This window comes from Kocuria sp. HSID17590 (assembly GCF_003989485.1).
Taxonomy (GTDB): domain Bacteria; phylum Actinomycetota; class Actinomycetes; order Actinomycetales; family Micrococcaceae; genus Kocuria; species Kocuria salsicia.
Genome location: NZ_RBMB01000004.1, coordinates 1 through 57,671, shown reverse-complemented (window position 1 = coordinate 57,671; position 57,671 = coordinate 1). Strand labels below are relative to the sequence as shown.

The window sequence follows — 57,671 nt, the reverse complement described above, 5'->3', positions numbered from 1 at the left end:
GCGAGGGATTCCCTCACGGACGCGGACTCCGTGGTCGCCCTGGGCGGCGGCCACGGTCTCTCCGCGAGCCTCTCCGCCCTGCGGCTTCTGGCGCCGGCGCTCACGGCGGTCGTCACGGTCGCGGACGACGGCGGCTCCTCCGGCCGGCTGCGCGACGACCTCGGCGTGCTGCCCCCCGGGGATCTCCGGATGGCACTGGCCGCCCTGTGCGACGACTCCCAGTGGGGCCGCACGTGGAGCGACGTCATGCAGCACCGCTTCAGCGTCAAGCAGCACCCGGACGAGGGGCTCGACAACCACGCCCTCGGCAACCTGCTCATCGTCACGCTGTGGGAGCTGCTCGGGGACCCTGTGGAGGGCCTGCGCTGGGCCGGTGCGCTGCTCGGTGCCCGCGGCCAGGTGCTGCCCATGAGCTGCGTGCCGCTCGTGATCGAGGGAGACGTCTCCCCGGGCAGCAGCCCGACGACGGCGTGCCCCCCGGAGAAGATCGTGCGCACCGTCACCGGCCAGTCCCGTCTGGCCAAGGAGGCGGACGTGTGCAACGTGCGGCTCAGCCCGGCGGACGCCCCGGCGTGCCCGGAGGCCGTCTCCGCGATCGAGGAGGCCGCGTGGGTGGTGCTCGGTCCCGGTTCGTGGCACACCTCGGTGCTGCCGCACCTGCTGCTGCCGGAACTGCGGGACGCGATCTGCGCGGCCCCGGCCAAGCGTCTCGTCACGCTCAACCTCTCGCGGGACTCCGAGACCCTCAGCATGGGCTCGGGGGACCAGCTGCGTGTGCTCCAGCGCTACGCGCCCGAGCTGCGCCTCGACGTCGTCCTCGCGGACCCCTCGGCGGCCGAGTCGCCCAAGGACGTCGAGGCCGCGGCCGCCCAGCTGGGGGCGGTGGTGCACTGGGACTCCCTGCGCGAGAAGAACGGCAGCTCCGCGCACAACCCCTTCAAACTGGCCGCCGCCTACCAGCAGATCATGAACGCGCGGGGCTGACGGCCCCGTACCCCTCCGTCCACCTAGCGTCAAGGAGATCGTCCGTCATGGCATTGACCGCCTCGGTCAAGGAAGAACTCGCCCATCTGCAGGTCCGCAAGTCGGCCGTGCGCGCCGCGGAGCTCTCCGCCCTGCTGCGCTTCGCGGGTGGTCTGCACATTGTGGGCGGACGGATCGTTGTGGAGGCGGAGCTCGACACCGAGTCCGTGGCCCGGCGCACGGCCCGGACCGTGGGAGAGGTCTTCGGCCACGACTGCGAGCTCGGCGTGATCAGCGGCGGGGGGCTGCGCCGCGACCGCACCTGGGTGGTGCGGGTGGCCAGGGACGGTGAGGCCCTCGCCCGTCGCACGGGTCTGCTGGACGCCCACGGGCGCCCGGTGCGGGGACTGCCGCCCACGGTGGTCAACGGCAGCGTGGAGGAGTCCGCCGCGGTGATCCGCGGGGCGTTCCTGGCCCACGGCTCCCTCACGGAGCCGGGGCGGGCGGCCGCCATGGAGTTCACCTGCCCCGGACCGGAGGCGGCCCTCGCGCTCGTGGGCTCGGCCCGGCGTCTCGACGTGCTTGCCAAGGCGCGGCAGGTCCGCGGCGTGGACCGCGTCGTCGTGCGCGACGGCGACACCATCGCTGCGCTGCTCACCCGTCTGGGCGCCCACCGGGCCCTGCTGCAGTGGGAGGACCGCCGCATGCGCAAGGAGGTCAGGGCCACGGCGAACCGGCTCGCCAACTTCGACGACGCCAACCTGCGCCGTTCCGCGCAGGCCGCCGTCACCGCGGGCGCCAAGGTCGAGCGCGCGCTGGACATCCTGGGCGACGAGGCGCCGGAGCACCTGCGTGCCGCGGGTCGGCTGCGGGTGGCCAACAAGCAGGCGAGCCTGGACGAACTCGGCAGGCTCTCCGAGCCCCCGCTGACCAAGGACGCGATCGCCGGGCGCATCCGACGCCTGCTCGCCATGGCGGACCGCCGCGCGGAGGAGCTCGGCGTGGCCACGACCTCCGAGTTCGCGGCCCACGCGAGTGCCGAGCACGCCGAGCAGACGGACCCGGCCCGGTCCGACGCCTGACCGGTTGCCGCTCGGCGAGTCCCACGCCTTGTGGGTTTGTGTGGGCTCAGGTGAACGGGACGTGAAAACTCGGCCGTGCCACTGTCGCCGCGGCCCGGATCCCGGTAGAATGGAGCCGGAAGACCAGGCGGGACCGTCCGATGGACGGCCGCCGGGGTGTGGGAATGAGACCGATTGGTTTCGATCCAACATCACGGTTGCGCGGTCACGACGACCGCGGCCCGCCGCACCACGACACAGAGGAGATCGCAGTGACAGTCAAGGTTGGCATCAACGGTTTCGGGCGCATCGGCCGCAACTTCGCGCGGGCGCTGTACACCCACCACGGCCACGACATCGAGCTGGTCGCGGTGAACGACCTCACCGATCCCGAGACGCTCAAGCACCTCTTCGAGTTCGACTCCGTGATGGGCCGTCTCGGCGCGGACGTCTCCCTGGACGGGGACGTCATGTCGGTGGATGGCCACAAGGTCAAGTTCCTGGCCGAGCCGGACCCCTCCAAGCTCCCCTGGGGCGAGCTCGGCGTGGACATCGTGATCGAGTCCACCGGCCGCTTCACCACCGGTCCCAAGGCCAAGGCGCACCTGGATGCGGGTGCCAAGAAGGTCGTCCTCTCCGCCCCGGGCAAGGAGGTCGACGGCACGTTCGTCTACGGCGTGAACCAGGAGTCCTACGACCCCGAGACCATGAACATCGTCTCGGCCGCCTCCTGCACCACCAACTGCCTCGCGCCGCTGGCCAAGGTCCTCAACGACGAGTTCGGCATCGAGCGCGGCCTGATGACCACCATCCACGCCTACACGGGTGACCAGCGCCTGCACGACGCCCCCCACAAGGACCTGCGCCGTGCCCGCGCGGCCGCGCTGAACCTCATTCCCACGACCACCGGTGCCGCAGCCGCCGTGGGCCTCGTGCTCCCGGAGCTCAAGGGCAAGCTGGACGGCTTCGCCGTCCGCGTGCCGGTCCCCACGGGCTCGCTCGTGGACCTCACCGTGGACGTGCGCGAGGACGTCACGGTCGAGGCCGTGAACGCCGCCGTGAAGAAGGCCGCGGAGGGCCCCTTCAAGGGCATCATCGAGTACTCGGAGGAGGCGCTGGTCTCCAAGGACATCGAGGGCTACGACGTCTCCACGGTGTTCGACGCGCCGCTGACCAAGGTCATCGACAACGAGGTCAAGGTCATCGCCTGGTACGACAACGAGTGGGGCTACACCATCCGTCTGGTGGACTTCGTCTCGTACGTGGCCGATAAGCTCTGAGTCAGACCGTTCAGTGGCGCCGGTGCCCCGAGGGTGCCGGCGCCACTGTCGTCAGATCGTGATCACCCCAGGGAAAGGATGACGGACATGGCCAAGTCGCTCGACGACCTCATTGCCGAGGGGGTCTCGGGGCGCCGAGTCCTCGTGCGCTCGGACCTCAACGTTCCGCTCGACGGCTCCACGGTGACGGACGACGGGCGCGTGCGCGCGTCCCTGCCCGTCCTCAGCAAGCTCGCGAAGGCCGGTGCGCGCGTCATCGTCATGGCGCACCTGGGCCGGCCCAAGGGCACTGTGGACCCGAAGTACTCCATCAAGCCCGCCGCGGATCGGCTGGCCGAGCTCGCCGAGGCTCCCGTCGTCGTCGCCACTGACGTGGTGGGCGAGGACGCGAAGGCCAAGGCGGACGCGCTCGAGGACGGCCAGATCCTGGTGCTCGAGAACGTCCGCTACGACCCCCGCGAGACCTCCAAGGACGACGCCGAACGGCAGCAGTTCGCCAAGGAGCTCGCCGCGCTCACCGGTGAGAACGGCGCATACGTGGACGACGCGTTCGGCGCCGTGCACCGCAAGCACGCCTCCGTGTACGACATCGCCCACGAGCTGCCGAGCTACCTGGGTGATCTGGTGAAGACGGAAGTGGAGGTGCTGAGCAAGGTCATCTCGGACCCAGAGCGCCCGTTCGTGGTGGTCATGGGCGGTTCCAAGGTCTCCGACAAGCTCGCTGTGATCGACAACCTGATCGGCAAGGCGGACTCGTTGCTGATCGGCGGCGGCATGGTCTTCACCTTCCTCGCCGCGCAGGGTCACGCCGTGGGCTCGTCACTGCTGGAGAAGGACCAGATCGACACCGTCAAGGGTTACCTGGACCGGGCGGAGGCGGCCGGCACAGAGATCGTGCTGCCCGTGGACGTCGTCTACGCCGCGAACTTCTCGGAGGACGCTGAGCACGAGGTGCGCCCCGTGGCGGACATCGAGGGCGGCTCCATCGGCGACTCCGGCCTGGGCCTGGACATCGGGCCCGAGTCCGCAAAGATCTTCGCGGAGAAGATCGCCGCGGCGAAGACTGTGTTCTGGAACGGCCCGGTGGGCGTGTTCGAGTTGGCCCCGTTCGCCAACGGCACCAAGGCCGTGGCGCAGGCGCTGGCCACGTCCGACGCCATGAGCGTGATCGGCGGCGGCGACTCCGCCTCTGCCGTGCGCAACCTGGGCTACCGGGACGAGCAGTTCGGCCACATCTCCACAGGCGGCGGCGCCTCCCTGGAATTCATCGAGGGCAAGCAGCTTCCGGGCGTGGTGGCCCTCGGCGCGTGAGCGCCCCACAAAGCACCAGCCATCCGAGCGAAGGAGTCTCAGCATGACCACGCAGACCAACGGAGTTTTCGACCGGACGCCCGTGATCGCGGGCAACTGGAAGATGAACATGGACCACACGCAGGGCATCGCGCTGGTCCAGAAGCTCGCGTGGACGCTCAAGGACGCCAAGCACGACTACTCCCGTGCGGAGGTGGTGGTCTTCCCGCCGTTCACGGACCTGCGATCGGTGCAGTCCCTGGTGGAGGGGGACGGCCTGCAGATCAAGTACGGGGCACAGGACCTCTCCGACCAGGACAAGGGGGCCTACACGGGCGACGTCTCCGGTGAGTTCCTCGCCAAGCTCGGCTGCAGCTACGTACTGGTGGGCCACTCCGAGCGACGCCTCATCCACCACGAGACGAACGAGCAGTGCCGGGACAAGATCCGTGCCGCGATCCGACACGGCCTCACCCCCATGCTGTGCGTGGGGGAGGGGCTCGAGGAGCGCCAGGCCGGGCGTCACGTGGAGTACACGCTTGAGCAGCTGCGCGGCAGCCTCGCGGAGCTGACCGCCGGCGAACTCGAAGGCCTCGTGGTGGCCTACGAGCCCGTGTGGGCCATTGGCACCGGTGAGGTCGCCGGCCCCGAGGACGCGCAGGAGATGGCGAAGGCCGTGCGTGCGGAGCTCGAGAGCCTCTACGGCGCGGAGTTCGCGCGCGCCACCCGTGTGCTCTACGGCGGCTCGGTGAAGTCCTCGAACGTGGCCTCCATCATGGCGGGTCCGGACGTGGACGGTGCCCTCGTGGGCGGTGCCAGCCTCGATGCGGAGGAGTTTGCTAAGATTGCACGGTTCGAGCAGCACCTGGTCACCGACCAGTGATCTCGCGCCGGCTCTCGGCCGGCGCGCTGCTCACCCCCAGTTCTATGTGAATCGAGGCAATTCGTGGAGATCCTCCTGATCGCCCTCCAGGTGGTCATCGTGGTCACGAGCATCCTGTGCATCATGTTCGTCCTGCTCAACAAGGGCAAGGGCGGCGGTCTGTCGGACATGTTCGGCGGCGGGATGACCCAGTCCTTGAACACCTCCGGTGCCGCGCAGAAGAACGTCGTGCGCATCACCACCGTGCTGGCGATCATCTGGGTGCTGGCCATCGTGGGCTACGCACTGGTCCTCCGGTTCAACCCGGTGGCCTGAGCAGGCGCTCCACGGCGGCCACCACGCGGTGCCGCCTCACTGCAGGCAGGTACTGACACAGCCACTGGCCAGAACGAAAGCAGCCACTGGCACAGAGCGAAGGCCCGGACCGTCACGGTCCGGGCCTTCGTCGTGCCCGAGATAGAGTCTCGTGCTCAGTCCTCGGACTGCGCGGGCGATCCCTCCGGGTCCTGCGGAACTCCCGGCAGGGCGTCCTCGGTGACGAGCCACAAAGTCTCGTGCGTGCCGCGGACCGCGCTGCCCGGCGCCTCCACCGACGTGACATCCGCGCGGCGGATGCTCGCCAGGGCGTCCGCCTTGGGGGCACCGGAGACGAGCAGCCACACCTTCTGCGCCGAGTTGATCGCCGGCAGGGACATCGTGACGCGCTCGGGTGGGGGCTTGGGGGAGTCGGCGACGGCGAACACGGTCGCGTCCGTGCGCAGCACGTCCTCCCGTCCCGGGAACAGGGACGCCACGTGCGTGTCGGGGCCCAGGCTCAGGAGGGCGACGTCCACGTGCGGCAGGTCCCCGGCGGAGCCCTCGGCCTCTGCTGCCGCGGCAAGCTCCTCGCGGTAGTCGCGCGCGGCGTCGTCTGCCGTGTCGATCTCGTCGGAACCGGCCACGGGGTGCACGCGGTCCCAGTCCAGCTCGAGGGACTCGTCCCACGCGTCCGCGGCCTGGACCCCGTTGCGCTCGGGGTCCGCGCCGGGGAGGAAGCGCTCGTCGGACCACCACACGTTGACGCGCGACCAGTCGATCAGTGCGGCGTCCGGGCTCGCGGCGACCTCTCCGATCACCCGCGTGCCCATGCTGCCGCCGGTGAGAAGCACCGTGGCCTCGCCGCGCTCGTCCTGGGCGGCCTCCAGGACCTCCAGGAGCCGGGCGGCGGTGTCCCGCGCGAGGCTGTCCTCGCCGTCGTGGGGGACGAGCCGCGGCTGGGGCGAGTCGGCGCCGCTCACGAGCGGTCCTCCGCGCCGTTCTCCGCGGAGGCCTCGGTCACGGTCTCCTCGACGACGGCGTCCTCGGCCACGGCCTCGGCGCCCGCCTCCTGCTCTGACTCCGCCGCGGTGCAGACCTCCGCGGCGTCGATGCCGGCGCGGATGACGTCCCCGTAGACCTCGTCCGCGTCGAGCCGGCGCAGCTCCTCCGCGAGGCAGGTCTTCAGGTCCCGCACAGGCATGGCAATCTGCTGGTCCGGCTGGCCCGGCTGGGAGAGCACGGCAACCGTGCGGCCGGGCCGGTTGATCTCCACGGCACCCTGGTCCGTCAGCAGGGCGACCCGGTTCAGCGCACGGCCGGAACCGTCCGTGCGAACGCTGACCTTCGCGCCGAGGCGCTGGGAGAGCCACACGCCCAGCAGCAGCATGGACGGGGCCACGCCCTTGCCCTCCAGGACGATCTCGCGGACGTCCACGGGGCCCACCTGGTCGAGGACCGCCGCGAGCTGGACGCGCCAGTTCGTGATGCGCGTCCATGCGAGGTCCGTGTCACCGGGGGTGTACTGCCGCGCGAGCTGCGTGAGGGAGGCGAACGGCTCGTCCGCGCGGGAGGAGTCCGTGATGCGCCGGTGCGCGATGCTGCCGATCGAGCTCTCGCTGGGGTTCTGCGGGAAGTCGTGCGGCCACCACGCCACGATGGGGGCGTCCGGCAGCAGCAGCGCGGAGACGAGGGTCTCCGTGGGCTCGGCGAGGTCGCCGTAGCCGTGCATGAGGATGACCTCCGACGCGCCGGCGTCACCGCCCACGCGCAGCTGCGCGTCCATGCGGGTCTCGTCCGTGCGCGAGTGCGCCACGTGCACGATGATCCGGCAAGGATGCTCGTGGCTCGCGTAGTTCGCGGCCTCGACCGCCATCTCCGAGTGTCCCGCCTGGGCGAGGATCACCAGGGTGAGGACGCGCCCGAGAGTGACCACGCCGTTCTCGTCCCGCAGCTGGTTGAGCTTCTTCTCGATCTTCGCTGCGGTGGTGTTCTCCATCTGAACGATCACGGTCGCCTCCAGACCCGGCCGTCGCGGGCCATCAACTCGTGGGCCGACTCCGGGCCCCATGAACCGGGCGCGTACGGCTCGGGTTGCACTTGGTGCTCGGACCAGTAGTTCTCGAACGGGTCCAGGATCTTCCAGGACAGCTCCACCTCGGAGTGGTCCGGGAACAGGGGCGGCTCGCCCAGCAGGACGTCGAAGATCAGCCGCTCGTAGGCCTCCGGGCTGGACTCCGTGAACGCGTGGCCGTAGCCGAAGTCCATGGTCACGTCCCGGATCTCGGACTGGGTGCCGGGCACCTTGGAGCCGAAGCGGATGGTCACGCCCTCGTCCGGCTGGATGCGGATCACGATGGCGTTCTGGCCGAAATCCTCGTTGTCCGTGTCCCGGAAGAGCAGGTTCGGGGACTTCTTGAACGCCACCGCGATCTCGGTGACGCGCCGGCCGAGCCGCTTGCCCGCGCGCAGGTAGAACGGCACGCCCGCCCAGCGGCGGTTGTTGATGTCCACGCGCAGGGCCGCGAAGGTCTCGGTGCGCGAGTCCGCGGGGATGTCCGACTCCTCGTGGAAGCCCTTGACGAACTCGCCGCCCTGCAGGCCGGAGGTGTACTGGCCCAGGGCCGAGTGCTCACCCAGGTCCGAGGGCAGCACCACGGACTCGAGAACCTTGGCCTTCTCCCGGCGCAGGTTGTGCGCGCTGAACGAGGCCGGCTCCTCCATGGTGGTGAACGCCAGCAGCTGCAGCAGGTGGTTCTGGATGACGTCACGGGCCGCGCCCACGCCGTCGTAGTAGCCGGCGCGGGAACCGATGCCGATCTCCTCGGCCATCGTGATCTGCACGTGGTCCACGTACCGGGCGTCCCACAGCGGCTCGAACATCTGGTTCGCGAAGCGCAGCGCCAGGATGTTCTGCACCGTCTCCTTGCCCAGGTAGTGGTCGATGCGGAACACGCTGTCCGGGCGGAAGACCCGCTCCACGATCGAGTTCAGCTCCCGGGCGGACTCGAGGTCGTGGCCGAACGGCTTCTCGATGACCACCCGCCGCCAGCCCTTGCTGTCCTGCGAGTCCGCGAGGTCGTGGTCCGCGAGCTGCTGGCACACCACCTCGAACGTCTTGGGCGGGATGGACAGGTAGAACGCGTGGTTGCCGCGCGTGCCGCGGTCGCGGTCGAGCTCGTCGAGCGTCTGGGCGAGACGGACGTAGGCGTCGTCGTCGTCGAACTCGCCGTGCACGAACCGCAGCCCCGAGGCGAACTGGTTCCACAGGTCCTCGTTGTAGGGCGTGCGAGCGTGCTCGGCGACGTGCTCCTTGACGTACTCCGCGAACTGGGCGTCGTCCCAGTCCCGCCGGCCGAACCCCACGAGGGAGAAGGCCGGAGGGAGCAGGCTGCGGTTGGCGAGGTCGTACATGGCCGGCAGCAGCTTCTTCTTCGCGAGGTCGCCGGTGACGCCGAAGAGGACGAGGGCCGACGGCGCCGCGACGCGTGTCAGACGCCGGTCGCGTGGATCACGCAGGGGGTTGTGTTGGGTGTTCTCAGGCACAGGCTCGCCGTCCGTTCGCGGGTTGTCGGGTGGGGATCACAGCTCGGACGCCGCGCGCAGCAGCTGGGCCACCCCGGCCTCCCGGTCCAGCAGCCGCAGCCGCAGGACAGGGCGGTGGTGCTCGGCGAGCACGGTGGCGTCCCCGTCCGCCTGCGCGCTGATGAGCTCGCCGAAGGTGAAGGGGATGCCGGGGATGTCCACGTCCGTGTCCGTGGCCGCAGTGATCTGCACGTAGACACCCTGGGCGGGACCGCCCTTGTGGTACTGGCCGGTGGAGTGCAGGAAACGCGGGCCCCACCCGAAGGTCACGGGACGCCCGGTGCGCCGCGCCAGCACGTCCCGCACGGACTCCAGCTCGGTCCAGCCGAGCCGGTCGAAGTACGCCTGGACGCTCACGTAGCCGTCCTCAGGCAGCTGCTCCAGAAGCGCCGAGAGGGCCGCGGGCACGGTGGTCGCACCGCGCAGCACGTCCTCGGCGCCGCGGATCTCGATCTCCCCGTCCGTGGCGGCCGCGGGTGAGGGCTCGGGCTTGGAGGCCAGAAGCTCGCGTGTTGCCGCCTTGGCGGACTCGACGTCCGGCTGGTTGAACGGGTCGATGCCCAGCAGGTGGCCCGCCACCGCGATCGCGACCTCGAAGGCCATCATGAGGCCGCTCAGCGAACCGGCCACGCGCACCCCCTCGGACTGCTCGGGGTCCACGTCCTCCTCAGCCACGAGCGAGACGACCAGCACGTCCGACGCGCCGGAGGTCAGCTCGGGGGCGCCGTCGTGCACGACCACGGGCAGCACGCCCGTGCCGGACTTGCCGGTGGACTCGGCGATCAGCTGCTCCGCCCAGTCCGCGAAGCCCACGAACGGCGCGCCCTGGTTCACGAGCACGATCTTGTCGCGCAGCGGTGAGGTACCGCCCAGGGCGGCACCGAGCTGCAGGCCGATGTTGTTCTCGTCGTCCTCGCGCAGCATCTCGACGGCCTCCTCGGCGTCGTCGAGCAGCGCCGCGACGTCCACGCCGGCGAGTCCGGAGGGCACGAGTCCGAACGCCGTGAGCGCGGAGAAGCGCCCGCCCACGTTCGGGTCCGCGTTGAAGGTCTTGCGGTAGCCCGCCTCACGCGAGGCCGAGTCCATGGGGGAGCCCGGGTCCGTGACCACCACGATCCGCGAAGGGGCGTCCACCCCGGCGCGCTGGAAAGCGTCGATGAACACTCGGCGCGCGGAGTCCGTCTCCACCGTGGAGCCGGACTTGGAGGAGACGATCAGCGCGGTGTGCTCGAGGTCCTCGAGCGCCTTGGTGACCATCTCGGGGTCGGTGGAGTCCAGCACGAACAGCTCCACGCCGGCGCTGCGGGTGATCACCTCGGGAGCCAGGGAGGAACCGCCCATGCCCGCGAGCACGAAACGCGTGACACCTTCGCGGGCGAAGTCGTCCCGCAACTCCTCGATCTCCGGTACGAGCGGACGGGAGACGCTCACGGCGTCCGTCCACCCGAGGCGGACTGCCGCCTCCTGCTCCGCGGCGGCGCCCCAGAGGGCGGGGTCCTGGGCGAAAAGCTTGGACGCGAAATTCTCGGCGACCAGGCGGGGGACGTTCGTGTCGATCGCCTCTCGCGCGGCACCGGCGGCCTGCAATGACAGTGAGCTCACGGGGAGCCTCCTCAAACGTGGTGGGTGGGCGGTGCGGCGGCTGGGCCGCACCGCCCGGAAGTGGTGCTGCAACGGGACCGCCACCCGCGGTCGTGGGGCACCGGGTGCTCCTGCACAGCCGCGGGCGGCGAGACGAGGTCAGCTCGCGGCGTCGAGCGCCGTGCGCACGGTCTCGAGCAGCTCCTCCCAGGACTTGTCGAACTTCTCGAGGCCCTCGGTCTCGAGCAGCTCCACGACCTCCCGGTAGGACACGCCCTGACGGGCAACCGCGTCGAGGACCTCGGCGGACTCCTCGTAGGTGCCGCTCACGGTGTCACCTGTGACGTCCGCGTGGTCGTACGTGGCGTCCAGCGTCTTCTCCGGCATGGTGTTCACGGTGTTGGGGGCCACCAGCTCGGTCACGTAGAGGGTGTCCGGCAGGTTGGGGTCCTTCACACCGGTGGAGGCCCACAGCGGACGCTGCGGGTTGGCGCCGGCGGAGGCAAGACGCTTCCAGCGCTCGGTCTGGAGCGACTGCTCGTAGACCTGGTAGGCGAGACGCGCGTTGGCCAGGCCGGCCTTGCCCTTGAGGGACACGGCCTCCGCGGAACCGACGGCGTCCAGGCGCTTGTCGACCTCGGTGTCCACGCGGGAAACGAAGAAGGACGCCACGGAGTGGATCGTGGAGAGGTCCTTGCCGTTCTCCAGCGCACGCTCGAGACCCTCCATGTAGGCGTTGATGACGCCGCGGTAACGCTCGAGCGAGAAGATCAGCGTGACGTTCACGGAGATGCCCTCCGCGATCGTGGCCGCGATCGAGGGCAGGCCCTTCTCGGTCGCGGGGATCTTGATCAGCGCGTTCGGGCGGTCGATTGTCTGGGAGAGCTTCTGCGCCATCGAGGCAGTGGCGTCGGCGTCCTGCGCCAGGCGGGGGTCCACCTCGATGGACACGCGCCCGTCCACACCCTGCGTGGCCTCCGCCACGGGGGCGAAGAGGTCGCACGCCTCACGGACGTCGTCCGTGGTGATGCGGAACACGGCGTCGTCGACCGAGACCCCTTCGGCGGCGAGCGCCGCGACCTGCTCGCGGTATGACTCGCCGTTGGCGAGCGCCGCGGCGAAGATCGTGGGGTTGGTCGTCACGCCGACGACGTTCTTGGTGTCGATGAGCTCCTGCAGGTTGCCGCTGGTGAGGCGCTGGCGGGAGAGGTCGTCGAGCCAGATGGAGACGCCGGCGTCGGAGAGCTTCTGGGTGGGGGTGGTCATGTTCTCTGTCCTCGATTCGTGAAAGAAGAGCATCTGGGGTGTGGTGGGCGGGGCCGGAGCCCCGCCCACGACTGCTGCTGTGCTGAGCTGCGGGGTCACCTCGCGGCGGCGATGGACTCCTCGGCTGCCTGTGCCACGGCCTCGGACGTGATGCCGAACTCGCGGTAGAGCGTCTGGTAGTCGGCGGACTCGCCGAAGTGCTCCAAGGACACGGCGCGGCCGGCGTCGCCGAGCAGGTCGTTCCACGACATGCGGATCCCAGCTTCAACGCTCACGCGGGCCTTGACGGCCTTCGGGATGACCGATTCGCGGTACTGCTCGTCCTGTGAGTCGAACCACTCGCGGCAGGGCATGGAGACCACGCGGGCCGCAACGCCCTTCGCCGCGAGCTGCTCCCGGGCCTCGAGGGCCAGCTGGACCTCAGAACCCGTGCCGATAAGCACCACGTCAGGGGTGCCCTCGGTGTCCGCGAGCACGTAGCCGCCGCGGGCCACGCCCTCGGCGGAGGCGAACTTCTCACCGTCGTACTCCGGGTGCAGATCCTCACGGGGAACCGTGGGCAGATCCTGGCGCGTCAGCGCCAGCCCTGCCGGGTGCTCGTGGTTCTCGAGAATCGTGCGCCAGGCCACGGCGGTCTCGTTGGCGTCCGCGGGCCGGACGACGTCGAGCCCCGGGATCGCACGCAGCGCCGAGAGCTGCTCCACGGGCTGGTGCGTGGGGCCGTCCTCGCCGAGGCCGATCGAGTCGTGGGTCCACACGTAGATGGACGGCACCTTCATGAGCGCACCCAGGCGCACCGCCGGACGCTGGTAGTCCGAGAAGATGAGGAACGTGCCCGAGAAGGCCCGGGTCTGGCTGCTCATCACGATGCCGTTGACGATCGCCGCTGCCGCGTGCTCACGGATGCCGAAGTGCAGCACCCGGCCGTACGGGGAGCCCTTCCACTTGGCCGTGGAGCGGCTCTGCGGAATGAAGGAGTCCGCACCCTCGATCGTGGTGTTGTTGGAGCCCGCGAGGTCCGCGGAGCCCCCCCACAGCTCGGGGAAGGTCCCGGCGATGGCGTTGATGACCTCGCCGGAGGCCTTGCGGGAGGCCACGGCCTTGCCCGCGGGGAAGGTGGGGAACGCGGCCGCGTAGTTCTCGGGCAGCTCCTCGTTCTTGATCCGGTCGTAGAGCTCGGCCTTCTCCGGGTTGGCCTCGCGCCACGCCTGGAAGGACTTCTCCCACTCGGCGCGCTCCTGCTTGCCCCGCTCGGCCACCTCGCGCACGTGCGCGAGGATCTCCGGCTCAATCTGGAAGGACTTCTCGGGGTCGAAGCCCAGAATCTTCTTGGTTGCCGCGACCTCCTCCGCGCCCAGGGCGGAGCCGTGCACGCCGCCGGTGTTCTGCTTGGTGGGGGAGGGCCAGCCGATGATCGTGCTCAGGGCGATGATCGAGGGCTTGTCCTTGACTTTGGTGGCCGCCACCACGGCGTCGTACAGGGCCTCGACGTCCTCCTTGTACTCACCGCCGTTGCGCCAGTCCACGCGAGCGGTGTCCCAGCCGTACGCGGCGTAGCGCGCCAGGACGTCCTCGTTGAACGCCACGTTGGTGTCGTCCTCGATCGAGATCTTGTTGTCGTCGTAGATCACCACGAGGTTGCCGAGCTGCTGGGTCCCGGCCAGGGAGGACGCCTCGGAGGTGATGCCCTCCTCGAGGTCTCCGTCGGAGGCGATCACGAAGATGTTGTGGTCGAACGGCGACTCACCGGCGGGGGCGTCTGCGTCGAAGAGACCGCGGGTGTAGCGCTGCGCGTAGCCGAAGCCCACGGAGGAGGCCAGGCCCTGGCCCAGCGGACCGGTGGTGATCTCCACGCCTGTGGTGTGGCGGTACTCCGGGTGGCCCGGAACCTTGGAGCCCCACGTGCGCAGCGACTCGAGGTCCTCCATCTCCAGGCCGTAGCCGGAGAAGAACAGCTGCAGGTACAGGGTGAGGGAGGTGTGCCCGGGGGAGAGGATGAAGCGGTCGCGCCCGGTCCAGCGGTCGTCCGAGGGATCGTGCCGCATCACCTTCTGGAAGAGCATGTACGCCACGGGGGCCAGGGACATGGCGGTGCCCGGGTGGCCGTTGCCGACCTTCTGCACGGCATCGGCGGCGAGGACACGGGCGGTGTCCACCGCGCGGGCGTCCTGCTCGGTCCAGTTCAACGGTTGATCAAGGTTCGGCACGGTGGCGAGCCCCTTTCGTGGGAGTGGATGGTGCGCGGCGCTGCCCGGTCCCGTTCCGTGGCCACGGTGGTCCGGCCGCAACGCCTGTTCCGCGCTCAACCTTAGTCCGGCGGGACCGCGAGCGTCAGGGACGTGGCCCCGGGTGATCGCTCACGGCTCACCGTGGGCCTCGTCACCGCGCCCCTGAGCGGCGCAGGCGGCTATACTGGCGACCGGGTGTCGGTGCGAGCCCGTCTCGCCCCGCCCGTTCAACGCCGCCCCCGGGCCGGCCACCAACGTTCTTTGGAGCATCGATTCCGTGAATCACCTCGACACCGCGACGCACCCGGACTCCTCGGGATCCCCCGCGTCGCACGGCCACGGAGCCACCGGGAGTCGCATCTCGGAGGTCGCGCCCGTCGGGTACGAGGGCCCCATGACGGCCGGTCGCAAGATCAAGGCCTACGTGGCACTGACGAAGCCCCGGATCATCGAGCTGCTGCTGGTGGCCACCATCCCCACCATGTTCTTCGCCCAGCAGGGTGTGCCGAACCTGCGGCTCGTGCTCAACACCCTTGTGGGCGGCACACTCGCGGCCGGGGCCGCAGGCGCGTTCAACTGCTACATCGACCGCAACGAGGACCGGCTCATGCGCCGCACGGCCAAGCGGCCGCTCGTGACGGGTGAGGTCAGCGACCGCGAGGCCCTCGTTTTCGCCTGGGTGCTCTCCGCCGTGGCCGTGGCCTGGCTGACTCTGGGCGTGAGCGTGCTGTGCGGCGTGCTCGGTGTGGTGGCGATCGCCCTGTACGCGGTGTTCTACTCGATCGTCCTCAAGCGCCGCACCGCCCAGAACATCGTCTGGGGCGGCATCGCGGGGTGCATGCCCGTGCTGATCGGGTGGGCGGCGGTGCGCGGCACCCTCGAGTGGCCGGCTCTGGTGCTCTTCGCGTTCATCTTCCTGTGGACGCCCCCTCACTACTGGCCGCTGTCCATGAAGTACGCGGAGGACTACTCCCGTGCGGGCGTCCCCATGCTCGGCGCCGTGGACACCGCGCGCACCGTCGGCGCCCAGGTGGTCCTCTACGCGTGGGCCACCGTGATCTGCTCGCTACTGCTCATCCCCGTGGGCGGGGCAGGCTGGGTGTACGGCATCATTGCGCTGGTCTCCGGGGGCTGGTTCACGTACCACTGCCACAAGCTCTACGGCCTGGCCACCGCGGGCAAGCCGACCCTGAAGCAGGCCATGTACGTCTTCCACGGCTCCATCGCCTACATCACGTTCGTGTTCGTGGGTGTGGCGCTGGACCCGTTCGTCGGCGGCCCCATCTTCTAGTCGCTGCGCGGACACCCTCGTGTCCGCAGAAGCCGCGCGGGCCACGGCTCAGACTACGGGTTGCACCCGCCGTAGGGCGCTCGCCCTGAACGGCCACGGTCGGATCATCCGACCGGTCGATGCCCGGTACCGGTAAGGCTCACCTAAACTTGTCCCATGCTCTCCATGACCTTCTCAGGCGTGACCGCCTATCCCGTGACCCCCCTGCACCCCGGCGGCGCCCTGGACCTCGACTCCCTGGAATGCACAGTGGCGCGGCTCGCGCACAGCGGCGTCTCCGGCATCGTCGTCCTCGGAACGTCCGGGCTCTTTGCCTACCTCGACGCGCAGGAGCGCGCCGACGTCGTGCGCACGGCCGTGAGGGCCGCCTCCGGCTCGGGTGTTCCGGTGGGGGTGGGTATCTCGGCCATCACCACGCGGGAGGTGCTTCAGCTCGCCTACTCCGCGGAGAACAACGGTGCGGACGGGCTCGTGCTGAGCCCCGTGAGCTACATTCCCCTGGTGTCGCAGGAGATCGCGGACCAGGTGGAAACGGTCGCCTCGGCCGTCTCGCTGCCGCTGTGCCTGTACAACAACCCCTCCACCACGGGTTTCACGTACCCGGTCGAGCTCGCGGCGGAGCTGTCCTGGCTGGACAACGTGGTCGCGTTCAAGGACACCGCCGCATCCGGCAGGCTCTTCCACTCGCGGCAGCTGCTCTTCGCCCAGCAGTCGGAGCCCGGCACCGTGCACGGTGCAAGTCGTGACCAGCTGATCGTGGACGAGCACCCGGATGCGGCGTGGCACAGCGGCATGGCGGCGCTGCTGGCTCCCGAGTTCGTTGCCTTCCACGAGGCAGTGACCCAGGGCAGGACCGAGGACGCCGCCGCGTGGAGCCGGGCCCTGCGGCCGCTGATGCAGCTGATGGGCCACGAACGCCCGCTGTCGGTGCTCTACGCCTTGGCGGAGGTCTGCGGTGTGCGCACGAGCGCCCCGCGCCGGCCCCTGCTGCCTATTCCGTCCCACAGCCGGGACGCCCTCGCCACGGCAGTGGTGCGCCTGCGAGAGACGGCGCCGTCGACGACGTCGCGCTGAGCGTGCGATGGCCCGTCACCGGGCCCGGGGGTGCCCCGGGTCGTTGACGGGCCACGCGAGTTCTGGGCCCCCGGGAACGGGACTCGCCAGAGCGGTCCTGCCCCGACGACGTCGCGCTGGGACGCCTGCGTCCCTGTGGCCCGGCCTGCAGCACGCAACCCGCCGCCGGCAACCGTGGCGCAGGACGCCGGACTCAGCCGATGGGCTGCACCGCGGCGTCGTCATTCTGCCCGAGGTCGACGGGTGCCGCGTGGGCGTGCTCGGGCTGGGCGAGGTACACGGAGAACGAGACCACGCGGGTGGCTCCCCAGATCACCACGGCGGAGAGCACCATGTGCAGCGCCACCGCGGGGACCGGCACCTGGTTGAAGTACTGGTAGTAGCCCACGAGGCCCTGGGCCACGATGATCGCGGCCATGATGAGGTAAGCGTTGCGCAGCACACGCGGAAGGCCCTTGACCACGCACAGCACGATCCCGGCCAGGACCGTGAAGGTCAGCAGGTACACGGGGACGGCGTGGGCGCGCGTGATGGCCACGGAGTCGAAGGCCAGGCGGGCGCTGGAGTCGTCCCCCGCGTGCACGCCGGTGCCCGTGACGAGGGTGCCCAGGTAGAGGATCACGGCGCTGAGCAGACCTGTGAGCGCACCCAGCACGAGCACCGCGGTGCGGGAGGAGTGCAGCTGGCCCGGACGCTGGTCGTGCGCCACGGCGGAGAGACCCTCACGTCGCGTGTTCAGCACGAGCAGCGTGGACAGCGAGATCATGGCCGCGGAGATGAGGTAGTGCACGCCCACCATCAGCGGGTGCAGGCCCACCAGCACGGTGATCCCGCCCACGATCGCCTGCAGCGGGATCCCGACGCCCAGGGCGAGGGCGAGCCAGAAGAGCTTGGGGTGGGTGCGGAACATCCGCATCACGGAGAGGAACATCAGCACCGCCACCACGGCCAGCACGAACGTGAGCAGACGGTTGCCGAACTCGATGATCCCGTGGATGCCCATCTCCTGGGTGTTCGTCCAGGAGTCGGGGGAGCAGCGCGGCCACGTGGGGCACCCCAGTCCGGATCCCGTGAGCCGCACGAGCCCGCCGGTGAGGATCAGCAGCGAGTTGGCCAGCAGCGAGGCGACGGCGAGTCGCCGCACCCACGGGGTCACGGTGCTGGGCCACCAGAAAGAGTCGGTGGCGGTACGGGCGGCGGCGTCAGACATGAGCGGTGCATCCAGGGGCAGTGGGAACGGGGACCCTCCCAGTGTAGCCAGCGCGGCCTGGAAACCCCCGGGGATCAGGGGTGGACTCAGGCGCGCCGAACGGTTCCCGGAGGGCCTGGAACCGGCCGGGACATCAGGTGCACCCCGTCGGTCAGACCCAGCGGAACCACTTGACGGTGGCGGCCCAGCTGAGGACCGCCCACACGCCCAGCACGAGCAGCGGCGCCAGGGTGGCCGGTGTTCCCAGGAAGCACTCGCGCACGAGCTCGCCCGCCGCCGAGGACGGCAGCAGCGCCACGAGCCAGGAGAGCCAGCCGGGCAGCGCGGTGAGCGGGAAGAGGACGCCGCCTCCCGCGGCCAGGGCCACCCACACCACGTTGAGGACGGCGAGGGTGGCCTCGGCCCGCAGCGTGCCGGCGATGAGCATGCCCAGTCCGGTGAAGGCAACAGCCACGAGGACGAGCAGGGGGATCGAACCCAGCACCGCGAGACCGGAGGGTCGCCACCCGAGCCACGCGGCGACGGCGGCGATCACGAGGTACTGCAGCACGAGCACGGCCAGGATGGCCAGAAGCTTGCCCGCGATGAGCCCGGACCGGCCGAGCGGGGTGGTGGAGAGGTAGCGCAGCACCCCGTAGCGCCGGTCGAAGCCGGTCTGGATGCCCTGCCCCGAGAACGCGCTGGAGATCACGCACAGCACGAGGATTCCCGGGACGGCCACGTCCACGCGGGAGGCTCCGTCCACCCGGAAGGGATCGAGGAGGTCCGTGAAGGTCAGCCCCACCAGCGCCATGACGGGCAGGATCACGAGCAGCAGCAGCTGCTCGCCGTTGCGGACCATGGTCATGGTCTCGAAGCGCGCCTGGGCCAGCACGCGCCGGGACAGTGACGCCGCACGCGGCCGGTCCGCGGCGGTGCTGGTCTCTGCGGAGTGCTCCGGAGCAGGGCCCGCGGGGGAGATGTGCTGCGTGCGGCTCACCGGGCATCACCGCCGGAGACTTCCAGGAACACGTCCTCGAGGGATCGGGGTTGCACGCTCAGCGCCTCCGGCAATCGGTCGTCCAGGGTGGCCCACTGCGTGATCTCGCGCACCCGGGCGCCGTCGAGGGGGCCGGTGAGGGTCACGGTGCGGTCCTTGACGCTCCAGGTCACGTCCGCGAACCGTGGCGTGCGCCAGGGCGGGTCCTCCCGCAACCGGTGCGCGTCCTGCGGGGAGACGGTCACACTCATCACGAGCGGCGCCTCCCGCTCGGCGCTCACGAGTTCGGACACCGTTCCCTGCACGGCCACGGTCCCGCGGTTGACGATGTAGACGTAGTCGGCCAGGCGGGCGGCGTCGTCCATGAGGTGGGTGGTGAGGATGATGCACACGCCGGAGTCGCGCAGCTGCTGCACGAGGTCGAAGACGATGTTGCGCGAGCGCGGGTCGAGCCCCGCGGAGGGCTCGTCCAGGAACAGCACGTCCGGGCGGCCCACGAGCGCGGCGGCCAGCGCCACGCGCTGCTTCTGCCCCCCGGAGAGCCGCCGGATGCCGGTGCCGAGGAACGAGCCGATGCCCAGCCGCTCCACGAGCTCGTCCAGGGGCACGGGGTCCGCGTAGAGCCGGCTCACGTGCCGCAGCAGCTCTCCCGGGCGCACGGACTGGGGCAGCCCGCCGTCCTGGAGCATGACGCCCACGCGGGCGCGCAGCTGGGCGGAGGCCTGCCAGGGGTCCTCGCCGAGCAGCCGGACGCTGCCGGAGGTGGGCCGCTGCAGTCCCTGGGCGCACTGCAGGGTGGTCGTCTTGCCGGCGCCGTTGGCCCCGAGCAGGGCGGTGATCCTGCCCTGGTGCGCCGCCATGCTCAGTCCGCGCACAGCTTGGACGGGCTCTCCACGGCCCTCGAAGGTCTTCACGAGACCGTCCACCTGCAGGGCCACGGGAGCGGGGTGGGCGGTCTGGTCCGGGTTGGCGGGAGCTGGGTGGGGCGGGGTCTGCACCCGGTCAGTCTAGAACCTCGGCCGGACCCGCGGGAGCACCGACAGCTCCGGCGGCGGGGGACGACGTCGCGGCGTGCAGGGGTGCCGGACGGCCGCTCCCGGGCGGGGAGCGGAGCACCGGGAGCGTTTTGACGGGAATGGAATACGGCATACGCTCGTTGTGTATTGCGTGTCCTGCGCGGGGTGCCGTCCCCGGGACGGACAGGTGCGCCGAGCGGACACCGCACGCACCCCACGCACCGCTCTCCCGTAAGGATGTTGCACTGAGCATGAGTTCACCGGCCACGGACCGCGCACCCGCGGTCCGCTCGGAGCAGGATGACACCACCCGTTCGCGGGTGCTCTCCCTGGTGCTCGCCCACGGCCCCATCTCGGCGGCGCAGATCGCCAAGGACCTCGGTCTCACCCCGGCCGCCGTGCGCCGTCACCTGGACGCGCTCGAGGCCGAGCAGATCATCGAGGTCTCCCTGGTGCGCAGCACGCGATCCGGTGCGGGGCGCCCGGCCCGGCGCTACGTCGTCGCCCCCGGGGGCCACGAGCAGCTCGGCCACGACTACCTGGGACTGGCGCGGGAGGCCATCGACACGATGCAGCGGGTGGGCGGGGACGAACTCGTCCGAGCGTTCGTCGCGGACCACGTAGACCGGATGCGCGAGCGCTACCGTCCGCAGGTCGAAGCGGCGGGGGACGACGTCGAGGCCCGGCTCAACGCCCTCACCGCGGCCATGAGCCGCGACGGCTTCGTGGCCTCCCACACCACGGTCACGCCGCGGGGCCCCAAGGGCGTGGCGCTGCGCTCCGCCCAGCTGTGCCAGGGCCACTGTCCCATCCAGGAGATCGCGAACGAGCACCCCGAGTTCTGCGAGCAGGAGACGGAGCTGATCTCCGAGCTGCTGGACGTGGACGTCCGCAGGCTGTCCACCATGGCGGCCGGGGCCCACGTCTGCACCACACACGTCCCGCTGCAGCTTCGCAGCGCGGGATCCACACACTCCACCAACCACACAACCGCACGACAGGGAGGGTTGTCATGACCGAGCGCATCGTGCCCGCGGAGACCGCGGGCGACATGACAGGCGACACCACGATTTCCGAGATCCTGGAGATGAACCCGGAGCTCGAGGGGATCGGGCAGTACCAGTACGGATGGTCCGACAAGAACGATGCCGGCGCCTCCGCGCGCCGCGGCATCAACGAAGAGGTGGTCCGGGACATCTCGGCCAAGAAGAGCGAGCCGGACTGGATGACGCAGCTGCGTCTGAAGGGCCTGAAGTTCTTCGACCGCAAGCCCATGCCCACGTGGGGCGCGGACCTCTCCGGGATCGACTTCGACAACATCAAGTACTTTGTGCGCTCCACGGAGCAGCAGGCGGGCTCCTGGGAGGAGCTGCCGGACGACATCCGCAACACGTACGAGAAGCTCGGCATCCCGGAGGCGGAGCGCAACCGCCTGGTGGCCGGTGTGGCCGCGCAGTACGAGTCCGAGGTGGTTTACCACCAGATCCGCGAGGACCTCGAGGCCCAGGGCGTGATCTTCATGGACACGGACACCGCCCTGAAGGAGCACCCCGAGTTCTTCGAGGAGTACTTCGGCACCGTGATCCCCGTGGGCGACAACAAGTTCGCCGCGCTGAACACCGCCGTGTGGTCCGGCGGCTCGTTCGTGTACGTGCCCAAGGGTGTCCACGTGGACATCCCCCTGCAGGCCTACTTCCGCATCAACACGGAGAACATGGGCCAGTTCGAGCGCACGCTGATCATCGCGGACGAGGACTCCTACGTCCACTACATCGAGGGCTGCACGGCGCCGATCTACAAGACGGACTCGCTGCACTCCGCCGTGGTGGAGATCATCTGCAAGAAGAACGCCCGGGTGCGGTACACGACCATCCAGAACTGGTCCAACAACGTGTACAACCTGGTGACCAAGCGGGCCATCGCCCACGAGGGCGCCACCATGGAGTGGATCGACGGCAACATCGGTTCCAAGGTCACCCAGAAGTACCCGGCGGTCTACATGACCGGCGAGCACGCCCGCGGCGAGACGCTGTCGATCGCCTTCGCGGGTGAGGGCCAGCACCAGGACACCGGCTCCAAGATGGTGCACATCGCCCCGAACACGTCCTCCTCGATCGTCTCCAAGTCCGTGGCCCGCAACGGCGGCCGCTCGGCCTACCGCGGTCTGGTGCAGGTGCGCGAGGGCGCCACCCACTCGAAGTCCAACGTGGTGTGCGACGCCCTGCTGGTGGACACGGTCTCCCGCTCCGACACGTACCCGTACGTGGACATCCGCGAGGACGACGTCACCATGGGCCACGAGGCCACGGTCTCGCGCGTGTCCGAGGAGCAGCTGTTCTACCTGATGCAGCGCGGCATGCCGGAGGAGGAGGCCATGGCGATGATCGTCCGCGGCTTCGTCGAGCCGATCGCCCGCGAGCTGCCCATGGAGTACGCGCTCGAGCTCAACCGTCTCATCGAACTGCAAATGGAAGGATCCGTTGGCTGATATGTCCACCACTGATCAGACCGCCCGCGACACCCAGGACACGAGCGAGGAGGTGGGCGGGGTCCCCACCGGTGAGGACCGCGTGGCCATCCCCGGCATGAGCCAGGAGGGCGAGACCCTGCAGGAGGGCCGCAACCAGGCCGGTGAGCCCGAGATCAGGCACACGCAGCACGGTGACATCTCGGGTGTGCCGGACTCCTCCCGCGCCGGACGCACCACGTCCTACGACGTCGCGGACTTCCCGCCGCTGACCACCAAGCTCGAGGACTGGCGCTTCACGCCGCTGAAGCGGCTGCGCGGTCTCGACGACGCCGCCCTGGACGGTCCCGCACCCGCGGTCTCCGTCACCGGGGACGACGCCGTGGAGGTCACCTCGGTGCCGCGCGACGACGCCCGCATCGGCTCGGCCGGCATCCCCGAGGACCGGGTCTCCGCGAACGCGTGGTCCGCGTTCCGCGAGGCCACCGTCATCTCGATCCCGCGCGACGCCGAGGTCCAGGAGCCCGTGATCGTCACGTTCACGGGCGAGTCGGACCGCCCGGCGGCCCAGCACGTGGTCGTCGACGCCGGGGAGAACTCCCGCGCGCTCGTGGTGCTGCGCCACGTGGGCACGGCCGTGCTGTCCCAGAACGTGGAGTTCGCCGTCGCGGACGGCGCCTCCCTCACCGTGGTCTCGCTGCAGGAGTGGACGGACGACTCCGTCCACGCGTCCTCGCAGCAGGCCCGCCTGGGCAAGGACGCCACGTTCAAGCACGTGCTCGTGAGCCTCGGGGGAGACCTCGTGCGCGTCACGCCGTCCACCCGCTTCACCGCGACCGGCGGCGACGTGGCCATGTACGGCCTCACGTTCGTGGACGAGGGCCAGCACCTGGAGTCCCGCCTGTTCGTGGACCACTCGGTGCCGCGCTGCAAGTCCCGCGTGAACTACAAGTCCGCGCTGCAGGGCGAGAACGCCCACGGCGTGTGGGTCGGGGACGTCCTGATTCGCGCGGAGGCCGAGGGCACGGACACCTACGAGCTAAACCGCAACCTGATCCTCAACGACGGCCCCCGCATGGACTCGGTGCCGAACCTGGAGATCGAGACCGGCCTGATCGCCGGTGCGGGCCACGCCTCCACCACGGGCCAGCTGGACGACGAGCACCTGTACTACCTGATGTCCCGCGGCATCCCGGAGGACCAAGCACGCCGCCTGGTCGTGCGCGGATTCCTCTTCGAGATCATCCAGCAGGTGGGCGTCGAGGCCCTCGAGGAGCAGCTGCGCGCCTCCCTCGAGGACGAGCTCGCCCGCACCGAGAACTGAGACCGGCCCCGCGCCGCAGCCCTCACCCACGAACGTCGCACCCGAGCCCTCGACCGGGCCGGTGCCCACGACCACAAGGAGAATCACCCCATGTCAACTCTGGAGATCAAGGACCTCCACGCGTCCGTCATCCTGGACGACGAGACCACCAAGCCCATCCTCAAGGGCGTGAACCTGACCATCAACTCCGGTGAGGTGCACGCGATCATGGGCCCCAACGGCTCGGGCAAGTCCACGCTGGCCTCCACCATCGCGGGCCACCCCAAGTACCAGGTGGACTCCGGCTCCGTGACCCTGGACGGCCAGGACGTGCTGGAGATGTCCGTGGACGAGCGGGCGCGCGCCGGGCTCTTCCTGGCCATGCAGTACCCCGTGGAGATCCCGGGCGTGACCACCTCCAACTTCCTGCGCTCGGCCAAGACGGCCGTCGACGGCGAGGCCCCCTCCCTGCGCACGTGGACCAAGGACGTCCGCACCGCCATGGAGAAGCTGAAGATCGACACCGACATGCTGCTGCGCAACGTGAACGAGGGCTTCTCCGGCGGTGAGAAGAAGCGTCACGAGATCCTGCAGCTCGAGATCCTCAAGCCGAAGATCGCCCTGCTGGACGAGACCGACTCCGGCCTGGACGTCGACGCCCTGAAGATCGTGTCCGAGGGTGTCAACCGCGCCCTCGAGCAGGACAACACCGGCATCATGCTGATCACCCACTACACGCGGATCCTGCGCTACATCAAGCCGCAGTTCGTCCACGTGTTCTCGGACGGCCGCGTGGTGGACCAGGGCGGGCCCGAGCTCGCGGAGCAGCTCGAGAACGAGGGCTACGACCGCTACGTGCAGGCCGCCGCCAAGTAGGCGCGGCGCACACGAGACCGGAGGAGGATCCCGTGAGTGATTCCACCGAGACCGCCGCGGCGGAGCAGGGCCCCAAGGGCCAGGCCTCGCTCGCGGAGATCGAGGACCTGCTGAAGAACGTGATCGACCCGGAGCTGGGCGTGAACATCGTGGACCTCGGTCTGCTGTACGGCCTGCAGTACCAGGACGACGACTCCCTGCGCCTCGACATGACCCTGACCACGGCGGCGTGTCCGCTGCAGGACGTCATCGAGGAGCAGGTGGCCCAGAACCTCTCGCCCGCCGTGGACGAGTGGCACGTGAACTGGATCTGGATGCCCCCGTGGGGTCCGGAGCGGATCACCGAGGACGGCCGTGACCAGATGCGGGCGCTGGGCTTCAACATCTGAGGCCCGCACCGCCGCTCACGCACCGGCGGCACGGTAGAGAACAGGGCACGACCACCACGGTCGTGCCCTGTTCCGTGCCCGGGGACATGCTGGAACATGTCCGGGTCCTCCAGAGGCCGCCCGATCTGACAGGTGCTGGGACCGCTGCCGGACCCGGTGCTAGGTTCGGAAGGGACCACCCGCAACCGTGAGGACTCCCGTGCGACGCCACCTGCCCCAGCTCTCAGAACTGAAGCCGCTCATGCAGTTCGGCTCCTTCAACCCTGACCGCCGCGCTGCCCGGCTGGCCAAGGCCGCGGACGTGGAGGCGCTGCGCCGGATCGCGCGGCGTCGCACCCCAAAACCGGCGTTCGACTACGTGGACGGCGCGGCCGGCCAGGAGCTGACCTACCGGCGCAGCCGCGAGGCGTTCGAGTCCGTGGAGCTGCTGCCGAAGATCCTGCACGGGACGGACACCGCGGACCTCAGCACCGAGATCGCGGGCTTCCGCAGCGCTCTGCCGTTCGGGATCGCGCCCACCGGGTTCACGCGTTTCATGCACGCGGAGGGCGAGATCGGGGGAGTTCGGGCGGCTGAGAAGGCCGGGATCCCGTTCTCGCTGTCCACCATGGGCACCCGCGCGATCGAGGAGGTGCGGGATGCCGCCCCGGACGCCGAGCGCTGGTTCCAGCTCTACCTGTGGCGCGACCACGCGGCGTCGCTGGACCTGCTGCAGCGCGCGAAGGCCGCCAGTGTGCGCACGCTGCTCGTCACCGTGGACACGCCCGTTCCCGGTCAGCGGCTGCGGGACGTGCGCAACGGCATGGTCATCCCGCCGCGCCTGACGCCCGGCACCGTGCTGGACGCCTCCTACCGGCCCGAGTGGTGGTTCAACTTCCTGACCACGGACTCGCTGAAGTTCGCGTCCCTCTCGAACACGTCCTCCACGCTGGCGGACCTGATCTCCTCGATGTTCGACCCCGGCCTGGACCTGGACGACCTCGCCTGGATCCGCGAGCAGTGGGACGGCCAGCTGTTCGTGAAGGGTGTCCTCACTCGCGACGACGCCCGGCGGGCCATGAGTGTGGGCGCGGACGGGCTCGTGGTCTCCAACCACGGCGGCCGCCAGCTGGACCGGGCACCCGTGGCGCTGACCTCTCTGCCGGGCGTGCGCGAGGAGGTGGGCCCGGGCGTCCCCCTGATCCTGGACTCCGGAGTCCTCTCCGGCGCGGACGTGGTGACCGCGCTGTGCGCCGGCGCAGACTTCGTGCTGATCGGGCGGGCGTACCTGTACGGACTCATGGCCGGCGGCGAGCAGGGTGTCTCGCGGGTGATCGAGCTGCTGGAGGCGCAGATCCGCACGGACATGATGCTCATGGGAGCGGGCTCCATCGCGGACCTGGGCCCCGAGTCGATGCGCGCACCGTGGCTGGAGCGCGCGGCGGACACGGACCGGGTCTGAGCCGCGCCAGGATCCCAGAGCGGTCCCGGAAGCAGAGCTCGGCCGGAGGACCGTGGCCGGTCTCCGCTGGGGCACCGGCGCGGGGCACGTGCCGCCCGGGCGGAGCCCTGCCACGTTGTCCTGGCTCAGCGTCCTAGCTCAGCGCGTCCGGGTGGTTGAGGTTGCGCGCGGAGAAGGTGTTGCAGGCCGCGAGGTCACCGGTCTGGTACCCCGTGAGGAACCAGGCCTGACGCTGCGCGGAGGTGCCGTGCGTGAAGGACTCGGGATTGGCACGGCCGCGGGCGGCCTCCTGGATGCGGTCGTCGCCGATGGCTCCGGCCGCCTCGATCGCGTCCGAGAGCTGCGCGCGCGTGATCGGCTGCAGCTGCACCGCCCCGCCGGACTCGGTGGCGTGGTGGGCCCACATCCCCGCGTAGCAGTCCGCCTGCAGCTCGGTGCGCACCGCGCCGGAATTCGCGCCGTTGGGGTCCTGCTGGGCCCGGCCGAGGGTGCCCTGCAGGTCCTGGATGTGGTGGCCCACCTCGTGCGCCATCACGTACTCCTGGGCGAGGGCGTCCGCGTCCGCGCCGAACTGGGTGCGCATCTCCTCGAAGAAGCCGGTGTCCAGGTAGACGGTCGAGTCCGACGGGCAGTAGAACGGGCCGGTGGCCGAGGACGCCTGGCCGCACGACGTGCTGTCCGTGCCGGTGAACAGCACGACGCCCGGTTCCGTGTACTGCTTCCCCGTGGCCCGGGGCAGGTAGTCGCCCCAGAACTGGTCGAGAGACTGCACGGTGGCCACCATGCGGCACGAGGTATCCGTGTTCGCGTCCGCGCCGGTGCGGCAGCGGTCCGCGAGCCCGGAGTCCACCTGCTCGGTGCCGGCCGTGTCCTGGGTGCCGCCGCCGGTCAGGGCGTCGATGCCGTCCTGGCCGAAGAAAAGACCCGCGATCAGCAGCAGGACCACGCCGCCCAGTCCGCCACCCACGGCGATGCCACGCCCACCGCCGCCGCCGGAGCTGACCCGGCCGGAGTTCAGCTGGGAGTTGTCGTTGAAGCTCATGGGGGAAGCATAGGGCCACGGTGCGGGCACCGGGACGATTGGGCGGGGACGACGCCGTGGCGCGGCTACTCGAGTCCTCGTGCCGCGAGCGCCTCCCCGGTGCGGTGGGCGTAGTCCACGGTCGAGATGACCGCGGGGGTGACCAGCTGCACGGGGTGCGGGCGCACGGTGCGGGCCGCGGCGGCGTCGCGCAGGGAGGCGAGGACTCCGAAGAGCCAGGGGACGGACCGGATCATGAGGGAGACCGCGAGTCCGATGCGCTCTGGGTCCACGCCCGCGAGGCGCAGGGGTGAGGACAGCAGCACGAGCCCGTCGATGAGCCGGGGGAGGGGCGTGGTCGAGATGAGCAGGCGGGTGAGGGTGACCACGGCGAGCAGGGAGAGCACGACGTCGGCGGCGCGTGCTGGGCCGTTGGCAACGAGGTGGTAGGCCGTCAGCAGGACGACGAGCAGCAGCAGCGGGCGCAGCGAGCGCGCCCACCGGCGCACTCCCAGGCCGCAGGCGGCAGAGACCGCCGCCGTGAGCGCCAGAGTGCACAGGGAGAACCGCCAGTCCCGCGCGGTCATGACCGCCAGGCACGCCCCGAGCACGAGGAGCGCCTTGAGCCACAGGGGACAGCGGTGCAGCAGGGAGGTTCCCGGCACGTAGGTGCCGAGCAGGTCGTCGCTGCGCGAACGTGAGCGGGCGCGATCTCTCACGCGGCCGTCTCCCCGGGGAAGCCCGTCTCGCACCAGTGCCGGTAGAGGGGGAGCATCCGCTCGGGCGGGCCCTGGTCGATGAGACGGGTCTCGTGGACGACCGCCACGTGGTCCGCGGAGGTCGCGAGGTCGAGGTCGTGCGTGCTGAGCAGCTGCTGCTGGGGGAGACCGTCCAGCAGCTCGCGCAGCCGCAGCCGGTTGCGCAGGTCCAGCAGGGTGGTGGGCTCGTCCAGCACGAGCACGCGGGGGTCCACGGCCAGCACGGCCGCCAGGGCCACCAGCTGGCGCTCACCCCCGGAGAGGTCGAAGACGCTGTGGTGCGCGCGGTCCTCCAGGCCAAGCCGCCGCAGCCAGGTCATCGCCTGCTCGGTGCGCTCGGCGCGGTCCCGCACGCTGCGCCGCAGGGACAGCTCGATGTCCTCGAGCGGGGTGGGCATGAGGATCTGGGAGGAGGGGTCCGTGAACACGAAGCCCACCAGGGACCGGGCGTGGCGGGGGAACGCCACCGGGTCCACGCTGCCCGTCCGCACCACTCCCGAGGACGGCGTGACGAGCCCGTTGAACAGCCGCAGCAGCGTGGACTTGCCGGAGCCGTTGAGCCCGACCACTGCGGTGCGCCGTGCGGTGAACTCGCAGTCCACACCCTCCAGCACGGTCACGGGCCCGCGCGGGCCCTCCACGGTCACGGTCACGTCCGCGCAGTACAGGGACTCCCGGTGCGAGGACTCCGAGTCCGGCATCTCCCCGTCCGGGATTTCCCCGTGCGGCGTCTCCCCGCCCGGCTGCTGGGATGGGGCGGCACGCGGCTCGTCAGCCACTCAGAGAACCGCCCCGGCCATGCGGGGGAACGCACGGTGCACCGCCACGGCGATCAGTGCGGCGACAACCACCTTGACGATGTCCCCGGGGACGAAGGCGAGGTCCGTGACAACGGCCGCCCCGAGTCCGAGCCCCGCGTTGATCATCAGGCCCGCGGTGCCCACCACGTGGGAGAGCACGAGACCGGCGAGGCCCGCGCCGATCAGTTTGACGGTGAGACCCCCGCGACGTTCCGGAGCCACGGAGGTGGCGCCGTCGCGTCGTCGTACCCGCTCACCGCGCACGCTGCGGTGGGCGAGCGCGCCAACGAGCGCGGCCGCGAACGGGAAGGAGAGCAGGTACCCGGCGGAGGGTCCGGCCAGCACTGCCGGTCCGCCAACGAATCCGGCAAAGACCGGCACGCCCAGCAGACCCACCACCACGTAGAGCAGCAGCGCCAGGAAACCGCGCCAGCCTCCGAGGATCATGCCCGTGAGGAACACGGCGAGCGTCTGCAGCGTGATGGGCACACCGACGGCACCCACGGGTATCGCCGGCGCCAGTGCCAGCACGCACGTCAGGGCGGCGAACACGGCAATGTTGGCGAGGTCGAAGGACGTGAGGGAGCGGGTTTCCCGCGCGGGAGAAGTCATGGCAGGCAGTCTAGTTGTCGCCTCGCGCGCGGCGGCGCCATGGGGCGGGGACGACGCCGCGGCGCCGATTTGCGGCCCCGGGTAGACTGGGCAGTGCCCCGGATCCACGGGGTTTCTGTCTGCCCCGGGAGGCCCGCACCCCGTGACCGTGTCACGGGCCCGCGCAGCGCACGAGCGCACCGGCCCCGGGAGCAGCCCCGAGCGAGACCGCCTACGAAAGGCTCTGCACCCTTGATCACCGTCACGAACCTCGAACTGCGCGCCGGAGCACGCCTGCTCATGGACGAGGTGAGCTTCCGGGTGGACAAGGGCGACAAGGTGGGCCTGGTGGGCCGCAACGGAGCCGGGAAGACCACCATGACCAAGGTGCTGGCCGGGCTCACGCTGCCCGCAGCCGGCGAGGTCACGCGTTCCGGGTCCATCGGCTACCTGCCGCAGGACCCCAAGGTGGACGACATGGACCAGCTGGCCCGGGACCGCATCCTCTCCGCGCGCAACCTCGCCGGCGTGATCTCCCGGCTGCGCCGCACCGAGGAGGAGATGGCCTCGGAGGACGAGACCGTGCGCGCCAAGGCGATGCGCCGCTACGACCGGCTGGAGTCCGAGTTCCTCGCGGGCGGCGGCTACGCGGCGGAGTCCGAGGCCGCCACGATCACGAACAACCTGAATCTTCCCGGCCGTGTGCTGGACCAGCCGCTGCACACGCTCTCCGGCGGCCAGCGCCGCCGCGTGGAGCTCGCACGGATCCTGTTCTCGGACGCGGACACCATGCTCCTGGACGAGCCCACCAACCACCTGGACCACGACTCCATCGTGTGGCTGCGCGAGTTCCTGCGCGGCTTCCAGGGCGGGCTGCTGATGATCTCCCACGACGTGGAGCTCATGGAGATGGTCGTGAACAAGGTGCTCTACCTGGACGCCAACCGCTGCGTGGTGGACGTCTACAACATGACGTGGAAGAACTACCTGCAGCAGCGCGAGCAGGACCAGGCCCGGCGAAAGCGCGAGCGCGCGAACGCCGAGAAGAAGGCTGGCGTGCTGATGGACCAGGCCAACAAGATGCGCGCGAAGGCCACCAAGGCCTCCGCCGCCCAGCAGATGATCCGCCGCGCCGAGCGGCTCATGGCGGGCATCGAGGGCGAGCGCGTGCAGGACAAGGTGGCCGCAATCCGCTTCCCCAAGCCGGCGGACTGCGGCAAGACCCCCCTGACCGCACAGGGGCTGTCCAAGTCCTACGGGTCCCTGGAGATCTTCACGGACGTGGACCTCGCGATCGACCGCGGCTCCCGAGTGGTGGTCCTGGGCCTCAACGGCGCAGGCAAGACCACCCTGCTGCGGATGCTCGCCGGGCAGTCCGAGCCGGACACCGGTGAGGTGATCCCCGGCCACGGCCTGAAGCTCGGGTACTTCGCCCAGGAGCACGACACCCTGGACACGGACCGCACCGTGCTGGAGAACATGAAGTCCGCCGCACCGGACCTCGCAGACACCCAGGTCCGCACGATCCTCGGCTCCTTTCTGTTCCAGGGCGACGACGTCGACAAGCCCGCCGGGGTGCTCTCCGGCGGCGAGAAGACGCGCCTGGCGCTGGCCACCCTGGTGGCGTCGTCGGCGAACGTGCTCCTGCTCGACGAGCCCACCAACAACCTTGACCCGGCGTCGCGCCGCGAGATCCTCAACGCGCTGCGCACCTACGAGGGCGCCGTGGTCCTGGTCTCCCACGACGAGGGCGCGGTGGAGGCCCTTGAGCCCGAGCGCGTAGTCATGCTCCCGGACGGCGTGGAGGACCTGTGGAGCCAGGAGTACCAGGACCTCATCAGCCTGGCCTGATCCCCGGGGCACCGACGACGCCGCGGGGCCGCGCGGGTGCTCAGTCCCGCGGCGCGGCGTGGCCGTGACAGTGCAACGCGCCGGTCCACCCCCGAGGCTGGGGACAGGACTCCGCTCGTCGCCCTGGTGGGGCCGTGGTGGTGCGCGTGTCCGCGGGCGTCAGTCCTCGAAGAGGATGACCTGACGCACCGCGCGGCCGTCCGCGAGCTGGTCGAAACTCTCGTTGATGTCCGCGAGGGCCACCCGCTCGGTGATCAGCTCCTCGATGGGAAGCCTGCCAGCGCGCCACAGGTCCAGGTAGACGGGGATGTCCCGCGACGGCACGGCGGAGCCCAGGTAGGAGCCCACGATGGTCCGCGCCTCGGCGGTGAGTCCGAGCGGGGCGATGGTGGAGCGCGCATCGGGGGAGGGCAGGCCCACGGTGACCGTGGTTCCGCCCGGAGCGGTGGCCGCCACGGCGCTCTCGAAGGCGCGGGGGTGCCCGGCGGCCTCGACGACCACGTCCGCGCGCACACCGTTGTCGGCGAGCTCGTCGGGGGTGTACACGGCAGAGGCGCCCAGCTCCCTGGCCCTCGCGAGCTTCTCGGGGTTGGCGTCCACGCCGATCACGGGGCCCTTCTGCAGGGACAGCGCAGTTAGGAGGGCGGCCATGCCCACTCCGCCGAGCCCCACGACGATGACCGTGTCCCCGTCCGAGGGCCGCCCCGCGTTGAGCACGGCCCCGCCACCCGTGAGCACGGCGCACCCCACCACGGCAGCGATCTCCGGGGGCACGTCGGCACCCACTGGTACCACCGACTGGCGGCTCACCACGGCGTGGGACGCGAAACCGGAGACCCCCAGATGGTGGTGGACGTCCTGCCCGTCGCGGTGCAGCCGCAGGGTGGAGCCCGGCAGCAGCCCGGCGTTGTTGGTCTCGGTGCCCGGGGTGCAGGGCAGCTTCCCGTTGGTGGCGCAGTTGGCGCAGTCCTCGCAGCGCGGCAGGAACACGGTGGTGACCTGGTCCCCGGGGGAGACGTCCGTGACGCCCTCGCCCACCTGCTCCACGACGCCGGACGCCTCGTGGCCGAGCACCATGGGCAGGGGGCGGGGCCGGTTGCCGTCCACCACGGAGAGGTCCGAGTGGCACACCCCGGCCGCCCGGATCCGCACGAGCAGCTCGCCCGGTCCCGGCTCGTCCAGTTCCAGCTCCTGCACGGACAGCGGGCGGGACTCGGCGAACGGCCGGGGCACCCCGATCTCGTCCAGCACGGCAGCTCTGATCTTCACGGCGACTCCTTCGTCACGGGTGGGCCGGCGCGGGCGGGCGGTGCCGCTCCGGGCCGGTTACTGGCGGTGCTGCGTCTCGAGGGCGTCCAGCAGGGCGTCCTCCTCGTACTCGTCCGTGATGCCCGTGGTGGCCCGCGTGCGCTTGGGGCGGTACAGGGACTTCAGGTGCGCGGGCATGTCGTCGGCCATCTGCAGCTGGCGGATCACCAGGTCCTCGTCCATCTCGCCGATGTAGTTGCCCTCGGCGTCGTAGTAGCGGGCGAGCCGGCGCTCGACCTCGGCCGCGTAGGCACGGTCCCACTCCTCGTTCTTCACGTGCTGGCGCGCCGAGTAGCCGTAGGCCACGAACACGAGCACCGCGAACGCGTACCACTGCAGCGAGTAGGACAGGTGCGGGCCGTAGGAGACCTCAGGGCGCTCGGGCGCCTGCGGCGTGGCGGCCGCGGCGGGATCCTCGGAGACGAGCTCGCCGTAGCCCCCGGTGGCGAGGTCCCCGCCCCAGCGGGAGGAGAGGTCGCGCAGGTCGATCGAGGCCACCTGACCGTCCGGTGCCCCGCGGTCCAGCGCCCCCTCGGAGGGGCGCAGCCGTGCGGTGACCGTCACGGTGCCGCTCGGGGGAGCGGGAACGGTCGAGGGCATGCCGTTCGCGGAGTCGTCGGTGGGGATCCAGCCCCGGTCCACGGCCACCACCGTGCCCTCCGTGGTGCGGAACGGGACGAGCACGTCGTAGCCCACCCGGCCGTCGTGGGGCCGGTTGCGCACCAGCACGGTGTCCTGGACCAGGTAGCTGCCGCGCAGCTGCACGGGGTGCCACGTGCGGGAGTCGTCGTAGTCCTCGAACAGGGGCAGGCCCGTCTCGGAGTTGTACGCGGCGGCGTCGTAGTTCTCGGTGATCTTCGCGTTCTCGGCCACCAGGTGGTCGTTGCGGGACATCTGCCACTGCGCCAGGTAGAGGCACAGTGCGGCCGCCACGCACGTGAGGGCGAACCAGCCGAGCCACGTGGTCGAGCGCAGGAACGAGTACTTGCGCATCAGCGACCGCCCTGTCCTGCGGCCCGGTCGGTGCCGGACTCTGGGGAGCCGACGACGCCGCGCCCCGCGGGTGTCTCGTGCGGCCCGGGTGCCTGGCGCAGCCCGGGTGTCTCGCTTGGGCTGGGCGCCGCGGCGTCGTCGCCGTCCTCCTCGAACGGCTCCACGGACTTGAGGAAGCCGCGCTGCCCCAGGAAGTCCGCGAGGTGCTCGCGATGCTCGTCGCACGCGAGCCACGCCTTGCGGCGCTCGGGCGTGTGCACCCGCGGGTTGTTCCACAGCAGGGTCCACCGGGCGGGGGCCTGGCAGCCGCGGCGCGAGCACACCGCACCCGGGGCGGTCTCCGCGGGCCGGGGGCGTGCCGCGTCCGCCGCGGGGCGTTGGGGGTCGAGTGAACCGAGGAGATCGAATTCCACCGTGTGCGTGTCCTCCCGAGGTGACGGTGTGGGGGTCGTGCGGGGCGCTCAGTTGCGGCGAGTGGCCGTGTGGGGCGGGCGGGGCAGCTCCGGGCGGGGGCTGTGGACGGTGTACTCCGCGTCCACCACCACGTTCTCCGGATCCGGTGCCCGTTCGCTCGCCTCCGCGGCGGTGGGCAGCTCGGTGCGCTGCGGCGGGGCATACGCCGAGCCGGCGCGCTGCGAGCGGTCCGCGCCCTTGTTGGCGAGCATCACCGCGAACCAGGGCAGCAGCGCGGCGCCCAGCAGCAGCACGATGCGCGCCACCAGGTTGTCGATGAGCACCATTCCGATGATGCACACCACCCGCAGGCCCATCTGGATGGAGTACACCTTCATGCGCTGGCTCATGTCCGAGGTGTGCGGATCCGCCGCCGTGGTGATGGAGTGCACCTCGGTGGAGCCGTTCGTCTGCGGGTGGGAGCGTGTGATGGTGAACGTCCTTCGGCGAGTTCGTCCGCGGGGCCTGCCCCGGCGCACCCGGAGCAGCCGGGAGCGTGCTGACCATTCTCTCACCGTTGCGGTGCGCCCCCAAGTGCGCGCCACCTGGGAGAGCGTCGCAGGTGAGAGGGCGGTTAGGATGCTGGAGGTTCTGATCCACGGTCGCGGTGGGAGCACGGCGACCACCCGTCCACGGAAGGCTTCCCCATGACCGAACAGACCTCGACCGCGCGCACCGTGCTCGTTACGGGAGGCAACCGCGGCATCGGCCGTGCCATCGCCGAGGCCTTCGTGGCCGCCGGCGACAACGTGGTGGTCACGTCCCGTTCGGGAGGCGACGGTCCCGACGGCGCACACACCGTCCGCGCGGACGTCACCGACTCCGCCTCGGTGGACGCCGCGTTCAAGGAGATCGAGGCGCAGTTCGGCCCCGTGGAGGTCCTCGTGGCCAACGCGGGCGTCACCAAGGACGCGCTGCTCGTGCGCATGAAGGAAGCGGACTTCCAGGACGTGATCGACACCAACCTCACCGGCGCGTTCCGCGTGGTGCAGCGAGCCACCAAGGGGTTCATGCGTCTGAAGCGCGGCCGCGTGGTGTTCATCTCCTCCGTGGTGGGCTACACCGGTGCCCCCGGCCAGGTGAACTACGCCTCGTCCAAGGCCGGGCTGGTGGGCATGGCGCGCGCGATCACCCGGGAGCTCGGCTCCCGCGGTGTCACGGCCAACGTGGTGGCGCCCGGCTACATCGATACCGCCATGACGCAGGAGCTGCCGGAGGAGGTCAAGGAGAACTACCGCTCCATGATCCCCGTGAACCGTTTCGGCCACGCCTCCGAGGTCGCCGCGGCCGTGACGTACTTGGTGTCCGAGGGGGCCGCGTACGTGTCCGGCGCTATCATCCCCGTAGACGGCGGGCTGGGCGTGGGGCACTGACGCCCCTCCCGGTCCACAGAAGTTTCCCCTCGAAGGAGTAAGCGCATGAGCTCAGTGGCAGGCAAGACCGTGATCATCACCGGATCCTCGCGCGGGGTCGGCGCGGACACTGCAAAGATCCTCGCGGGCGAGGGCGCCAACGTGGTGATCAACTTCCGGCAGAAGGCGCCGCGCGCCAACAAGGTGGTCAAGGAGATCACGGAGGCCGGCGGCCGGGCCGTTGCCGTCCAGGCGGACATCACCGATCCCGAGTCCCGCGCCAACCTGTTCCAGGCGGCCACGGACGAGTTCGGCGGTCTGGACGTGCTGGTCCTCAACGCCTCCGGCGGCATGGAGACGGACCTCGGCGAGGACTACGCGCTGAAGCTCAACAGGGACGCGCAGAACGACGCCCTCACGGACGCCCTCGAACTGCTGCCGCGCGGTGGCCGCGTAGTGTTCGTCACGAGCCACCAGGCGCACTTCATCAACCAGGTGGAGACGATGCCCGAGTACGACGCCGTGGCCCGCTCCAAGCGAGCGGGGGAGGACACCCTCACCGCCCGCGTCCCCGAACTCGCAGAGAAGGGCGTGGACCTCGTGGTTGTCTCCGCGGACATGATCGAGGGCACCGTCACCGCCACCCTGCTCAACCGCGCCCGCCCCGGAGCCCTGGACGAGCGTCGTGAAGCGGCCGGAAAGCTGTACACGGTCAACGAATTCGCGCAGGAGATCGCGAAGATGGTCACCGAGGAAGTCGAGAACGGGCACGTGGAGCTCGTGGGCGGCGCCGAGGACTTCCTGGCGAAGGCGGGCAAGTAGCCGCTTGTCGCGTTTCGCCCCCACCCGCGGGCGACGCCGCTCGGCAGGATCTGGGCGCTGTCGCCCGCGCTCGGTTAGAACGGGCCAGGCAACTGTGGTAGGTTTCTTGTCGTTGCCCAGGGCCACGGAGGTTTTCGAGAGAAGACCGAAACGCCCTGCGACACCTGCGCGGGTGGCGGAATAGGCAGACGCGCTAGCTTGAGGTGCTAGTCCTCGTATTAGAGGGTGGGGGTTCAAGTCCCCCCTCGCGCACAGAGCGAAGATCCCGCTCGACCATCACGGTCGGGCGGGATCTTCTCATGTCAGGCCAAGTTCACAGGCCGTTGCCCGTGGCGCCGTGGGCCGCCTGCTCCGGGGTGAACCCGTCGAACTCCAGCTGCTCGATCAACCCCTGCCGGGAGAATCCCTGAACGTCCAGGTACTCCTTGCCCTTCTTCACCGCCTGCGCCATGTAGTCGGGATGGGCGGCGTCCACGCCGTGGGCCGCCTGCTCCGGGGTGAACCCGTCGAACTCCAGCTGCTCGATCAACCCCTGCTGGGAGAAGCCCATGAGCGAGACGTAGTCCTCGGCCTTCTTCGCGGCCTGGGCGTTGTAGTCGATCCCAGCCTGGTCCACGGCCGCGGCCGCCTCCTCGGGGCTGAACCCCTCGTAGCCGAGCTGGTCGATCAGGCCTTCCCGCGAGAAGCCCATGAGCGCGACGTAGTCCTGCACCTTGCGGGCCGCGCTGTCCTGGGACACGGAGGTGTTTCCCCTTGCCTGCGCGCTTCCGGCCCTCGCCCCGCCGCCCGAAGTTGAGGACTCCTCGGACGGTTCGCCGGAGCCACCGCCCGTCTCGGCCACGCTCCCTGTGCTCGGCGCTGCCTCCACCGCATCCTGGTCATCCGCACGGAACGCCGTCGCCCCCTCCTCAGGGGCTCCTGCCGCCGGGGCCGGCGGCGCGGTGGACGCGCCCACGGCAGCGGAAGCCTCCTGGTCGAGCGGTGCCGCCGTCGACGACGCGACACTGTGGGCCGGGGAAGCCTCCGAGGCCCCCGAGGTGCCGGACTGTGCGCAACCGCTCAGGAGCAGCAGCGCCGCAAGGCCCCCGGTGACAACGAGGACGGGCGCGGGGGAGTGAGCCATGTGAGGCCTTTCGCCGGGCGGCACCGGATGGGTGCCAACAATGTTGAACAAGCATGAATTTGCTTTCATACATAATGGCATGGCTCACATGCCCCGCGATGTCCCCACAACGGCCGACCCCGCGCGGGCGGGCCCGGGGTTCGACCCCCCGGCGGCCACCCCGGCTGCGCGACGCGGCGTCGTCGGGCTCCGCTCACGGCGGTCAGGGAGTCGGTCGCGGACACCCGTACGATGGAGGGGAGTTGCCCTGGCCAGTGCCGTATGCGCGTGGTCCCATGTGCCAAGACCTCCCAAAGGTGAGACATGCCGAGCAGACCAGCCACCCCTGTCCCGGACCAGGAGCACGGAAACGAGCCCCACGTTGTGCAGCACCCCGGTCAGGCGGGCGAGCGAGCGCGGCGGGTCGTCGAGTCCGACGGTGCAACCGGGTCGCCCGGGGAGCCGACGGGAACGGCCCGGGCGGGGGCGCCTGGCACGAGCCCGCGTGACGCTGTGCGCCACCGTGGGCTGTGGTGGATCCTCGCGATCGCCCTGGTGCTCGCCTGGTTCGGTGTGATGGGCGTGGGCGGGCCCACGTTCGGCAAGGTCTCTGACGTGGTCTCCAACTCGCAGGCGGCCTTCCTGCCGGTGGACTCGCAGGCCACACAGGTCCAGGACAGGCTGGGAGAGTTCCAGGACACGGACGGGCTGCCCGCCATCATCGTCGTCGAATCGGGAGAGAAGCTCTCGGACACGCAGCTGGAAGAGATCAAGAACGTCACCGGTTCCCTCGGCAACATCCCGGAGGTCCTGGAGGTCTCCCCGCCCATCGCCTCCGAGGACGGCGAGGCGGCGGAGGTCATCGCCCTGGTGGACTCGGACGCCGAGACCGGGGACGTCGTGAAGGCGATCCGCGACCGCGTGGACGAGGACATGCCCGGCGGGCTGACCGTGGCGGTCTCCGGTCCCGCGGGTCTCGTGGCGGACCTCTCCGAGGCGTTTTCCGGCATCGACGGGCTGCTGCTGCTCGTGGCGCTCGTCGCCGTGCTCGTGATCCTGGTGGTCGTCTACCGCTCGCCGATCCTGCCCTTCCTGGTGCTGCTCACGAGCGTCGCCGCCCTGTGCGGGGCCATCCTCACGGTGTACGCCCTGGCCAAGGCCGGGGTGATCGACCTCAGCGGTCAGACCCAGGGCATTCTCTCCATCATCGTGATCGGCGCGGCCACGGACTACGGCCTGCTCTACACGGCCCGCTTCCGCGAGGCCCTGCACCACACGCCATCGCGCTGGGTGGCCACGCGCGTGGCGTGGAAGGGCACCGTGCCGGCGGTGCTGGCCTCCGGGACCACCGTGATCGCCGGGCTGCTGTGCCTGCTGTTCTCCGCGCTGACCTCCAACCGCGGTGTGGGCCCGGCGACGGCGATCGGCGTGGTCTTCGCGATCCTCGCCGGGCTGACCCTGCTGCCGGCACTGCTCGCGATCTTCGGGCGCGCGGCCCTGTGGCCCAAGGCGCCGCGCGTGGACGAGAACCCCGAGTCGCACGACGAGGCCATGAACCCGTACGAGCACAAGGGCCTGTGGGCGGCCGTGGCTCGACTGGTGGACCGCAAGTCCCGCGCGGTGTGGATCGTGTGCACGATCGTGCTCGCTGCCGCGGCCGCCGGCGCCACGCAGCTCGACGCGGGAGGCGTCCCCGAGTCCGAGTTCGTGCTGGGGGAGTCCGAGGCCCGTGACGGGCTGGCCATCATCGACCGCCACTTCCCGGGCGGCACCGGAGATCCGATGTACGTGCTCGCCCCCGAGGGGGAGGCGGAGACTGTGGTCAAGGCCCTGGACGGGGACGACGGCGTCTCCTCCGTCGCCTTCACCGCCAAGGACTCGCCGAGCGGCACGCTGCCGTATCCCACGCCGCAGGCCGGGCCGCTCGCCGGGGTGGAACCCACTCAGAGCAAGGGGGACGTGCTCATCCAGGCCACTCTGACCGACGCCTCCGACTCCGAGGCGGCACAGGCCACCGTCGCACGGCTGCGGGACGCGCTCGCCACTGACGTGCCGGAGGCCAAGATCGGCGGGACCACGGCCGTGCAGGTGGACACCATTGCCGCCTCGGAGCACGACCGCGCACTGATCATCCCCATCATTCTGGCCGTGATCCTGGTGATCCTCATGGTCCTGCTGCGCAGCGTGCTGATGCCGGTGCTGCTCATCGCCACCACGGTGCTCTCGTTCCTCGCTGCACTAGGAGTCGCCACGGGGGTGTTCAGCATCATGGGCATCAACCAGGCGGACCCCACAGTGCCGCTGTTCAGCTTCGTGTTCCTGGTGGCGCTGGGCATCGACTACAACATCTTCCTCATGAGCCGCGTGCGCGAGGAAGTGGTCACGGTGGGCCACCGGGCGGGCGTGCTGGCCGGGCTCGTCACCACGGGCGGGGTCATCACGTCCGCGGGCATCGTGCTGGCCGCCACCTTCGCGGCGCTGGCGGTGCTGCCCATCCTGTTCCTGGTGCAGCTGGCGATCATCGTGACCATCGGTGTGCTCATGGACACGATCATCGTGCGGTCGCTTCTGGTCCCGGCCCTCGCGCTGGACATCGGCCCCCGCTCCTGGTGGCCCTCCCGTGCGGGCACGCCCGGACGGCACCGGGCCGTCCCAGCACCTACGGACTGAGCGCGCAGGAGGGCCCCGGGCGGCGTCGTCACACGGACGCCCACCCGGGGCCTTCTTTGTGCCCCGTTCGTGCGGGCCGATACACTGCCGCCATGTCCCATCACTGCGCCGTCGTCGCCCTCACCGCCACGCCGGAAGAGGAATCCACCCCCGCGATCCTGGAGCTCGTGGAGGGCACCGGTGCCACGGTGGACTCCCACAACTGGGTGCGGGTGACGGGCAGCGCCTCGGACGAGCAGGCCGCGGACGTGGAGGGCTACAACGCGCTCACGGTGCACGTGCAGACCGAGGACCTGCCCCGGCTGCGGGCCGCGTTGCGCCCCGATCCGCAGTCGCAGCTGCTGCCCGGCATCGACCTCAATGCCCTGGACGCCCACTGGATGGACCACTCGAGGCGCAAGCTCGTGGTCCTCGACGTGGACTCCACCCTGATCCGTCAGGAGGTCATCGAGCTGCTCGCGGCCCACGCCGGGCGTGAGGCGGAAGTCGCCGCCGTCACGGACCGTGCGATGCGCGGTGAGATCGACTTCGTCGAGTCCCTGCGCGATCGCGTCGCGGTGCTCGCGGGGCTGTCCGCTGACGTGGTCCGCGACGTTGCACGCAGCGTCCGGCTCTCGCCCGGTGCCCAGGTGCTCGTGCAGACGCTGCTGCGCGAGGGTCACGCCGTCGCCGCAGTGTCCGGGGGCTTCGTGCAGGTGCTCGAACCGCTCGCCGCCAAGCTGGAGCTGACCCGCTCGGCGGCCAACACCCTGGAGGTCGAGGACGGCGTGCTGACCGGCCGGGTCACCGGGCGCGTGGTCGACCGCACCGCGAAGGCGGAGCTCACCGAGCAGTGGGCGCGCGAACTGGGGGTGGACCCCGAGGACGTCATGGTCGTGGGGGACGGTGCCAACGACATCGACATGGCGCGCCTGGCGGGACTCTCGGTCGCCTACCGCGCCAAGCCAGCACTTCGAGAGGTCGCGGACACCCAGCTGAACATCCCCAACCTGGACGCCCTGCGCTTCTTCATGGACCTCTGAGCTCCGCCCCCCTGCCGGGACCAGAGGCGCGCCGCCACGGGTGCGGCGCCGTCGTCCCCGCGTCACCGCGCGCCGGACGAGAGCGCCTCAGACCCGAGCGCCGCAGACCCGAGTGCTTCAGATCAGCGTGCTCCCGTCCAGAGACCTATGGACGGACCGCGGTGCGCCCAAGCGAAGGTGCGAGGGACCGTGGTGCGCCGGACCGCGAACCGACGGGCCGTGGGCACTAGAGTTGCCGTCATGAGTTCAGTTCTGGAATTGGTGGACGTCACGGTGGTCCGCGGTGAGAAGACCCTGCTGGACGCGGTGAACTGGACCGTGCGCGACGGCGAGCGCTGGGTCATCCTGGGCCCCAACGGGGCGGGCAAGTCCACGCTGCTGTCGATCGCGGCGGCCAGGTTGCACCCCACCAGCGGCATGGTAGACATCCTCGACGAGATCCTCGGCGCGGTGGACGTGTTCGAGCTTCGCCCGCGCATCGGCGTGAGCTCCGCCCCGCTGGCGGGGCAGATCCCGCACGCGGAGACCGTGGCGAACGTGGTGCTGACCGCCGCCTACGGCGTGACCGGGCGGTGGCGCGAGGAGTACGACGAAGCCGACGCGGCGCGCAGCGAGGAGCTGCTGCGGGCGTGGGGGCTCGAGGAGCTGCACGACCGCCGCTACGGGACGCTTTCGGACGGTGAGCGCAAGCGGGTGCTGATCGCCCGTGCGCTGATGACGGACCCGGAGCTGCTGCTGCTGGACGAGCCGGCCGCCGGGCTGGACGTGGGCGGGCGCGAGAAGCTCGTGCAGCGTCTGGACGAGCTCGCGCGCGACGAGGCCGCGCCGGCCATGGTGATGGTCACGCACCATCTGGAGGAGGTCCCGGACGGCTTCTCGCACGCGCTGCTGCTGCGTGACGGGAAGATCGTGGCGGCGGGCCCCGTGGGGAAGGTCATGACGCAGAAGAACCTCTCCGAGACGTTCGGCATGCCGCTCAAGCTGGTGCGCGTGGCGGACCGCTACGCCGCGTTCGCGCGCTGAGCGCCGCCGTGCTGGCACTTTCCACCGCGGTGGTTCCCGCGGAGGTCTTCGGCTCCGGCAGCGCCATGGGCTTCGAGTGGTGGCAGGTCGCGCTCATCCTCGTGGCGGGTCTGTGGGCCGGGACGATCAACACGATCGTGGGCTCCGGGACGCTCGTGACGTTCCCCGTGCTGGTGACGCTCGGCGTGCCGCCGGTGACGGCGTCCATGTCCAACGCGATGGGTCTGATCGCGGGCAACCTCACGGGCGCGTGGAGCTACCGCAGCGAGCTCGGCGGGCTGAAGAAGACACTGCTGAAGCTGCTGCCGTGCTCCGTGGTGGGCGGGGTGATCGGCGCGTACCTGCTGCTGCACCTGCCCGAGGAGGTCTTCGGGGTCGTCGCACCCTTCCTGATCGTGGTGGCGCTGCTGTTCGTGGTCTTCCAGCCGAAGCTGCAGGCCAAGGTCAGGGCCCGGAAGGAACGGGAGGCGCAGGTCGCCGCCGCACCGGGTGGCGACGCCGCTGTCCCCGCCTCCGCGGGCACCACAGGTGCCGCGGCGCGGGGGACGGGGGGAGCGACGTCGTCGGCAACTCCGAGCACGGCCTCGCCCGGGGCCGCTGCCGTGGACGGCTCCCAGCAGCCGGCCATCCTCTACGTGCTCGTGTTCCTGGCCGGGATCTACGGCGGGTACTTCGTGGCCGCGCAGGGTGTGCTGCTCGTGGGCGTGCTCGGAGTGTTTCTGCTGGCCCCGCTGCAGTCCGCGAACGCCGTGAAGAACGCGCTCGTGGCGGCCGTGAACATCGTGGCCGCCCTGTCCTACGTGCTCTTCGCGTTCGACCGCATCAACTGGTGGGTGGTGCTGTTCATCGCCCTGAGCTCCACCCTGGGCTCGTGGCTCGGTGCGAAGATCGGCAAGAAGATGTCCCCGGTGGCGCTGCGCACGGTGATTGTGATCCTCGGTCTCGTGGCCCTGGCGAACATGGTCTCCAAGCTCTTCTGAGCGCCCCGCCCCGTCGCCGCTGCCCTGCACACCGCCTTCTGACCGAGCGCCTCGCACCCGCGTCGAGACCCGCACGTCCCCGACCCACCACCGATCCAGGATTCCCGTGACCTCTCCCGCACCACTGTCCGAGCGCATCGTCCGCCTCTCGGACCCCGCCGATCCCCGCGTGGCCGACTACACCGGCCTCACGGACGTCTCCCTGCGCCGCAAGCTCGAACCGGAGCGCGGGCTCTACCTCGCGGAGTCCTCCAAGGTGCTGCGCCGCGCGCTGGACGCCGGGCACCAGCCCCGGTCCTTCTTCATGGCGGAGAAGTGGCTGGACGGTCTCACGGACGTGCTGGAGCGCTACGACGTGCCGGTGTACGTGGGCCCGGACGAGGTCCTCGAGGGGATCACCGGCTTCCACCTGCACCGCGGGGCCATGGCCGCGATGCACCGCCCCGAGCCGCTGGACCTGGCGGACGTGCTCGCGCGCTCCCGCCGCGTGGCGATCCTGGAGGACATCGTGGACCACACGAACGTGGGCGCGATCTTCCGTTCTGCGGCGGCCCTGGACGTCGACGCCGTGCTGGTCACCCCGCGCTGCGCGGACCCCCTCTACCGCCGCGCGGTGCGGGTGTCCATGGGCACGGTCTTCCAGGTGCCGTGGGTGCGCCTGGAGCACTGGACCGCGGACCTGCAGCGCGTCAAGGACGCCGGGTTCCTCACGGCGGCCCTCGCGCTGTCCGACGATGCCGTCACCGTGGACGAGCTCGCCGCCGAACACCCCGAGAAGCTGGCCCTGATCCTCGGCACCGAGGGGCAGGGGCTGGGAGCAGCCACCCTGCACCACGCGGACCGGCACGTGGTGATCCCCATGAGCCACGGGGTGGACTCGCTCAACGTGGCCGCCGCGAGCGCCGTCGCCTTCTGGGAGACGCGGCCGCGATAGCTGTCCTCGACCCGGTTTCACAGGGCCCTGCGGGATAGGGTTCTGAGTCCATAGACCAGGAAGACAGTCAGGAGCACCGTGTCCGCCATCTTCAAGACCGTCCAGTGGCAGGTCGATCAGCTCATCTCTGGTGTGCAGCAGGGAACCATCAGCCTCCCGGACCTGCAGCGCCCTTTCGTGTGGCCGTCCACCAAAGTCCGTGACCTGTTCGACTCCATGTACCGCGGTTACCCGGTTGGCACGCTCATGTTCTGGGACGTGGCGGAGGAGGATTCCAGTCGGGCGATTTCCGGGGACACCAGCATGTCGGCCAGCCACCAGATCGTGGATGGCCAGCAGCGCCTGACGAGTCTCTACGCGGCCATGAAGGGCCTTCAGGTACAGGACGACAGCTACCGCAGGAAGTCGATCACCATTTCCTTTCATCCCTTCACCGAACGTTTTGAAGTGGCCACGGCCGCCACGATGCGATCGCCGGAGTGGATCCACGACGTCTCCACCGTCTTCCGATCTCCGTACGACGCACGAGAGGACTTCCTGGAGGGACTGGAAGATGCGGGACGTGACCTGTCCAAGGACCAGAAGCGACGAGTGTCAGAGGTTTTTGGTCGGCTCGACGGGTTGCGGCAGTACCAGTTCGAGGTGGTGCACATCCAGAAGGACGTGGACAAGCGACTGGTGGCAGACATCTTCGTGCGCATCAACTCAGAGGGTGTGAACCTGAAGTCGTACGACTACATCCTCACGTGGTTGAGCGTGTTCTGGCCCCAGGGCCGCGACGAGATCGAAGACTTCGCGCGAGGCTCTCGGATGTCACCCGAGCGAGCTTCAGAACTTGCGGGGCGTCGCATCGGCTGGACCCCCAAGAACCCGTACATGGAGATCGGCACCGGCCATGTGGTGCGAGCCATGGTGGCCGTCGGCCAGAACCGTGCGAAGCTGCTGGATGCATACGCAAATCTGCAGGCAAAGGACCGGACGACAGGCCAGGTGGACGGTGCCAAGCAGGAGCGGGAGCTGGAGAAGCTTCGACAGGCCCTCCCCATCGTCACCGACCGGGTGAACTGGACGGAGTTCATCCGGTCCATCCAGGTGGCAGGTTTTCGCTCCCGCTCAGGCATCACCTCCACGATGAACCTCGTGGCGAGCTACGTGATCTTTTTGATCGGGAGAACGCGCCACCGCACGGAACTCACCCGCCTGCGAACGCTGGTGGGCCGGTGGTTCTTCATGTCCCAGCTGACAGGACGGTACACGGGTTCCAGCGAGTCCCAGATCCAGAAGGACCTGGACATGTTCGCAACCCTTGAGGACGGAGATGCAGAAGGCTTTGCTCGTCTCGTCGACCACACGATAGAGATCACTCTCACCAATGACTTCTGGGAGTTCAATGCTCCGCAGCTGCTCGTGTCCTCCAGCTACAAACTTTCTCCCGTGTACCAGTGCTACCTGGCAGCTTTGAACCTGCTGGACGCCGACATGTTCATGATCCCCATGAAGGTGCGGGATTGGATGGATCCGTCGCTGCCCAGCGTCAAGGGCCTCGAAGGACACCACCTCGTCCCACGGCACTACCAGGAGGCAGTCCTCGGGACCAAGGACACCAAGCGCATCAACCAGGTGGCGAACTTTGCTCCGACCGACTGGCACACCAACCAGCAGATTTCGGACAGGGCGCCCTCCGAGTACTGGCCAGAGCTCGTCCGGGCTCGGGGCGGCGATACCGATTGGCTGGAGCGGCAGTGCTACTGGCACGCGCTGCCCCGTGACTGGCACACCATGACCTACGACGAGTTCCTCGTGGAGCGCCGGAAACGCATTGCCGGCGTCACTCGAGACGCGTTCGAAAAGCTGGGGAGTGTGGCTCAGGACGTGGGGGAAGCCCCCATCGACGTGGCGGGGGAGTTCGTCGCGGAGACAGACAGCGGCGAGAAGACACTCGCGGAGCTGTTCCACGAGGGCTACCTGCTTGCGGGGGATCAGCTGGATCCGGTCGATCCCGACTGGGTCGTCGACGCGGTGGTCACCGCAGATGGCACCGTGCAGATCGACGGTGTTCACGAATTCGACTCTCTGGATGCGGCCGCACGTTTCCTGGACGTGACGAACGTGAGCGGGTTCGAGTTCTGGGCACTGGAACAGGACAGCGGTCTGGCGCCCATGAACGAGGTCCTCGCGGCAGACCCGCGCACTGTCTGAGTCCTGGCGGCTGGTCCAGACGCCACTTGCTCTTCCCCAGGCAGAACGGCGGTCGGCCCCCCGGAAAGGGGACCGCCCGCCGTCGTCGTGCGAGTGGGGGAACTCAGCGCGTGGTCCACACCCCGCGCTTGGAGGTCCAGTGGGCGGTGACGCCGTGGGAGAACTGCTGGCGCACCTCCCCGTTGCTCGTGTACTCGTCCGTGGTGGGCCAGCCCCAGCCGCGCTCCAGGCCGGCGCGCTTCCAGGCGCCGCCGATCGCGCCGGTCTCCTTCACCGCGTGCGCGCCGGACGAGGCGCTCCACAGGGTCTTGGTCACCGAGCTGCCGTTGCGGTACAGCTGGTAGGAGCCGCCGTTGACACGCGCCTCGCCGGAGGCGGGGAAGCCGTAGCCCCGCTCACGACCCGCGGCGATGAACTTCTTGCCGATCAGCGTGGCGTTCTCCACGATGTTCGCACCCGTGGCGCTGGACCAGTAGATGGTGATCTTGCGGCCGTTCTTCACGAACTCCTGGTAGCGGCCGCCGTTGGCGGCGTTGGCCTCGTTCGTGACCGGGTTGCCCCACTTCGCGGCACCGCCGGTGGAGCGCCACTTGGCGCCGATGCCGCCCGTGGCCGTGTAGGAGGCCTGGGCCTGACCCGTGGAAGCCACGGTACGCACCGCGGCCGAGGGGTTGAGGTTCAGCGACCCGAGCCGTCCGCTCGCGGTGGACTTCAGGATCTGCTCCACGCGGGCCGGGGTGATGGCCGGGTCACGCTGCTTCATCATGGCCACGGTGCCGGAGACCAGCGGGGTGGCCATCGAGGTGCCGTAGAGGTTGCCGTAGGTGGCGGCTCCGGGAGTGGTCGTGCCGCCGTTGACGGTCGAGAGCATGGGGAACTGGGCGGTGCCGCCCGGGGCGAGGACGTCCACCACGGCACCGGTGTTCGAGTAGCTCGCGGTGTTTCCGGCGTTGTCCGACGCGCCGACCACAATGGTGTTCGCGCAGTTCGCGGGTGCGGTGCCGCCCGCGTTGACGGCGCTGTTGCCCGCGGCCACCACCACCGGGACGCGGCGGTTCACCGCGGAGTTGATCGCGTTCTGCATGGTGGCGCCGCACTCGCCCGGGTAGTTCAGGGACATGTTGATCACGGAGGCGGGGTTCTTGTTCGCGGGCTGCTTCGCCACGGCGGCGCCGGCGGACCAGGTGACGGCGTCCGCGATGTCCGAGACCCAGCCGTTGGTGCACTTGCCGAGCACACGCACCGGCAGGATCTTGGCGCCGGGGGCCGCCCCCGAGATGCCTGCCCCGTTGTTGGTCACGCCCGCGGCGAGACCGGCCACGTGCGTGCCGTGCCAGGACGAGGGCCGGGCCGCGGCGGAGCACTCTCCGGCCGCGCTCCAGTCGCCCTGGTCCTGCGGGTTGGCGTCCCGCAGGTCGCCGTCGCGGGAGAGTGCGGTGTCGTTGATGAAGTCACGGCCCGGCAGCACCTTCGAGTTGAGCTCCGGGTGCGAGGTGATTCCGGTGTCCAGCACCGCGATGGTCTGGCCGTTGCCGCGGGAGACGTCCCACGCACCGGGGAAGTTCACGCCGCCCTGGGCCGGCAGCAGGGTCCACTGGTAGGGCGTGTAGACGTCGCTGGGCATCCAGGAGGAGGAGGCGAGGCGGTCCGCCTCCGCATACTCCACGGCCGGGTCCGCCTGGATCTCGGCCACGAGCTTCTTCTGCTCGGCCTCGTCCAGCTCGCGGTCCAGCTCGAGCACGTCGGCCTGCGCGGCCGTGGACTTCACCTTCTCGCTGACCTCCGGCGCCTTCGTCTCGCTCAGCGCATTCTCGGCGGCCTCTTCGACCACCTTCTCCTTGGTGGTCTCCGCGGCCGCGGGATCGTGGAACTTCACGATCACGCGGTCGGACTCGGTGGGCGGGTCGTTCGGCACGGTGCTCGCGGGGGAGTCCGGGCCGCTCTCGGGCGCGGCCACGGCTGGCTGCGCGGAGAACGCCAGTGCGGCGGTCACCGCGATCGGCAGCACGGACCGGCGCAGCACGCTGCTGAGGGACGACGACGCCGCGGCGGCCGGGGCGCCCGCGGTCGCCGCGGCGTCGTGGTCGCCACGGGAGGAGTCGTCCGCGAGACCGGCGCGGCGGGAGCTGTGGCGCGCTGCGGGCATGGTGCAGCAGCGGGAGAAGAGTGTCTTCATCGGTGGGGGAGACCTTTCGCTGGCCGCGACGCAGGGAAGGGGGGACCGTCGGGGCCTGAGGGGGATTGAGCCGTGCACAATCCTATGCAAAAGATCACAGTTTGGTGACGGACACGCCGAAGGTGACGTGACGTGTCCACCGCCGGGGCCAGCCACGGCCCTGGGCCCGGGTGGGTGGGGTCTCGTCCGTCGGAGCCGTGGATCAGCGCAAACCGGCAACGCCCCGGAACGACGAACGCCCGGCGCCACCGTGCGGTGGGCCGGGCGTCCGGAGGGAGCGAGTCCGACTTACTTGGAGGACTTCCCGAAGTTCGCGAAGCGCTGGTTGAAGCGCTCCACGCGACCGGCGGAGTCCATGATGCGCTGCTTGCCCGTGTAGAACGGGTGGGACTCGGAGGAGATCTCGACCTCGATGATCGGGTACTCGTTGCCGTCCTCCCACGTCTCCGTCTTGGAGGAGGTGGCGGTGGAACGAGTCAGCACGACCTTGCCGGAGGCGAGGTCGCGGAAGAGGACCGGGTGGTAGTCCGGGTGGATGTCAGCCTTCATGGTGTCAACCTTCTGTAGGTGCCTGGATTTTGCCAGGCACGGCGTTGCTCGGATGCGGTGCGCACGGAAGTGGGCACCAACGCAACAGTATACGCCCGAGCGGGCGAGCGGGCGCGCCGTGGTCGTCGCCCACAGAGCGTGCCCACCGCACGACGGCGACCTGCCCGCGGCGAACCGTGACGGCGGCCATGTCGTGGCACGGTGCAGGCGCCTACGATCGTGGCGGAGACGAACACGAGGGAAGGGTGGTCCATGAGCACGTCACACGCGCACGGAGAGTACAAGGTCCCGGGCGGGAAACTGGTGGTCGCGGACTTCGAGGTCCAGGACGGACGGCTCGCCCAGGTCTCGATCAACGGGGACTTCTTCCTGGAGCCGGACGAGGCCCTCGCGGACATCAACGCGGCACTGACCGGTTTGCCGGAGGACACCCCTCCCCAGGAGATGGTGGAGCGCATCGAGGCAGCGTTGCCCGGCAACGCGGTGCTGTTCGGCTTCGACGCGCGCGCCGTGGTGATCGCCGTGCGGCGTGCGCTGGCACGGGCCACGAGCTGGGCGGACCACGAGTGGGAGGTGATCCCCGCACTCGTGCGCCCCACCCTGGAGAACCTGGCCCTGGACGAGGTGCTCGCCCGGGAGGTGGGTGCGGGACGGCGCAATCCCACGCTGCGCTTCTGGGACTGGGACGAGCCGGCCGTGGTGATCGGCTCGTTCCAGTCGGTGGCCAACGAGGTGGACCCGGAGGCCGCGCAGCGCCACGGCGTGCAGGTGGTGCGCCGGGTCTCCGGGGGAGGGGCCATGTTCATGGAGGCCGGCAACTGCATCACCTACTCCCTCTACCTCCCGCAGACCCTGGTGGACGGGCTGAGCTTCGCGGACTCCTACCCGTTCCTGGACGCCTGGGTCATGCAGGCGTTCAAGGACATGGGGGTGGAGGCGTTCTACGTGCCGCTGAACGACATCGCCACCCCGCAGGGCAAGATCGGCGGGGCCGCCCAGAAGCGCTTCGCCAACGGCGGGATGGTCCACCACGTGACCATGAGCTACGACATCGACGCCGAGAAGATGACGGACGTGCTGCGCGTGGGCAAGGAGAAGCTCTCGGACAAGGGCATCCGCTCCGCGAAGAAGCGGGTGGACCCGCTGCGCCGCCAGACGGGCATGGCGCGCGAGGACGTGATCGCCGCTCTCTCCCGCACTTTCACCGACCGCTACGCGGCGGGGGTTGGTAAGGTCTCAGACAGCGAGCTCGCCGCGGCCAGGGAGTTGATCGAGCACAAGTTCGGCACCGAGGAGTGGATTCACCGGGTGCCGTAATAGTATGTGCGAACGCAATCACCACCGCGTCCGGTCCACCCGGCCCCGGAATGCCGTCCGCATCCCGGGGCCGGGGGAGCGGATGAGCGTCGTGTGATGATGACCCCCCAGCCCCGGAGTGCCACGTGTCCCAGCCCCAGTACGAGTCAGACGCCCACGAGCCCCGCCCGGTGAAGAAGAAGCACACCGGGCGCAACATCATCCTGGTCCTGCTGTCCCTGGTGGTGGTCCTGGCCGTGGCCGCGGGCCTGTTCGTGTGGAACCTGGGCCGCAACTTCGACAACGGGGCGGCCAGCCTGGGGAACGCGTTCCCGGACGAGTCCTCCCGGCCCGCGAAGGGCTCCGCGGAGGACAGCGGCACCACCGTGCTGCTGCTCGGCTCGGACAAGCGCCCCGAGGGCGTGGACAAGGACGTCACCGGGTCCCGCGCGGACTCGATCATGCTGCTGCACATCCCCGAGGACGGCGGACAGATGTACGTCATGTCCATCATGCGCGACACCTGGGTGGACATCCCGGGCGTGGGCGAGTCCAAGATCAACGCGGCACTGGACCAGGGCGGGATGCCCCTGATGGTCCAGACGCTGGAGGAGAACTTCGACACCCGCATCGACGAGGTGGCCATGGTGGACTTCGCCGGGTTCGAGGGTCTCACCGACGCCCTCGGCGGGGTGACGGTCAACGTGCCCGAGACGTTCACCGCCCAGGGCGGGCAGCACTTCGAGGCCGGCCCCCAGGAGATGAACGGCGAGCAGGCGCTTGCGTTCGTGCGGGAGCGCTACGCGTTCTCCGACGGCGACTACCAGCGCGTGCGCAACCAGCGGGCCTACCTGCAGGCCATGATGAACAAGCTGCTGAGCACGGGCACCGTCTCCAACCCCGTGAAGCTCAACGAGGTGGTCAAGCAGATCTCCCCGTACCTGACCGTGAGCGACGGGTTGACCTCCACGTGGATCGCCCAGCGCGCGCCCCAACTGGTGGGTCTGAGTAGCAGCGACATCCACATGTTCACCGTGCCCAACAAGGGCGTGGGAACATCCGCGGACGGCCAGTCGATCATCGTCGCCGACGAGGACGCCATGAAGGCGATCGGCAAGGCCATCTCGAACGGCACCCTGGACAGCTACGTTCAGTCGCTGGACCAGCAGGGCCAGTGACCTCCGGCGCCCGGGCGGGACGTTCCGCCCGGGCGCCGTTGCAGGTGCGGGACCCGGCGCTGTCCGTCCCCGCAACGCAGACCCCTGCCGACGGCCCCGCCCTCCCCACGAGGCCGTCACACCGGCACTTTCCCCCACCGCCCGGCAGCTCCTTCCCCTCCCCGCCGGCTCGTGACCGTGACGCGAGAGAGACATGACCCCCACCTCACCCCCCACAGGCACCGAGGCCGCAAGTTCCCAGCCGCCCCTTCGACTGCCGCTGCTCGCCAGCTCGTACTGGCCCGAGCACTCACCGCCGCAGCGCCGGTGGTACTCCCTGGTGAGCCATCTGCGCGAGCGCGCCTGGAGTGTGTCCGTGGTGTGCCCGGTGGCCCACTACGGTCCGGGTCCGGACTACTCCGAGACCACGCGGGGCCGTGCGTGGCGGCGTCAGACCGGATTCGTGGGGGAGCAGATCCACCGTGTTCCGTTCCTGTTCGTGGGTGACCACCGGACGGGCAAGCTGCTGGACCAGCTCGTGAGCGCGGCGGCCTCGGCGGTGCGGGGGTGCCTCACGGGGCGGCAGGACGTGGTGGTGGTGACGGCCCCGTCATTGCCGCTGCTCGCCTCCGCCCTGGTGGTGGCGCGGGTCAAGGGCGTCCCCCTCGTGGTGGAGATGCGCGATGCGTGGCCGAACCTGGCCGAGGACGCCTCCGTGGTCCGCGGGGGATCGCGCTCGCTCGTGAACAGGGCGGTGGTCTCGGTGCAGAACAGGGCCGACCTCGTGGTCACGGTGACCCAGGGCTTCGCCCAGACATTGCGCGAGCGCGGTGTGCGCAACGTGGTCACGGTGCGCAACGGGATCCTGCTGGAGCGCACCCCGCAGCTTCCCCCACCACCGGTCGAGCGGGACGTGCTGCGCGTGCTCTACCTGGGCAACCACGGGGAGTCCCAGTCCCTGGACCGGCTGGTACGTGCCGCCCACCTCGCCGGGGACGCGGTGGAACTCACCCTCGTGGGCCAGGGCAGCCAGAAGCCCGCGCTGAAAGAGCTCGCCCGTGAGCTCGGTGTGAACGTGCGGTTCCTGCCGCCGGAGTACCGCGAGCTGGTCTTCGCCCGCTACCAGGCCACCGACTCGATCGTGATCTGTCTGCGCGACGACTGGAAGTCCTTCGAGGACACCATCCCCTCCAAGACCTACGAGGTGCTCGCCGTGGGGCGCCACATCACGGCCGTGGTGCGTGGAGAGGCCGCCCACGTGCTCGCGGAGGCGGGGGAGGGAGACATCGTGGGCTCCGACCCCAAGGAGATCGCGGCACTGTGGCTTGCGCTCGCGGCGGACCGGTCCCGTCTGCTGACCCACGGCTCCGGGCGGGAGTGGGTGCGTCACAACGCGGACTACGCAGATCTCGCCGTGCACTACGACCAGCACCTGCGGGACACGGTGCGCGAGCACTCACGTGCGTGCGGTGCGGGGTTGCTCCCGCGCGCCGCACGGCTGGTGCACTCGCTCCGTCGCTCGCTTCGAGCTCCGTCCCCCGCCTCAGCGTGGACGGGACGGGCAGGCGCATCCCCGTCAGCCGGTCCCCGTGGCCGGGTTCCACCGTGCCTCGGAGCGCACGGCGGGAGGGGCCGGCGCGTGAGCCTCGAGCGCACCGGGAGGTGCCTGGAGCTCGCGGCCAACGCGTGGCTCACGACGGGCACCGTGGCCCGTCACGTCACCGACGACCCGGTGGTGTTCTGGTTGCAGGTATCCCGCCGTCTGCCCCGCCGATGGGTCACCCCCGCGGCACGGTGCCTGCGCCACGCCCCGGGCGCCACGCCGCGGGCCACCGCGCTGCACGTGCTGGGCCACGACGACGCCGCACGCACCGTCCTCGCCGAGGCGTCGTCGGGCGCGCGGGGGACCCGGCGCGGTGCGGAGGTGGCCCTCGCCCTGGGGGACACAGACCTCGCTGCACGGCTGCTCGACTCCGTGCCCGAGGGAACCCCGGGGACTGCGGCAACCCGCGCCCGCCTGGCCTGGCACCGCGGCGAGGTGGACCACGCCGTCGCGCTGCTGGACGCGGCCCGCTCAGGGGGGACCGCTACCCGCGGCGAGCGCTCCCTGCGCTGCCGGCTCGCCGCGGAACGCGACCTGCTCGGCGACTTCCTACCGCGCCTCGACCCCGTCACCGGCTACACCCCGCGCGAGCAGACCGTGCTCTACGCGGTGACCAACTCGCTGCCCCACACCGCGAGCGGCTACGCGCAGCGCTCCCACTCGTACCTCACCGCTCTGCAGGAGGAGGGATGGCACGTGCACGCGGTGACCCGCCCCGGCTACCCCGTGCAGGTGGGCAAGATCCTCGCCCGCCACACCGACGTGGTGGACGGCATCCCGTACCACCGCATCCTCCCCGCTGGACTCGCCAGCACCGCCACGGGACGCGTCCAGCAGCACGCGGACGCCCTGCTCGCACTCGCCCTCGAGCTGCGCCCCGCCGTGCTGCACACCACCAGCCACTACGTCAACGCGCTCGCTGTGGCCGCCGTGGCGCGGACGCTCGGCATCCCGTGGGTCTACGAGGTCCGCGGCCTGCTCGCGGACACCTGGGCCGCCACCCGCGGCGAACAGGCCGTGTCCTCCCCGTACTACGAGCGCTTCCAGCGCCGGGAGGCCTGGGCAGCCACGTCCGCCGACCGCACGGTGACACTCGGCACCGCCATGGCCGGACGCCTCATCGACCTCGCCGCCGATTACGCCACGGACGACGCCGTCGACACCCCCCGCGGGCGCAGAACCGCCGCGCACGGCGTTGCCGGGACGCCCCTGCGCGTGGACCTCGCTCCCAACGCCGTGGGCGGCGCCCTCCTGGACGCCCCGAGCCGCGACACCGCCCGCGTCACGCTCGGGCTGCCCGCCGACCGCTTCCTCGTGGGCACCGTGACCTCGGTGGTCGACTACGAGGGCATCGACGACCTCCTCGGCGCCGCAGCCCTGCTCCGATCCCGCATCCCCCAGCTCCGAGTGCTGGTCGTGGGAGACGGCGTGGCCCGACCCGCCCTCGAGCACCTCGCCCATGACCTCGGCATCGAGGACATCGTCACCTTCACCGGCCGAGTTCCCCGCGAGCAGGCCGCCACGTGGACGGCCGCCCTCGACACCTTCGTCATCCCCCGCAAGGACCGCTCCGTGACTCGAGCCGTGACCCCCCTGAAACCCGTCGAGGCCATGGCTGCAGGAACCCCCGTGATCGCCAGCGACCTTCCCGCCCTGCGTGAGACCGTCCGCGACGGCGAGACCGGTCTGCTCACCCCGCCCGAGGATCCAGACGCGCTCGCGAACACGATCGCGCGTCTCGCCCGTGATCCGGGGGAGGCCGCAGACCTGGCCCTGACCGCACGTGCATGGGTTCGTGAACACCGCACGTGGGCCGCAATCGCCCAGCAAGCCTCCACACGGTACTGTGAATTGACTGGAGACATCCCCACAACAGCCCACGAACCGCAGGAGACCGACGCATGAGCACCACTGCCGACCAGGTCCCTGGCCCCGGCACGGCCGAGGGACCCGGTGCGGGTGACGGGTCCACCGGGGCCGCTCCGGCCACACGCGTGGAGCACTTCGACCCCGCTGCGATGAACGCGGTGGGTGCCCGGCCGCCCCTGCGCGAGTACGTCCGCGAGCTGTGGGGCTCGCGGCACTTCATTGCGTACGACGCTCGCGTGCGGCTCGCGGTGAGCCAGGACCACACGTTCCTGGGCAAGGCGTGGATCGTGCTGAACCCCGTGCTGCTGGGACTCACGTTCTACGTGATCTTCGGGCTGCTGCTGCACACGGGCCGGGGCATCGAGAACTTCGTGGCGTTCATCGTGCTCGGGCTGACCATGTTCATGTACAGCTCCCGTTCGGTCGTGTCCGTCTCGCGCTCCATTGCGTCCGGGAAGGCGCTGGTGCGCGGGTTCATGTTTCCCCGCGCGGCCCTGACGCTGTCCATCGTGATGCGGGACGCCCTCACCCAGGCGTATGCCCTCGGGACGATTCTCGTGTTCCTGCTGATCGTGCCGCCGCTGGAGCCCATCTCCTGGAAGTGGCTGCTGCTGATCCCCGTGTTCGCGCTGCAGACCGTCTTCAACTGGGGCTTCGGCATGCTGCTGGCCCCGGCGGTGCACAAGATCCCGGACCTCGCGAACATGCTCTCGTTCCTGATGCGGCTGTGGATGTACTCCTCCGGGATCTTCTACGACCCCTCCCGGTTCGTGAGCGACGAGCGGATCCTGGCCCTGTTCCACTTCAACCCGCTCTACCAGGTGCTCGCGATGAGCCGGGATCTCGTGCTTCGTGCGCAGCTGCCCGCGTGGTCCTCGTGGGGCGTGCTGAGCTGCGCCTCCCTGCTCGTGTTCGTCGTCGGCTTCCTGGCGTTCTGGCGCAACGAGGAGAGCTATGCGGACGAACGCTGAGGACGGCCCCGTGGAGGACTTCAGGGACGACGGGGCACTGGGCTCACTCTTCGGCGCAGACGGAGACCTCTCCTTCCTCGACGAGAAGGAGCGGGGTGCAGCAACGGGACCCGCCGTGGTGATCGACCATGTGAGCATGGTCTACAACGTGACCTCCACGGGCGGGGGAGACGAGGTGGCCGTCCCAGCACCTGTGCGCTGGGCTCGCAAGGCCCTGGGGCGCCCGCCGGTGGTGCGCAACCGGGCCGTCAACGACCTCACGCTCGCCATGCACCAGGGCGAGTTCGTCGGCTTCATCGGACGCAACGGGTCCGGGAAGTCCACCCTGATGAACATCGTGGCCGGTCAGATGAACCCCACCTCCGGCCGCGTCTACGCGGTGGACACCCCCGTGAAGCTCGGCGTCAACGTCTCGCTGGTTCCCGCGCTGTCCGGGGAGAAGAACATTCGCCTGGGCTGCCTGGCCCAGGGGATGGATCCGCGTCACGTGCAGGAAATCCTCCCGGAGCTGGTGGAGATCGCTGCCCTGGGCAACGCCATCCACTGGCCCATGAAGGCGTACTCTTCCGGCATGGCCGCCCGGCTGCGCTTCGCGGTGGCCACGGCGACGGACCCGCACATCCTGATCCTGGACGAGGCGCTGTCCACCGGTGACGCCCAGTTCCGCGAGCGCGGGCAGGCCCGCATGGCGCAGATCCGCGAGCAGGCCGGCTGCGTGCTGTTCGTCTCCCACACGATGACCGAGGTGCGCGAGATGTGCAGCCGGGTGGTCTGGCTGGACCAGGGGGACCTGCTGATGGACGGGGACCCTGACGACGTCACACGAGAGTACGAGGCGTTCATGAAGCAGCTCGCGGCCGGGAACAACCTGGCCGCAGAGCGGGAGAAGGAGCGTCTGATGTCCCAGGTGGTACGCACGGAGCTGCGCGAGGTGCACGCATGAGCCCCCGCGGCAGCGACCTGCGCACGCAGCTGTGGCACCTGCGCCACGGCGGGCTCGCCCAGTGGAGGACCCACCGGCGGCGGGCGAACCTGCCCCAGGGACCCTCCGCGAGCGCCGTCGTCAGCGGCACGGAAACCGGGCAGGGGGACCGGCACGGGGCCCAGGACGCGCCGCGGGAGGTCTCCTTCGCCCCGCAGGCGTGGCCGGAACGCTCACCCGTGCGTCCGGACGTCACCGCCGCCGTCATCCTCGACGATTTCTCCCTCCGCGCGTTCCAGTACGAGTGGAACCAGGTGGAGCTCACCCGCGGGAACTGGCGCGCTGAACTCGCCGCCCAGCCCGTGGACCTGCTGTTCGTGGAGTCCGCGTGGCACGGCAACCACGACGAGTGGCAGTACCAGTTCACGGGGACCTCCGGTGTGAAGGAGTCCGTGCGGGAGCTCGTGGCGCACTGTCGTGAGCAGGGGATCCCCACCGTGTTCTGGAACAAGGAGGACCCGCCGCACTACGAGGACTTCCTGGAGTGCGCGCGCCTGTTCGACGTCGTGTTCACCACGGACGTCAACAAGGTCCCCGACTACCACAGGGACCTCGGCCACGAGCGCGTGGGCGTGCTGCCCTTGGGCTGACCCCGTTTGGTAGGTCCGGTGGTTGTGTGAGTCGTCCTGTTGCCCGGGGGTCCGGGCAGTGAGACTGGTCAGATCATGACGAACAGCAGGAAGCGTCACACCTCGGAGCAGGTCGTCCGTAA

49 protein-coding genes and 1 tRNA gene (1 of these 50 running past the window's edge) are annotated in these 57,671 nt (G+C 70.1%); 30 read left to right on the top strand and 20 right to left on the bottom strand.

Annotated elements, in window-relative coordinates:
• From yvcK to secG, 6 genes are all read left to right on the top strand, one after another.
• Window positions 1-984 carry the 3' portion of a uridine diphosphate-N-acetylglucosamine-binding protein YvcK gene (gene yvcK / locus D8M39_RS01990; protein WP_055082264.1) on the top strand. 90 nt of this gene lie to the left of the window's left edge, so only the last 984 of its 1,074 coding nucleotides appear in the window; its start codon lies off the left edge, out of view; the stop codon is at window positions 982-984.
• 47 nt (window positions 985-1,031) lie between these two features.
• On the top strand, window positions 1,032-2,045 hold the full coding sequence (gene whiA, locus D8M39_RS01985; protein WP_126874274.1) for a DNA-binding protein WhiA: 1,014 nt from the start codon (window positions 1,032-1,034) through the stop codon (window positions 2,043-2,045).
• A gap of 251 nt (window positions 2,046-2,296) precedes the next feature.
• Window positions 2,297-3,304, top strand: a complete 1,008-nt coding sequence (gene gap, locus D8M39_RS01980) for a type I glyceraldehyde-3-phosphate dehydrogenase (protein WP_094394037.1) — start codon at window positions 2,297-2,299, stop codon at window positions 3,302-3,304.
• A gap of 87 nt (window positions 3,305-3,391) precedes the next feature.
• Window positions 3,392-4,615: a phosphoglycerate kinase gene (gene pgk, locus D8M39_RS01975; protein WP_126874273.1), complete on the top strand. Its 1,224-nt coding sequence runs from the start codon at window positions 3,392-3,394 to the stop codon at window positions 4,613-4,615.
• Between the two features lie 43 nt (window positions 4,616-4,658).
• Window positions 4,659-5,477 (top strand): triose-phosphate isomerase, encoded by an 819-nt coding sequence (tpiA, locus tag D8M39_RS01970; RefSeq protein WP_094394033.1) that lies wholly within the window; start codon window positions 4,659-4,661, stop codon window positions 5,475-5,477.
• Window positions 5,478-5,540: 63 nt separating this feature from the next.
• A complete protein-coding gene (secG, locus tag D8M39_RS01965) occupies window positions 5,541-5,792 on the top strand; it encodes a preprotein translocase subunit SecG (RefSeq protein ID WP_055082256.1) in 252 nt (83 codons plus the stop codon).
• A 155-nt stretch (window positions 5,793-5,947) separates the two neighbouring features.
• Here secG and pgl read toward each other — a convergent pair whose 3' ends face one another.
• The 6 genes from pgl to tkt form a co-directional block, all read right to left on the bottom strand.
• Window positions 5,948-6,754, bottom strand: coding sequence for a 6-phosphogluconolactonase (gene pgl / locus D8M39_RS01960; RefSeq protein ID WP_055082254.1), 807 nt, complete (start codon window positions 6,752-6,754; stop codon window positions 5,948-5,950).
• Entirely contained in the window at window positions 6,751-7,782 is a 1,032-nt protein-coding gene (locus tag D8M39_RS01955; protein ID WP_083482284.1) for a glucose-6-phosphate dehydrogenase assembly protein OpcA, read from the bottom strand. The genes pgl and D8M39_RS01955 overlap by 4 nt, the downstream gene beginning before the upstream one ends.
• Window positions 7,779-9,317 (bottom strand): glucose-6-phosphate dehydrogenase, encoded by a 1,539-nt coding sequence (gene zwf / locus D8M39_RS01950; protein ID WP_126874272.1) that lies wholly within the window; start codon window positions 9,315-9,317, stop codon window positions 7,779-7,781. The genes D8M39_RS01955 and zwf overlap by 4 nt, the downstream gene beginning before the upstream one ends.
• A 36-nt stretch (window positions 9,318-9,353) precedes the next feature.
• Window positions 9,354-10,958: a glucose-6-phosphate isomerase gene (locus tag D8M39_RS01945; RefSeq protein WP_126874271.1), complete on the bottom strand. Its 1,605-nt coding sequence runs from the start codon at window positions 10,956-10,958 to the stop codon at window positions 9,354-9,356.
• 138 nt (window positions 10,959-11,096) lie between these two features.
• Window positions 11,097-12,203 carry a transaldolase gene (gene tal, locus D8M39_RS01940; RefSeq protein WP_126874270.1) on the bottom strand — a complete coding sequence of 369 codons (1,107 nt, stop codon included), beginning with the start codon at window positions 12,201-12,203 and terminating at the stop codon, window positions 11,097-11,099.
• A gap of 95 nt (window positions 12,204-12,298) precedes the next feature.
• Window positions 12,299-14,410 (bottom strand): transketolase, encoded by a 2,112-nt coding sequence (tkt, locus tag D8M39_RS01935; protein WP_094394023.1) that lies wholly within the window; start codon window positions 14,408-14,410, stop codon window positions 12,299-12,301.
• A 415-nt stretch (window positions 14,411-14,825) separates the two neighbouring features.
• On the opposite strand from tkt, the gene D8M39_RS01930 reads away from it, so the two are divergent.
• Both D8M39_RS01930 and D8M39_RS01925 read left to right on the top strand, forming a co-directional pair.
• On the top strand, window positions 14,826-15,722 hold the full coding sequence (locus tag D8M39_RS01930; RefSeq protein ID WP_126874301.1) for a heme o synthase: 897 nt from the start codon (window positions 14,826-14,828) through the stop codon (window positions 15,720-15,722).
• Between the two features lie 156 nt (window positions 15,723-15,878).
• Entirely contained in the window at window positions 15,879-16,796 is a 918-nt protein-coding gene (locus D8M39_RS01925) for a dihydrodipicolinate synthase family protein (RefSeq protein ID WP_094394021.1), read from the top strand.
• Window positions 16,797-16,989: 193 nt separating this feature from the next.
• Here D8M39_RS01925 and D8M39_RS01920 read toward each other — a convergent pair whose 3' ends face one another.
• The 3 genes from D8M39_RS01920 to D8M39_RS01910 all read right to left on the bottom strand — a co-directional run bounded on the left by D8M39_RS01920 (window position 16,990) and on the right by D8M39_RS01910 (window position 19,983).
• Window positions 16,990-18,006, bottom strand: coding sequence for a heme A synthase (locus D8M39_RS01920; RefSeq protein WP_055082242.1), 1,017 nt, complete (start codon window positions 18,004-18,006; stop codon window positions 16,990-16,992).
• A 151-nt stretch (window positions 18,007-18,157) separates the two neighbouring features.
• Entirely contained in the window at window positions 18,158-18,892 is a 735-nt protein-coding gene (locus tag D8M39_RS01915) for an ABC transporter permease (protein WP_055082268.1), read from the bottom strand.
• An 89-nt stretch (window positions 18,893-18,981) separates the two neighbouring features.
• Window positions 18,982-19,983, bottom strand: coding sequence for an ABC transporter ATP-binding protein (locus D8M39_RS01910; protein WP_238693915.1), 1,002 nt, complete (start codon window positions 19,981-19,983; stop codon window positions 18,982-18,984).
• A 269-nt stretch (window positions 19,984-20,252) separates the two neighbouring features.
• On the opposite strand from D8M39_RS01910, the gene D8M39_RS01905 reads away from it, so the two are divergent.
• The 6 genes from D8M39_RS01905 to D8M39_RS01880 all read left to right on the top strand — a co-directional run bounded on the left by D8M39_RS01905 (window position 20,253) and on the right by D8M39_RS01880 (window position 26,477).
• Window positions 20,253-21,017 (top strand): metalloregulator ArsR/SmtB family transcription factor, encoded by a 765-nt coding sequence (locus D8M39_RS01905; RefSeq protein WP_055086209.1) that lies wholly within the window; start codon window positions 20,253-20,255, stop codon window positions 21,015-21,017.
• Entirely contained in the window at window positions 21,014-22,489 is a 1,476-nt protein-coding gene (gene sufB / locus D8M39_RS01900) for a Fe-S cluster assembly protein SufB (RefSeq protein ID WP_055086211.1), read from the top strand. Before D8M39_RS01905 ends, sufB begins: the two co-directional genes overlap by 4 nt.
• A gap of 1 nt (window position 22,490) precedes the next feature.
• On the top strand, window positions 22,491-23,792 hold the full coding sequence (gene sufD, locus D8M39_RS01895) for a Fe-S cluster assembly protein SufD (RefSeq protein WP_126874269.1): 1,302 nt from the start codon (window positions 22,491-22,493) through the stop codon (window positions 23,790-23,792).
• A 90-nt stretch (window positions 23,793-23,882) separates the two neighbouring features.
• Entirely contained in the window at window positions 23,883-24,647 is a 765-nt protein-coding gene (gene sufC / locus D8M39_RS01890) for a Fe-S cluster assembly ATPase SufC (protein ID WP_055086215.1), read from the top strand.
• A gap of 32 nt (window positions 24,648-24,679) precedes the next feature.
• Entirely contained in the window at window positions 24,680-25,036 is a 357-nt protein-coding gene (locus D8M39_RS01885; protein ID WP_055086217.1) for a metal-sulfur cluster assembly factor, read from the top strand.
• Window positions 25,037-25,235: 199 nt separating this feature from the next.
• Entirely contained in the window at window positions 25,236-26,477 is a 1,242-nt protein-coding gene (locus D8M39_RS01880; RefSeq protein ID WP_126874268.1) for an alpha-hydroxy acid oxidase, read from the top strand.
• A 133-nt stretch (window positions 26,478-26,610) separates the two neighbouring features.
• On the opposite strand, the gene D8M39_RS01875 is transcribed toward D8M39_RS01880, so the two are convergent.
• The 4 genes from D8M39_RS01875 to D8M39_RS01860 all read right to left on the bottom strand — a co-directional run bounded on the left by D8M39_RS01875 (window position 26,611) and on the right by D8M39_RS01860 (window position 29,668).
• Window positions 26,611-27,519: a neutral zinc metallopeptidase gene (locus D8M39_RS01875; protein WP_055086221.1), complete on the bottom strand. Its 909-nt coding sequence runs from the start codon at window positions 27,517-27,519 to the stop codon at window positions 26,611-26,613.
• Window positions 27,520-27,584: 65 nt separating this feature from the next.
• Entirely contained in the window at window positions 27,585-28,217 is a 633-nt protein-coding gene (locus D8M39_RS01870; RefSeq protein ID WP_238693914.1) for an energy-coupling factor transporter transmembrane protein EcfT, read from the bottom strand.
• Window positions 28,214-28,957 carry an energy-coupling factor ABC transporter ATP-binding protein gene (locus tag D8M39_RS01865; RefSeq protein ID WP_094394004.1) on the bottom strand — a complete coding sequence of 248 codons (744 nt, stop codon included), beginning with the start codon at window positions 28,955-28,957 and terminating at the stop codon, window positions 28,214-28,216. Before D8M39_RS01865 ends, D8M39_RS01870 begins: the two co-directional genes overlap by 4 nt.
• A 78-nt stretch (window positions 28,958-29,035) precedes the next feature.
• The gene (locus tag D8M39_RS01860) at window positions 29,036-29,668 is read right to left on the bottom strand and encodes a biotin transporter BioY (protein WP_055086228.1); all 633 of its coding nucleotides are present in this window, start codon (window positions 29,666-29,668) and stop codon (window positions 29,036-29,038) included.
• Window positions 29,669-29,899: 231 nt separating this feature from the next.
• Between D8M39_RS01860 and abc-f the strand changes: the two genes are divergently transcribed.
• Window positions 29,900-31,498 (top strand): ribosomal protection-like ABC-F family protein, encoded by a 1,599-nt coding sequence (gene abc-f / locus D8M39_RS01855; protein ID WP_055086230.1) that lies wholly within the window; start codon window positions 29,900-29,902, stop codon window positions 31,496-31,498.
• Window positions 31,499-31,657: 159 nt separating this feature from the next.
• Here abc-f and D8M39_RS01850 read toward each other — a convergent pair whose 3' ends face one another.
• Genes D8M39_RS01850 through D8M39_RS01835 form a run of 4 tightly spaced genes read right to left on the bottom strand, consistent with a single transcriptional unit; the run spans window position 31,658 to window position 34,644 of the window.
• Window positions 31,658-32,767 carry an alcohol dehydrogenase catalytic domain-containing protein gene (locus D8M39_RS01850; RefSeq protein ID WP_094394000.1) on the bottom strand — a complete coding sequence of 370 codons (1,110 nt, stop codon included), beginning with the start codon at window positions 32,765-32,767 and terminating at the stop codon, window positions 31,658-31,660.
• A 57-nt stretch (window positions 32,768-32,824) separates the two neighbouring features.
• A complete protein-coding gene (locus D8M39_RS01845; RefSeq protein ID WP_094393997.1) occupies window positions 32,825-33,799 on the bottom strand; it encodes an SURF1 family protein in 975 nt (324 codons plus the stop codon).
• Complete coding sequence (locus D8M39_RS12885; protein ID WP_126874267.1) at window positions 33,799-34,212, bottom strand: hypothetical protein; 414 nt, start codon at window positions 34,210-34,212, stop codon at window positions 33,799-33,801. Before D8M39_RS12885 ends, D8M39_RS01845 begins: the two co-directional genes overlap by 1 nt.
• A 48-nt stretch (window positions 34,213-34,260) precedes the next feature.
• Window positions 34,261-34,644: a DUF3099 domain-containing protein gene (locus tag D8M39_RS01835; RefSeq protein WP_238693913.1), complete on the bottom strand. Its 384-nt coding sequence runs from the start codon at window positions 34,642-34,644 to the stop codon at window positions 34,261-34,263.
• A gap of 255 nt (window positions 34,645-34,899) precedes the next feature.
• Here D8M39_RS01835 and fabG point away from each other — a divergent pair, with 255 nt between their 5' ends.
• The 3 genes from fabG to D8M39_RS01820 all read left to right on the top strand — a co-directional run bounded on the left by fabG (window position 34,900) and on the right by D8M39_RS01820 (window position 36,678).
• Window positions 34,900-35,625 (top strand): 3-oxoacyl-ACP reductase FabG, encoded by a 726-nt coding sequence (fabG, locus tag D8M39_RS01830; RefSeq protein WP_094393993.1) that lies wholly within the window; start codon window positions 34,900-34,902, stop codon window positions 35,623-35,625.
• Window positions 35,626-35,670: 45 nt separating this feature from the next.
• Entirely contained in the window at window positions 35,671-36,426 is a 756-nt protein-coding gene (locus D8M39_RS01825) for an SDR family oxidoreductase (protein WP_126874266.1), read from the top strand.
• 166 nt (window positions 36,427-36,592) lie between these two features.
• A tRNA-Leu gene (locus D8M39_RS01820) sits at window positions 36,593-36,678 on the top strand.
• A 61-nt stretch (window positions 36,679-36,739) separates the two neighbouring features.
• Here the strand turns inward: D8M39_RS01820 and D8M39_RS12880 are convergent.
• Complete coding sequence (locus D8M39_RS12880; protein WP_238693912.1) at window positions 36,740-37,165, bottom strand: Ltp family lipoprotein; 426 nt, start codon at window positions 37,163-37,165, stop codon at window positions 36,740-36,742.
• 939 nt (window positions 37,166-38,104) lie between these two features.
• Between D8M39_RS12880 and D8M39_RS01810 the strand changes: the two genes are divergently transcribed.
• The 6 genes from D8M39_RS01810 (at window position 38,105) to D8M39_RS01785 (ending at window position 46,356) form a co-directional block, all read left to right on the top strand.
• Window positions 38,105-40,198: an MMPL family transporter gene (locus D8M39_RS01810; protein ID WP_126874299.1), complete on the top strand. Its 2,094-nt coding sequence runs from the start codon at window positions 38,105-38,107 to the stop codon at window positions 40,196-40,198.
• 92 nt (window positions 40,199-40,290) lie between these two features.
• The gene (serB, locus tag D8M39_RS01805; protein WP_055083070.1) at window positions 40,291-41,220 is read left to right on the top strand and encodes a phosphoserine phosphatase SerB; all 930 of its coding nucleotides are present in this window, start codon (window positions 40,291-40,293) and stop codon (window positions 41,218-41,220) included.
• 240 nt (window positions 41,221-41,460) lie between these two features.
• Window positions 41,461-42,243 carry an ABC transporter ATP-binding protein gene (locus D8M39_RS01800; protein WP_126874265.1) on the top strand — a complete coding sequence of 261 codons (783 nt, stop codon included), beginning with the start codon at window positions 41,461-41,463 and terminating at the stop codon, window positions 42,241-42,243.
• Between the two features lie 65 nt (window positions 42,244-42,308).
• Window positions 42,309-43,223: a sulfite exporter TauE/SafE family protein gene (locus D8M39_RS01795; protein ID WP_055083085.1), complete on the top strand. Its 915-nt coding sequence runs from the start codon at window positions 42,309-42,311 to the stop codon at window positions 43,221-43,223.
• Between the two features lie 106 nt (window positions 43,224-43,329).
• A complete protein-coding gene (locus D8M39_RS01790; protein ID WP_055083066.1) occupies window positions 43,330-44,157 on the top strand; it encodes an RNA methyltransferase in 828 nt (275 codons plus the stop codon).
• A 78-nt stretch (window positions 44,158-44,235) separates the two neighbouring features.
• Window positions 44,236-46,356, top strand: a complete 2,121-nt coding sequence (locus D8M39_RS01785; RefSeq protein WP_055083064.1) for a DUF262 domain-containing protein — start codon at window positions 44,236-44,238, stop codon at window positions 46,354-46,356.
• 103 nt (window positions 46,357-46,459) lie between these two features.
• Here D8M39_RS01785 and D8M39_RS01780 read toward each other — a convergent pair whose 3' ends face one another.
• On the bottom strand, window positions 46,460-48,532 hold the full coding sequence (locus D8M39_RS01780; protein WP_238693909.1) for a S8 family serine peptidase: 2,073 nt from the start codon (window positions 48,530-48,532) through the stop codon (window positions 46,460-46,462).
• Between the two features lie 288 nt (window positions 48,533-48,820).
• The gene (locus D8M39_RS01775) at window positions 48,821-49,081 is read right to left on the bottom strand and encodes a type B 50S ribosomal protein L31 (RefSeq protein ID WP_055083062.1); all 261 of its coding nucleotides are present in this window, start codon (window positions 49,079-49,081) and stop codon (window positions 48,821-48,823) included.
• 252 nt (window positions 49,082-49,333) lie between these two features.
• On the opposite strand from D8M39_RS01775, the gene D8M39_RS01770 reads away from it, so the two are divergent.
• The 6 genes from D8M39_RS01770 (at window position 49,334) to D8M39_RS01740 (ending at window position 57,549) form a co-directional block, all read left to right on the top strand.
• Window positions 49,334-50,398, top strand: coding sequence for a lipoate--protein ligase family protein (locus D8M39_RS01770; protein ID WP_083482343.1), 1,065 nt, complete (start codon window positions 49,334-49,336; stop codon window positions 50,396-50,398).
• A 125-nt stretch (window positions 50,399-50,523) separates the two neighbouring features.
• Window positions 50,524-51,555 (top strand): LCP family protein, encoded by a 1,032-nt coding sequence (locus D8M39_RS01765; RefSeq protein WP_126874264.1) that lies wholly within the window; start codon window positions 50,524-50,526, stop codon window positions 51,553-51,555.
• A 193-nt stretch (window positions 51,556-51,748) separates the two neighbouring features.
• Window positions 51,749-55,042 carry a glycosyltransferase gene (locus D8M39_RS12875; RefSeq protein ID WP_238693908.1) on the top strand — a complete coding sequence of 1,098 codons (3,294 nt, stop codon included), beginning with the start codon at window positions 51,749-51,751 and terminating at the stop codon, window positions 55,040-55,042.
• Window positions 55,039-55,977: an ABC transporter permease gene (locus D8M39_RS01750; RefSeq protein WP_238693907.1), complete on the top strand. Its 939-nt coding sequence runs from the start codon at window positions 55,039-55,041 to the stop codon at window positions 55,975-55,977. The genes D8M39_RS12875 and D8M39_RS01750 overlap by 4 nt, the downstream gene beginning before the upstream one ends.
• The gene (locus D8M39_RS01745) at window positions 55,961-56,920 is read left to right on the top strand and encodes an ABC transporter ATP-binding protein (protein ID WP_232300292.1); all 960 of its coding nucleotides are present in this window, start codon (window positions 55,961-55,963) and stop codon (window positions 56,918-56,920) included. The genes D8M39_RS01750 and D8M39_RS01745 overlap by 17 nt, the downstream gene beginning before the upstream one ends.
• The gene (locus D8M39_RS01740) at window positions 56,917-57,549 is read left to right on the top strand and encodes a hypothetical protein (RefSeq protein WP_194074927.1); all 633 of its coding nucleotides are present in this window, start codon (window positions 56,917-56,919) and stop codon (window positions 57,547-57,549) included. Before D8M39_RS01745 ends, D8M39_RS01740 begins: the two co-directional genes overlap by 4 nt.
• Window positions 57,550-57,671 lie beyond the last annotated feature (122 nt).

Bases quoted from the DNA above. Each gene is read 5' to 3' on its own strand.
- whiA (WP_126874274.1), top strand. From the start codon at position 1,032: ATGGCATTGACCGCCTCGGTCAAGGAAGAACTCGCCCATCTGCAGGTC.
- pgk (WP_126874273.1), top strand. From the start codon at position 3,392: ATGGCCAAGTCGCTCGACGACCTCATTGCCGAGGGGGTCTCGGGGCGC.
- tpiA (WP_094394033.1), top strand. From the start codon at position 4,659: ATGACCACGCAGACCAACGGAGTTTTCGACCGGACGCCCGTGATCGCG.
- tal (WP_126874270.1), bottom strand. From the start codon at position 12,203: ATGACCACCCCCACCCAGAAGCTCTCCGACGCCGGCGTCTCCATCTGG.
- D8M39_RS01930 (WP_126874301.1), top strand. From the start codon at position 14,826: ATGACGGCCGGTCGCAAGATCAAGGCCTACGTGGCACTGACGAAGCCC.
- D8M39_RS01925 (WP_094394021.1), top strand. From the start codon at position 15,879: ATGCTCTCCATGACCTTCTCAGGCGTGACCGCCTATCCCGTGACCCCC.
- D8M39_RS01920 (WP_055082242.1), bottom strand. From the start codon at position 18,006: ATGTCTGACGCCGCCGCCCGTACCGCCACCGACTCTTTCTGGTGGCCC.
- D8M39_RS01905 (WP_055086209.1), top strand. From the start codon at position 20,253: ATGAGTTCACCGGCCACGGACCGCGCACCCGCGGTCCGCTCGGAGCAG.
- sufB (WP_055086211.1), top strand. From the start codon at position 21,014: ATGACCGAGCGCATCGTGCCCGCGGAGACCGCGGGCGACATGACAGGC.
- sufD (WP_126874269.1), top strand. From the start codon at position 22,491: ATGTCCACCACTGATCAGACCGCCCGCGACACCCAGGACACGAGCGAG.
- sufC (WP_055086215.1), top strand. From the start codon at position 23,883: ATGTCAACTCTGGAGATCAAGGACCTCCACGCGTCCGTCATCCTGGAC.
- D8M39_RS01875 (WP_055086221.1), bottom strand. From the start codon at position 27,519: ATGAGCTTCAACGACAACTCCCAGCTGAACTCCGGCCGGGTCAGCTCC.
- D8M39_RS01865 (WP_094394004.1), bottom strand. From the start codon at position 28,957: ATGCCGGACTCGGAGTCCTCGCACCGGGAGTCCCTGTACTGCGCGGAC.
- D8M39_RS01860 (WP_055086228.1), bottom strand. From the start codon at position 29,668: ATGACTTCTCCCGCGCGGGAAACCCGCTCCCTCACGTCCTTCGACCTC.
- D8M39_RS01845 (WP_094393997.1), bottom strand. From the start codon at position 33,799: ATGCGCAAGTACTCGTTCCTGCGCTCGACCACGTGGCTCGGCTGGTTC.
- fabG (WP_094393993.1), top strand. From the start codon at position 34,900: ATGACCGAACAGACCTCGACCGCGCGCACCGTGCTCGTTACGGGAGGC.
- D8M39_RS01825 (WP_126874266.1), top strand. From the start codon at position 35,671: ATGAGCTCAGTGGCAGGCAAGACCGTGATCATCACCGGATCCTCGCGC.
- D8M39_RS01810 (WP_126874299.1), top strand. From the start codon at position 38,105: ATGGGCGTGGGCGGGCCCACGTTCGGCAAGGTCTCTGACGTGGTCTCC.
- serB (WP_055083070.1), top strand. From the start codon at position 40,291: ATGTCCCATCACTGCGCCGTCGTCGCCCTCACCGCCACGCCGGAAGAG.
- D8M39_RS01800 (WP_126874265.1), top strand. From the start codon at position 41,461: ATGAGTTCAGTTCTGGAATTGGTGGACGTCACGGTGGTCCGCGGTGAG.
- D8M39_RS01795 (WP_055083085.1), top strand. From the start codon at position 42,309: ATGGGCTTCGAGTGGTGGCAGGTCGCGCTCATCCTCGTGGCGGGTCTG.
- D8M39_RS01780 (WP_238693909.1), bottom strand. From the start codon at position 48,532: ATGAAGACACTCTTCTCCCGCTGCTGCACCATGCCCGCAGCGCGCCAC.
- D8M39_RS01775 (WP_055083062.1), bottom strand. From the start codon at position 49,081: ATGAAGGCTGACATCCACCCGGACTACCACCCGGTCCTCTTCCGCGAC.
- D8M39_RS01770 (WP_083482343.1), top strand. From the start codon at position 49,334: ATGAGCACGTCACACGCGCACGGAGAGTACAAGGTCCCGGGCGGGAAA.
- D8M39_RS12875 (WP_238693908.1), top strand. From the start codon at position 51,749: ATGACCCCCACCTCACCCCCCACAGGCACCGAGGCCGCAAGTTCCCAG.
- D8M39_RS01750 (WP_238693907.1), top strand. From the start codon at position 55,039: ATGAGCACCACTGCCGACCAGGTCCCTGGCCCCGGCACGGCCGAGGGA.
- D8M39_RS01745 (WP_232300292.1), top strand. From the start codon at position 55,961: ATGCGGACGAACGCTGAGGACGGCCCCGTGGAGGACTTCAGGGACGAC.
- D8M39_RS01740 (WP_194074927.1), top strand. From the start codon at position 56,917: ATGAGCCCCCGCGGCAGCGACCTGCGCACGCAGCTGTGGCACCTGCGC.